44 protein-coding genes, 1 tRNA gene and 3 pseudogenes (1 of these 48 running past the window's edge) are annotated in these 57,671 nt (G+C 48.2%); 18 read left to right on the forward strand and 30 right to left on the reverse strand.

Annotated features, from left to right (window positions below; genetic code table 11):
• Positions 1 to 117: 117 nt before the first annotated feature.
• The 7 genes from FKW19_RS10285 to trpS all read left to right on the forward strand — a co-directional run bounded on the left by FKW19_RS10285 (position 118) and on the right by trpS (position 6,368).
• Positions 118 to 855 carry a TlyA family RNA methyltransferase gene (locus tag FKW19_RS10285; RefSeq protein WP_063354169.1) on the forward strand — a complete coding sequence of 246 codons (738 nt, stop codon included), beginning with the start codon at positions 118 to 120 and terminating at the stop codon, positions 853 to 855.
• 137 nt (positions 856 to 992) lie between these two features.
• Entirely contained in the window at positions 993 to 1,574 is a 582-nt protein-coding gene (locus tag FKW19_RS10290) for a hypothetical protein (protein ID WP_089179134.1), read from the forward strand.
• A gap of 121 nt (positions 1,575 to 1,695) precedes the next feature.
• Positions 1,696 to 2,922, forward strand: a complete 1,227-nt coding sequence (gene rlmN, locus FKW19_RS10295) for a 23S rRNA (adenine(2503)-C(2))-methyltransferase RlmN (RefSeq protein ID WP_089179135.1) — start codon at positions 1,696 to 1,698, stop codon at positions 2,920 to 2,922.
• 110 nt (positions 2,923 to 3,032) lie between these two features.
• The gene (locus FKW19_RS10300; RefSeq protein WP_089179136.1) at positions 3,033 to 4,274 is read left to right on the forward strand and encodes an argininosuccinate synthase; all 1,242 of its coding nucleotides are present in this window, start codon (positions 3,033 to 3,035) and stop codon (positions 4,272 to 4,274) included.
• 43 nt (positions 4,275 to 4,317) lie between these two features.
• Positions 4,318 to 4,815 (forward strand): FKBP-type peptidyl-prolyl cis-trans isomerase, encoded by a 498-nt coding sequence (locus FKW19_RS10305; protein WP_012813070.1) that lies wholly within the window; start codon positions 4,318 to 4,320, stop codon positions 4,813 to 4,815.
• A gap of 59 nt (positions 4,816 to 4,874) precedes the next feature.
• Positions 4,875 to 5,339 carry a cytochrome c gene (locus FKW19_RS10310; protein WP_193561045.1) on the forward strand — a complete coding sequence of 155 codons (465 nt, stop codon included), beginning with the start codon at positions 4,875 to 4,877 and terminating at the stop codon, positions 5,337 to 5,339.
• 33 nt (positions 5,340 to 5,372) lie between these two features.
• Entirely contained in the window at positions 5,373 to 6,368 is a 996-nt protein-coding gene (gene trpS, locus FKW19_RS10315) for a tryptophan--tRNA ligase (protein ID WP_089179138.1), read from the forward strand.
• A 13-nt stretch (positions 6,369 to 6,381) separates the two neighbouring features.
• Here trpS and FKW19_RS10320 read toward each other — a convergent pair whose 3' ends face one another.
• Positions 6,382 to 7,113 (reverse strand): YoaK family protein, encoded by a 732-nt coding sequence (locus tag FKW19_RS10320; RefSeq protein WP_035350995.1) that lies wholly within the window; start codon positions 7,111 to 7,113, stop codon positions 6,382 to 6,384.
• A gap of 122 nt (positions 7,114 to 7,235) precedes the next feature.
• Between FKW19_RS10320 and FKW19_RS10325 the strand changes: the two genes are divergently transcribed.
• Positions 7,236 to 7,310 (forward strand) — tRNA-Val (locus tag FKW19_RS10325).
• Positions 7,311 to 7,885: 575 nt separating this feature from the next.
• Here FKW19_RS10325 and FKW19_RS10330 read toward each other — a convergent pair.
• A complete protein-coding gene (locus FKW19_RS10330; RefSeq protein WP_003623877.1) occupies positions 7,886 to 8,608 on the reverse strand; it encodes a response regulator transcription factor in 723 nt (240 codons plus the stop codon).
• A gap of 146 nt (positions 8,609 to 8,754) precedes the next feature.
• Here FKW19_RS10330 and FKW19_RS10335 point away from each other — a divergent pair, with 146 nt between their 5' ends.
• Positions 8,755 to 9,270 carry a L,D-transpeptidase gene (locus tag FKW19_RS10335; protein ID WP_193561043.1) on the forward strand — a complete coding sequence of 172 codons (516 nt, stop codon included), beginning with the start codon at positions 8,755 to 8,757 and terminating at the stop codon, positions 9,268 to 9,270.
• Here the strand turns inward: FKW19_RS10335 and FKW19_RS10340 are convergent.
• From FKW19_RS10340 to guaB, 3 genes are all read right to left on the reverse strand, one after another.
• Positions 9,267 to 11,099: a sodium:proton antiporter gene (locus FKW19_RS10340; protein ID WP_006117215.1), complete on the reverse strand. Its 1,833-nt coding sequence runs from the start codon at positions 11,097 to 11,099 to the stop codon at positions 9,267 to 9,269. The genes FKW19_RS10335 and FKW19_RS10340 overlap by 4 nt on opposite strands.
• 95 nt (positions 11,100 to 11,194) lie before the next feature.
• Complete coding sequence (locus tag FKW19_RS10345; RefSeq protein ID WP_089179139.1) at positions 11,195 to 12,508, reverse strand: RsmB/NOP family class I SAM-dependent RNA methyltransferase; 1,314 nt, start codon at positions 12,506 to 12,508, stop codon at positions 11,195 to 11,197.
• Positions 12,509 to 12,517: 9 nt separating this feature from the next.
• The gene (gene guaB, locus FKW19_RS10350; protein ID WP_035350963.1) at positions 12,518 to 13,996 is read right to left on the reverse strand and encodes an IMP dehydrogenase; all 1,479 of its coding nucleotides are present in this window, start codon (positions 13,994 to 13,996) and stop codon (positions 12,518 to 12,520) included.
• Positions 13,997 to 14,209: 213 nt separating this feature from the next.
• On the opposite strand from guaB, the gene FKW19_RS10355 reads away from it, so the two are divergent.
• The 5 genes from FKW19_RS10355 to FKW19_RS10375 are packed head-to-tail and all read left to right on the forward strand — an operon-like array spanning position 14,210 to position 19,884.
• On the forward strand, positions 14,210 to 15,871 hold the full coding sequence (locus FKW19_RS10355; protein ID WP_116100278.1) for an ABC transporter substrate-binding protein: 1,662 nt from the start codon (positions 14,210 to 14,212) through the stop codon (positions 15,869 to 15,871).
• On the forward strand, positions 15,868 to 16,887 hold the full coding sequence (locus tag FKW19_RS10360) for an ABC transporter permease (RefSeq protein WP_089179140.1): 1,020 nt from the start codon (positions 15,868 to 15,870) through the stop codon (positions 16,885 to 16,887). Before FKW19_RS10355 ends, FKW19_RS10360 begins: the two co-directional genes overlap by 4 nt.
• Positions 16,888 to 16,899: 12 nt before the next feature.
• A complete protein-coding gene (locus FKW19_RS10365; protein ID WP_006117220.1) occupies positions 16,900 to 17,874 on the forward strand; it encodes an ABC transporter permease in 975 nt (324 codons plus the stop codon).
• A 1-nt stretch (position 17,875) separates the two neighbouring features.
• Positions 17,876 to 18,907 carry an ABC transporter ATP-binding protein gene (locus FKW19_RS10370; RefSeq protein ID WP_089179141.1) on the forward strand — a complete coding sequence of 344 codons (1,032 nt, stop codon included), beginning with the start codon at positions 17,876 to 17,878 and terminating at the stop codon, positions 18,905 to 18,907.
• Positions 18,904 to 19,884, forward strand: coding sequence for an ABC transporter ATP-binding protein (locus FKW19_RS10375; protein WP_089179142.1), 981 nt, complete (start codon positions 18,904 to 18,906; stop codon positions 19,882 to 19,884). The genes FKW19_RS10370 and FKW19_RS10375 overlap by 4 nt, the downstream gene beginning before the upstream one ends.
• Here the strand turns inward: FKW19_RS10375 and FKW19_RS10380 are convergent.
• Positions 19,879 to 20,973, reverse strand: a complete 1,095-nt coding sequence (locus FKW19_RS10380; protein WP_089179143.1) for a nitronate monooxygenase family protein — start codon at positions 20,971 to 20,973, stop codon at positions 19,879 to 19,881. The genes FKW19_RS10375 and FKW19_RS10380 overlap by 6 nt on opposite strands.
• 145 nt (positions 20,974 to 21,118) lie before the next feature.
• On the opposite strand from FKW19_RS10380, the gene FKW19_RS10385 reads away from it, so the two are divergent.
• From FKW19_RS10385 to FKW19_RS10395, 3 genes are all read left to right on the forward strand, one after another.
• Positions 21,119 to 21,889 (forward strand): phosphatase PAP2 family protein, encoded by a 771-nt coding sequence (locus tag FKW19_RS10385; RefSeq protein WP_089179144.1) that lies wholly within the window; start codon positions 21,119 to 21,121, stop codon positions 21,887 to 21,889.
• Between the two features lie 190 nt (positions 21,890 to 22,079).
• Complete coding sequence (locus FKW19_RS10390) at positions 22,080 to 22,391, forward strand: purine nucleoside permease (RefSeq protein WP_238331204.1); 312 nt, start codon at positions 22,080 to 22,082, stop codon at positions 22,389 to 22,391.
• A gap of 30 nt (positions 22,392 to 22,421) precedes the next feature.
• Positions 22,422 to 24,911, forward strand: a complete 2,490-nt coding sequence (locus FKW19_RS10395; RefSeq protein WP_089179145.1) for a phosphocholine-specific phospholipase C — start codon at positions 22,422 to 22,424, stop codon at positions 24,909 to 24,911.
• 437 nt (positions 24,912 to 25,348) lie between these two features.
• Here FKW19_RS10395 and FKW19_RS16090 read toward each other — a convergent pair.
• From FKW19_RS16090 to FKW19_RS10415, 4 genes and pseudogenes are all read right to left on the reverse strand, one after another.
• Positions 25,349 to 25,507 (reverse strand): annotated as a pseudogene (locus tag FKW19_RS16090) (MFS transporter); the annotation flags it as partial.
• Between the two features lie 156 nt (positions 25,508 to 25,663).
• The gene (locus tag FKW19_RS10405; protein ID WP_089179147.1) at positions 25,664 to 26,443 is read right to left on the reverse strand and encodes a siderophore-interacting protein; all 780 of its coding nucleotides are present in this window, start codon (positions 26,441 to 26,443) and stop codon (positions 25,664 to 25,666) included.
• 28 nt (positions 26,444 to 26,471) lie between these two features.
• Positions 26,472 to 27,095: pseudogene (locus FKW19_RS10410) on the reverse strand (O-methyltransferase).
• A 24-nt stretch (positions 27,096 to 27,119) separates the two neighbouring features.
• Positions 27,120 to 27,710: a PadR family transcriptional regulator gene (locus tag FKW19_RS10415; RefSeq protein WP_089179148.1), complete on the reverse strand. Its 591-nt coding sequence runs from the start codon at positions 27,708 to 27,710 to the stop codon at positions 27,120 to 27,122.
• A 301-nt stretch (positions 27,711 to 28,011) separates the two neighbouring features.
• On the opposite strand from FKW19_RS10415, the gene FKW19_RS10420 reads away from it, so the two are divergent.
• Positions 28,012 to 30,372: a TonB-dependent receptor gene (locus tag FKW19_RS10420; RefSeq protein WP_089179149.1), complete on the forward strand. Its 2,361-nt coding sequence runs from the start codon at positions 28,012 to 28,014 to the stop codon at positions 30,370 to 30,372.
• A 173-nt stretch (positions 30,373 to 30,545) separates the two neighbouring features.
• Here the strand turns inward: FKW19_RS10420 and FKW19_RS10425 are convergent, their stop codons facing one another.
• From FKW19_RS10425 to FKW19_RS10520, 20 genes and pseudogenes are all read right to left on the reverse strand, one after another.
• Complete coding sequence (locus tag FKW19_RS10425; RefSeq protein WP_193561042.1) at positions 30,546 to 32,153, reverse strand: B12-binding domain-containing radical SAM protein; 1,608 nt, start codon at positions 32,151 to 32,153, stop codon at positions 30,546 to 30,548.
• Positions 32,154 to 32,497: 344 nt separating this feature from the next.
• Positions 32,498 to 33,019: a DUF4142 domain-containing protein gene (locus FKW19_RS10430; protein ID WP_089179151.1), complete on the reverse strand. Its 522-nt coding sequence runs from the start codon at positions 33,017 to 33,019 to the stop codon at positions 32,498 to 32,500.
• A 293-nt stretch (positions 33,020 to 33,312) separates the two neighbouring features.
• Positions 33,313 to 35,589 (reverse strand): TonB-dependent siderophore receptor, encoded by a 2,277-nt coding sequence (locus tag FKW19_RS10435; protein WP_089179152.1) that lies wholly within the window; start codon positions 35,587 to 35,589, stop codon positions 33,313 to 33,315.
• A gap of 199 nt (positions 35,590 to 35,788) precedes the next feature.
• Entirely contained in the window at positions 35,789 to 36,607 is an 819-nt protein-coding gene (locus FKW19_RS10440) for a mechanosensitive ion channel family protein (protein ID WP_089179153.1), read from the reverse strand.
• Between the two features lie 325 nt (positions 36,608 to 36,932).
• Positions 36,933 to 38,273, reverse strand: coding sequence for a sorbosone dehydrogenase family protein (locus FKW19_RS10445; protein WP_089179154.1), 1,341 nt, complete (start codon positions 38,271 to 38,273; stop codon positions 36,933 to 36,935).
• A 342-nt stretch (positions 38,274 to 38,615) separates the two neighbouring features.
• Positions 38,616 to 38,810: a hypothetical protein gene (locus FKW19_RS10450; protein WP_089179155.1), complete on the reverse strand. Its 195-nt coding sequence runs from the start codon at positions 38,808 to 38,810 to the stop codon at positions 38,616 to 38,618.
• Between the two features lie 13 nt (positions 38,811 to 38,823).
• Complete coding sequence (cydB, locus tag FKW19_RS10455; protein ID WP_089179156.1) at positions 38,824 to 39,963, reverse strand: cytochrome d ubiquinol oxidase subunit II; 1,140 nt, start codon at positions 39,961 to 39,963, stop codon at positions 38,824 to 38,826.
• Positions 39,964 to 39,977: 14 nt separating this feature from the next.
• Positions 39,978 to 41,591 (reverse strand): cytochrome ubiquinol oxidase subunit I, encoded by a 1,614-nt coding sequence (locus tag FKW19_RS10460; RefSeq protein ID WP_089179157.1) that lies wholly within the window; start codon positions 41,589 to 41,591, stop codon positions 39,978 to 39,980.
• 64 nt (positions 41,592 to 41,655) lie between these two features.
• Positions 41,656 to 43,347 (reverse strand): thiol reductant ABC exporter subunit CydC, encoded by a 1,692-nt coding sequence (gene cydC, locus FKW19_RS10465; RefSeq protein ID WP_089179158.1) that lies wholly within the window; start codon positions 43,345 to 43,347, stop codon positions 41,656 to 41,658.
• The gene (gene cydD, locus FKW19_RS10470) at positions 43,344 to 45,032 is read right to left on the reverse strand and encodes a thiol reductant ABC exporter subunit CydD (protein ID WP_193561044.1); all 1,689 of its coding nucleotides are present in this window, start codon (positions 45,030 to 45,032) and stop codon (positions 43,344 to 43,346) included. Before cydD ends, cydC begins: the two co-directional genes overlap by 4 nt.
• A gap of 538 nt (positions 45,033 to 45,570) precedes the next feature.
• Entirely contained in the window at positions 45,571 to 46,260 is a 690-nt protein-coding gene (locus FKW19_RS10475; RefSeq protein ID WP_089179160.1) for a Fe2+-dependent dioxygenase, read from the reverse strand.
• Between the two features lie 103 nt (positions 46,261 to 46,363).
• The gene (locus FKW19_RS10480; protein ID WP_089179161.1) at positions 46,364 to 48,802 is read right to left on the reverse strand and encodes a TonB-dependent siderophore receptor; all 2,439 of its coding nucleotides are present in this window, start codon (positions 48,800 to 48,802) and stop codon (positions 46,364 to 46,366) included.
• A 148-nt stretch (positions 48,803 to 48,950) separates the two neighbouring features.
• Positions 48,951 to 49,703: a tetratricopeptide repeat protein gene (locus tag FKW19_RS10485; protein WP_193561041.1), complete on the reverse strand. Its 753-nt coding sequence runs from the start codon at positions 49,701 to 49,703 to the stop codon at positions 48,951 to 48,953.
• A 273-nt stretch (positions 49,704 to 49,976) separates the two neighbouring features.
• The gene (locus FKW19_RS10490) at positions 49,977 to 50,966 is read right to left on the reverse strand and encodes a transporter (RefSeq protein WP_089179163.1); all 990 of its coding nucleotides are present in this window, start codon (positions 50,964 to 50,966) and stop codon (positions 49,977 to 49,979) included.
• Positions 50,967 to 50,997: 31 nt separating this feature from the next.
• Positions 50,998 to 52,098: an asparaginase gene (locus FKW19_RS10495; RefSeq protein ID WP_006117247.1), complete on the reverse strand. Its 1,101-nt coding sequence runs from the start codon at positions 52,096 to 52,098 to the stop codon at positions 50,998 to 51,000.
• Positions 52,099 to 52,215: 117 nt separating this feature from the next.
• A complete protein-coding gene (locus FKW19_RS10500; RefSeq protein ID WP_089179164.1) occupies positions 52,216 to 53,805 on the reverse strand; it encodes a bifunctional aspartate transaminase/aspartate 4-decarboxylase in 1,590 nt (529 codons plus the stop codon).
• Between the two features lie 25 nt (positions 53,806 to 53,830).
• Positions 53,831 to 55,522 carry an aspartate-alanine antiporter gene (aspT, locus tag FKW19_RS10505; protein WP_089179165.1) on the reverse strand — a complete coding sequence of 564 codons (1,692 nt, stop codon included), beginning with the start codon at positions 55,520 to 55,522 and terminating at the stop codon, positions 53,831 to 53,833.
• An 863-nt stretch (positions 55,523 to 56,385) separates the two neighbouring features.
• Positions 56,386 to 56,626: pseudogene (locus FKW19_RS16020) on the reverse strand (acyl-CoA dehydrogenase); the annotation flags it as partial.
• A 90-nt stretch (positions 56,627 to 56,716) separates the two neighbouring features.
• Positions 56,717 to 56,995 (reverse strand): hypothetical protein, encoded by a 279-nt coding sequence (locus FKW19_RS10515; protein WP_006117250.1) that lies wholly within the window; start codon positions 56,993 to 56,995, stop codon positions 56,717 to 56,719.
• 455 nt (positions 56,996 to 57,450) lie between these two features.
• A protein-coding gene (locus tag FKW19_RS10520) for an ABC-F family ATP-binding cassette domain-containing protein (protein WP_089179166.1) crosses the window boundary here: on the reverse strand, positions 57,451 to 57,671 show its final stretch. The gene runs 1,402 nt beyond the window's last position; 221 of the gene's 1,623 nt are visible here — the last part of the coding sequence; its start codon lies off the right edge, out of view; it ends in the stop codon at positions 57,451 to 57,453.

Consider the following 57,671-nt stretch of genomic DNA (forward strand, 5'->3'; position numbering starts at 1 on the left):
GACCATAACACTCAGGCCGCCCAATATGCCGAGGCAGGGCTCTCCGCTCCGCACATCGTCGGAACAGCTCTAAGCGCATTGGGCATTAATTTTTCGGAACAGATGGCCTGATTTGATATGGCACGACGTCGTGTTGACCAGCTCCTTGTAGACAGGGGGCTGGTTGAAAGCCGCACCAAAGCACAAGCTCTGATTATGGCTGGGCTTGTGTTTTCTGGTGAAAAACGCGTAGCCAAAGCCGGAGATCAGATTCCTGAAGATGCACCGTTGCAAGTGCGTGGGCAGGAACATCCTTGGGTGTCTCGTGGCGGCTGCAAGTTGGCTCATGCCATTGAGCATTTTAGCCTTTCTCCAGAAGGGCGTATCTGCTTGGATGTTGGTGCTTCAACCGGCGGGTTTACAGACGTACTTCTTACCCACGATGCCAAGCATGTTTACGCAGTTGATGTTGGCCACGGACAACTTGCATGGAAATTGCGGTCTGACCCACGCGTAACTGTGCTGGAAAAATGCAACGCCCGGTACCTGGATAAGACAACCATACCGGAAGCCCCTTCCGTAGTTGTGTGTGATGCAAGTTTTATCGGCCTGCGCACGGTGCTCCCTGCCGCGCTGGCTCTTACCACGGAAAACGCTTGGGCTGTTGCGTTAATCAAACCTCAGTTTGAAGCCGGGCGTGATCAAATAGGTGCCAAAGGCGTTGTGCGCGATCCTGCCGTGCATGATGCCGTTTGCGAAACCATTTTTTCTTGGTGGAGTAGTCTTCCCGGCTGGAAAGTGCTGGGGATTGAACCCAGCCCTATTACCGGACCAGAAGGAAATAGAGAGTTTCTTATTGCGGCTCAGCGCGTCTAGCTAAGACGGCTGATTATAACACTAAATTAAATTTTCAGGTTTCCCTGCCTTTTTTGCATGGCAGCACATCAATTTTTTTGCCACATTTCTTTGTGATCCTTCTACACGTTATCACTAGGAATAAGGGCAAGCATCTTATGCGCAAAATTGCAGGTCTGTTTGGCGTCGCCTGCCTTGCATTTACAAGCGGTCACGCATTGGCGGCTCCAGTTTTTCATTCTGCATCCCACACTTCTGCCCCTACCCAAAATATGCAGGCGACTGAAGTTGGTAATACGCTTTTGCGTGGATACGAACAGGATGGGTTAATCCTGCATGATGATATAAGTGCAGGTACACTTTCAATTCAGGCAGATCCTGCAACACTACAAGCGCATGATTCTAATACGAATAATCGCTATCGGTTAGCCATGAAAGATGTTCTTTCTGCTGCTGCAACATACGCGTATCTATATTTTGGACAGAACCCCGATGCGCGGGAAGTTACCGTCTCTGCTAATATTCAGACCGATGGTTTTACCCCTGCCAGCGCAAACTCAGCAGACACGGCAGAACCTGCCATGACTTTGGAAATTACCCGACCAGCCTTTCCTATTTCTTCGGATACCAAACCCGATTCATATTCCGCACAAACCATTGGCATGATTCTGGATGGCATAGACGCTTCAAAAATTACCATTGCCCCATGGCTGCGTTCCGCCCTGAAGGAAAGCAACTAACGTGTAAAGGCTGCTGCCTACAACAGATACGAATGCGCATATATAAAAGAGGCTGGTATCTATCAGCCTCTTTTTTTGTTATATCCACTTTCCCTTCCTTTTTTGTAGCAGCATATCCGTAATGTCTTCGCGCACTTATACTTCCACATCAGCTAACGCTAACAGTTCAGCCCTTACCGATCTGAACGCGGAAGAACGTTCACGCATTCTGGCCAAGGCTGCGCTTTTTAGCCCCCCATCCGCCACTTTATCCGATGGACGAAGAGATTTGGTTGGGCTTTCACGCGATGAACTCACGGATATTCTGATAGAAATTGGCGAAAAACCCTTCCGCACCAAGCAACTCTGGCACTGGATTTATCATCAGGGTGTGACAGATTTTTCGCGGATGAGCACAATTGCCAAGCCTCTTCAGCAGAAATTGGCTGAACGATTTATTATTGGGCGCCCAGAAGCTGCAACGGTTCAAACATCATCGGATAACACACGTAAATTTCTGTTCCGTTTTCGCGATGGGCAGGAAGCTGAAACCGTTTACATTCCTGATCGGCGTGAAGATCGGGGCGCTGTGTGCATTTCATCGCAAGTGGGATGCACTCTTTCCTGCACTTTTTGCCATACAGGCACGCAAAAGCTGGCGCGTAACCTCGGCGCGGCAGAAATTGTCAGCCAGTTCATGGCTGCACGGGATTCCTACGGAGAATGGCCCAGCCCGAAAGGCGAAACCCCGCGCCTTCTCTCTACTATCGTGCTGATGGGCATGGGAGAGCCGCTCTATAATTATGAGAATGTTGCTAAAGCCATGAAAATTATTATGGATGGCGAAGGTATTGGGCTCTCCCGCCGGCGTATCACACTTTCTACGTCCGGCGTTGTGCCTCTGATGGATCGGTGTGGTGATGAACTGGGGATCAATCTGGCGGTCTCCCTACACGCAGTCCGGAATGACCTGCGTGATGAAATTGTGCCGCTCAATAGGAAATATCCAATTGAGGAAGTGCTGGCAGCTTGCAGGCGCTACCCCGCAGCCAGTAATGCCCGCCGCATTACATTCGAATATATTATGCTGCGCGGCGTGAATGACAGCGAAGCCGATGCACGTGAGTTGGTACGCCTGATTTCCGGCATTCCCGCAAAAGTCAACCTCATCCCCTTCAATCCGTGGCCCGGCAGCGCTTACAAACCTTCCACGCGTGAACAGCAGAACCGATTTGCAGAAATTGTTATGAATGCAGGATTTGCATCCCCAATTCGCACGCCTCGTGGTCGGGATATTCTGGCTGCCTGTGGGCAATTAAAAACGGCAAGTGAACGTGCACGCGCAGGTTCGACACCTGTTTTAGAGTAATTTTTCCACACAAACAGCCCTTCGTGGGTGAATGCACTCTGGTTACGCGCCTCCTGCAGTGATAGGAGGAAAGCCATAGTTACAGATTTATATATCAGGAGATCTGCCTCATGGGCCCGACTTCCGCCCGGAAAGACGTCAAAAAGGTTGTGCTGGCTTACTCCGGTGGCTTGGATACATCTGTTATCCTCCGCTGGCTCCAGAAGACCTATGGTTGCGAGGTTGTTACCTTTACGGCTGATCTGGGCCAGGGGGAAGAACTGGAGCCTGCCCGCAAAAAAGCGGAAATGTTTGGCGTAAAGGAAATCTTCGTTGAAGATTTACGCGAGACATTTGTGAAAGACTTTGTTTTTCCCATGTTCCGGGCCAACACCCTGTATGAAGGCCAGTATCTTCTGGGCACATCCATTGCGCGCCCTTTGATTGCTCAGCGCCAGATTGAAATTGCAGAAGCCGTTGGTGCAGATGCCGTGGCACATGGCGCAACGGGCAAAGGCAACGATCAGGTTCGCTTTGAGCTGGCATATTACGCCCTTAAGCCAGACATCACAGTTATTGCCCCTTGGCGGGAATGGGATCTGACATCCCGCACACGTCTGCTGGCCTTTGCTGAAGAAAATCAGATTCCGATTGCCAAAGACAAGCGTGGTGAAGCCCCCTTCTCTGTAGATGCCAACCTGCTGCATTCTTCTTCCGAAGGAAAAGTTCTGGAAGACCCTGCCGTTGCTCCAGAAGAAATTGTGTTCCAGCGCACAATCTCTCCAGAAGCCGCGCCGGATAAGCCCACAGAAATCACCATGGATTTTGTAAGCGGTGACCCCGTTGCCATTAACGGCGTGGCTATGTCTCCAGCCACATTGCTGACACGTCTGAACGAGTTGGGTAAAGAAAACGGTATTGGCCGTTTGGATATGGTGGAAAACCGCTTTGTTGGCATGAAATCCCGCGGGATTTATGAAACACCCGGCGGCACCATCCTGCTTGCTGCGCATCGTAGCATGGAATCCATCACGCTGGATCGCGAAGCCATGCATCTTAAAGATAGCCTGATGCCGCGCTACGCTTCCATTCTGTATAATGGCCTCTGGTTCTCTCCAGAACGGCGGATGCTGCAAGCTCTTATCGATGCCTCCCAGCATTCTGTTACGGGGCGTGTTCGTCTCAAACTTTACAAAGGCAATGTTATCTGCGTTGGGCGTGAAAGCCCCAACAGCCTGTATGATGCGCGCGTTGTAACGTTTGAAGATGATGAAGGCGCATATAACCAGCAGGATGCTCAAGGCTTTATTAAGCTAAATGCACTGCGCCTGCGCCTTGGTGCGCAGATCGGGCGTAAAGGTGGCGCCCTGTAAGGCACCCCTTTCCACCATCCATCAGAAGGTGTTGAAGAAAATCATGATCCGTCGCTTTTCTCTTATCCCCTGCATGCTTGCGGCCAGCTTGGCCGTATCTCTTACGGCCTGTGGTTCTCACAAGGAAGAACAGGAACTTACGCCTGCTCAGCAGATGGAAAAGCTGCGCTCTGCACCTGGCGTAACCGTTCTGAAAGATGGCTTGGCTTATAAAGTGCTGGAATCTGGCCCCAAGGATGGTGAACAACCACGCCCGGGTGATGGCATGATGCTTATTTATGAAGGGCGTCTGCCAGACGGCTCCATCTTTGACAGCTCAGACCAGCATGGTAGCGGTGCCTATATGCAGATGCCTCTTGCTGGCCTGATCCAGGGCTGGATGGAAGCTCTGCCCTTGATGCATGTGGGTGATACATGGATGTTGTATGTTCCGCCAGAACTTGGGTATGGGCATAAATCCATGGGCATTATTCCTTCAGATAGCCCGCTAATTTTCCGCATCCAGCTTTTGGGTGTGGAACATGCACACAATTCGCCCTGATATAAACCCTTATGATAATGCGGGTTCTTGGTTTCAAGAACCCGCTTGGGTTTTTGCCCATGTTTTCTTCACGCTTTGCGTATCGTCTTTTATGTGGCGGCATGTTGCTTTTGGTAGCGGCTTGTTCTCCTAAAAGCGGCTCCAGCCTTTACGGTACCAATTGTGGTATTTGCCATCATGGTGGCGATGGTATGCCCGGCGCTGTTCCGCCTCTTGTCAACCGCATTGACCATATTGCCAGCACCCCAGAAGGGCGCAGATATCTGGCCGATGTGCTTATGAATGGTGTAAGCGGGCCTATTAAGGCTCATGGGGCGGCTTATAGCGCAGAAATGCCCCCTTTCCGCTACCTTAAAGATGAAGAAGTTGCCGCTATTCTGACTTGGCTTTCTCAGCGCGGAAACCTAAAACCTGCCCCAACAATAAGCGCGGCAGACATTGCAACCGCACGGGCTGATCGGAAATCGGCCGGTAAAGTTGCAGACGAGCGGGAAGAACTGGATCGCATACATCCAATCCCATAATCTGTCCCTATAACATGCGGTGATACTTTTCTTATGCAGCGTATTTTTTCTGGTATTCAGCCTTCTGGTGTTCCCCAACTTGGTAATTATCTGGGGGCAATTCGAAACTGGGTTCATTTACAGGCAAACTATGAGTGCATTTTCTGCCTTGTAGATATGCACGCCATTACTGTGTGGCAGGACCCAGAAAAACTACGCGAACATACCTTAACACAAGCCGCTATCCTGCTTGCTGCGGGCATTGATGCTGATAAGCATATTCTCTTCAACCAGTCTGCTGTTTCTGCCCATGCGCGACTGGCATGGATTTTTAATTGTGTTGCACGGATCGGCTGGCTGAACCGTATGACGCAATTTAAGGATAAAGCCGGAAAAGACCGCGAAAATCATTCGGCCGGTCTATATGTTTACCCCAACCTTATGGCTGCCGATATTTTAGCCTATAAAGCCACGCATGTTCCTGTAGGTGAAGACCAGAAGCAGCATCTGGAACTCACCAATGATATCGCCCAAAAATTCAACCATGATTACAAGGTAGAGTTTTTTCCGCAGGTAGCACCTCTTATTCCACCTACAGCCGCGCGCATCATGAGCTTGCGTGATGGCACCAAAAAGATGTCCAAATCCGACCCTTCTGCACAAAGCCGGATTGAATTAACGGACGATGCCGATGCGATTGCCTTAAAAATTCGCCGTGCAAAAACAGACTCAGCCCCCCTACCCGAAGATATTTCTGACCTTGCAGATCGCCCGGAAGCAAAAAATCTGGTTTCCATTTATGCTGCCTTGGCAGATATTCCTACCGAGCAGGTACTAAAAGAGCATGCAGGCCAAGGTTTTGGACCATTTAAAGCCGTGCTGACAGAAATTGTTGTCAACGCTATTGCTCCTATCGGGCAAGAAACTACACGGCTTTTGCAAGATAAAAGCTATTTGCTGAATACTCTGCACTCTGGTGCACAACGCGCGCAAAGCATTGCGGAGCCTATTGTTTCTGAAGCTGAAAAACTTGTTGGTTTTCTCAAATAAACGCAATCTGAGACTATGTTTTGCGTGCGGATGTTCGGGCATTTTCAATAATGCCCGGCGCCGCCAAAGCTACCAGAATAATTGCGACTATAAATAAAATATATTTTTTGCAATGCATGTAGCCTACAGCCCCTAAAATACCTCCTACAATAAAACAAAATACAATTTGCGCATGTAACCATAAGCGTTTTTTAATAACATCCAAATATTCATCATCAACATGATGGTAAAAAGATTCAAGCCAATCTGATATTTCTATCCCAAGGTCTGTCAACATTCCGGTAACATGGGTGGTACGTACAACAGACCCCGAAATGCGCGTGACTGTGGCATTTTGTAGCCCCATGACAAAACTTAAAACCAACGTAGCGCCCCCATCTGGCACTCCCGCCTGTGCAAACCAAGCAGATTTTATACCTAAAGTTACAAGGATAGCTGCCTCTAAAACCAAACTGAAAGCATATACAGCGCCCCATCCTTTCCGACGCCCCATATTAACTAAAACGGTGCAGACAATGGCGCCCAGAACAAAACTTGCAATTAAAGCAAAACATAAAAAGGCAGATCTAACATCCAAGGCATTGATTTTTAGAGCCAGACTAGACGCATTGCCTGTCATATTGGCGCAGTAATATCCAAACTGCAGAAAGCCAAGCACATTTACAGTTCCTGCCACCACAGCAAGAGAGCTGCCGAGTTGCCGGTTCATCTGAAAACTGCGCTGACTTTTTTCTCGCAAAAGCATGACTAAGAATTTCTCTGCTTTAATGATGCAAAGCAATGCCATTGCCCTGTTTTTTTTACACTTTTTATATGAGAAGCCCCTTGCCAAATGTCTTGGAGGCAGATATTAAGCTCCCATAAACCGGGTGCGTAGCTCAGCGGTAGAGCATCGCCTTCACACGGCGGGGGTCACAGGTTCAATCCCTGTCGCACCCACCACGGTTTTTCCTAGTTTCCTGCGGGTTTTGGGCGAATTATGGAACATTAATGTGTTCTATTTAGTCCCATTTTGTCCCACTTAGAATCGGTAAATCGTTGCCAAAGTTGTGCAAAACTGGTGCATAATTCGCATCCTTGCACCCATCCCCAATCCGCATGAGATTCACGAGGTGATAAGCTGCTATCCTCTTCCTAATGTCTGAGCCCTCCCCTCGATCTCACGAGGAAAGTCGTTTCTGGGAACGCTCATCAGAAACTAACACCAGCAAAACTGAGAGCTGCGACTAGACAGCAGCAGGTAATGCAGAGGGATATAGACGCCAAACCTCAGTCGCATGGCATATCCTATCGTAGGTTCAGCTTGGCCGTAATCAGAATGAGGAGTTCCATTTCGATCTGAACATGGCCTTTCAAGGGTTGGAATGGAATTTGCATACGATGACATGATTTTTACGGCAGAATGTAGCATCTCAACCGTTCATAATAAAAAAGCCCTCCAAGGTTGGAGGGCTTTCCTAATATAATTTAAATTACGAAACCGTTAGAAATTGAATCTATTTTCAATTTAGCAAGAATCAAACGGCTGTTGTCGCAACTTCTGGTTCAGGGTTAAGCCGATACCCCCCTCCCTCTGTTACCAGCAAGGATGCATGAGCTGGATCTGGCTCGATCTTCTGGCGAAGGCGGTAAATATGCGTTTCCAGCGTATGTGTTGTTACCGCTGCATTATATCCCCACACCTCATTCAGCAAAACCTGCCGAGGCACTGGGCGCGTTCCTGCACGATAAAGAAACTTGAGAATAGCCGTTTCTTTTTCCGTCAAACGAATGCGACGGTTTTTAGCCGGTTCCTGCAACAGTTTAGCAGAAGGGCGGAACGTATATGGACCAATGGAAAACACTGCATCTTCACTGTTTTCAAACAGTCTGAGCTGCGCCCGCAATCTGGCCAGAAGTTCTGCAATACGGAAAGGCTTGGCAACGTAATCATTAGCTCCAGCATCAAGCCCTTTTACAATATCAGATTCATCATCTGATCCTGTGAGCATGATAACGGGCATACGCAAGCCATCCTTGCGCAGTTCTGCACAAAAATCGCGCCCATCTCCATCTGGTAGCGTTACGTCCAGCAGAATGGCATCACATCGCGCATCTGGTTCCTTCAGCTTCTGGCGGGCTTCGGCCAATGTTGCCGCCTCCAGAACCTGAAATTCCCCATCCAACTGCAACTGCTCTGCCAGTGTTCTGCGAATGACCTGATCGTCATCTACAACCAAAATTGGGCGCGCACCCGTCATGGAACATCGTCTCCTTATGTCAGCCCTCTGGCTCGGCTGCCTTGGCCTGCTTCCTGCACGATCACAAAACGAATCGTATCGAAACCACTTTCTGGCATGATACGTCAACCTCACGCGAAAGCCATAAAGCAGGGGTAAGATTGTTTATGATGATACACGTCTGGCCAACAGTAAACAGCAATATGGATGCACAACTGCATTGCAGACACAAAAGCATGAGCGCCATTATCGGCAAGAATGGCGTAACGCACCATAAGCACGAAGGGGATCTGGCAACACCACTGGGAACCTTTCCCCTACGGCAAGTATTTTATCGGGCTGACCGGATTATAAAACCACAAGCAGCGCTGCCTGTTATCCCTTTAAACCCACAGGATGGATGGTGTGATGATCCATCATCATCCTGCTATAACCAGCACATCCAGCTACCCTCTTCTTTCCGCCATGAAATACTGTGGCGTGAAGATGCTGTATATGATCTGATTGTTGTGATTGGTTATAACGATTGCCCCGCAGAACCCGGCAAAGGTTCTGCCATTTTTATGCATCTGCAACGCCCCAACAAAACACCAACTGAAGGATGCGTTGCCCTAACAGAAGCAGACCTACGCTTTGTGCTGGCTGCAGGGGCTACAGAAATAACCATTCACCAGCCACGTTAAGCCGCATTGCCAGAAGCAGGCTTGGCTATTTGTTCCGGTGCAACCAACCCTATTGCCACGTATCCTGGTGTTAAAGTTGGTTGTGGCTCATCCTCTGCCGATACAATCGTGATGGCCGCATCTTTCTGAAGCACCAGAAACAACAGGAAATGGCTGCTTTCACTCAGCAGATAATCCTGATTAGCTTCGGTAACTTCTATCGCAACAAAATGCCAGCCTTGGCTCACCAGCGCTTCCAACACGGTAAAATTCCACGCAGGCTGCCCCAAAACCTTTCCGCGCGCTTCCCGGCTAAACCCGCGGTACTGATCCAGCCGCGCAATGCCGGGGCTGACCTGATAAACTCTCTGCCGCCCAAAATGGGGAGCCAGATGTGCACAGACCAGCCCATTGTAAATGGCATCTGGCGTGGCTGAAATAAGATAATCAGCCGGGCGCTCCTCCAAATTTTCTGTGCCTTCTTCCGATAAAACTTCAGCACATAAAACAGGCACACCAGCAAGCTCGGCTGGGCGTAAATCACCCAAAGAACTATCCACCAGCAACACAGGTGTGCCTACGGCGTGCACTGCCACAGCCAACTGTGTGGACCAATCATTGGCCCCCACAATGGCCAGCGCTGGTTGATTGGAAAGCGTAAGATGCAACCGGCGACCTAGCGGAATAAGGGAAAAACCATGCAAAATCATGGTGGAGGCAATAACGGCAAAAACAGCCGGCATAACCTGAGAAGCCCCAGGGTAACCTGCATCCTGCAATCGTATCCCGGCGGCACCTGCAACTGCCGCCGCCACAATCCCACGCGGTGCAATCCACCCCATAAATAACCGTTCGGCCCGGCTTAGACTGGAACCTATGGTAGCCAACCAAATACCCAAAGGCCTGACCACAAACAGCACTGCTAGCGTTAAAGCCCCAATAGACCATGACAAACCAGCAAGCTCACTTCGTGTCAGATCGGCTGTAAGCATAATGAACAGGATGGAGACAATGAGCACCACCAGCGCTTCTTTCATCCGCTGGATTTCCGCCATACCGGGAATACGCAGATTAACCAAAGCCATGCCGAACACGGTAGAGGCAATTAGCCCAGCCCCATCCATGGTTAAAGTGCCGATAACGTAGAGAATCAGCGCAAGACTAAGCAGTATCGGCATTTTCAGAAGATCGGGCATTAAATCCCGTATGCACAGCCACCGGACAAACCATGCCGCACCAATGCCAAGCGCAATCATCAATGTAGCGCTCATCAGCATATGCGGGATGATAGATACAAAAAATGTGCCAGACCCCTCACCCGGCTGCATAAGCAACACTTCCAGCACTAACGTGGCCAGAATGGCACCTACGGGGTCATTCAAAATAGCTTCCCACCGCAGAAAGGCTGCAATGCGCGGTTTCAGCTTGGCATGGCGTAACAGGGGCAAAACAACCGTTGGGCCGGTAACCACAATAATGGCGCCAAACAAAAAGGCTGGGCCCCAGCCCATACGCCCAACATAATGGGCGGCAATGCTGCCTAAAATTAAATTGATCGGCAATGCCACCAGCGTAAGGCGCAAAACGCCCTCACCGGCTTCTTTTAACTGACGAAAATCTAATGCAAGGCCGCCTTCAAACACGATAAGCGCCACCGCCAAAGAAACCATTTGGTGGAAAGCGCTACCTGCAACCTCTGAGGGATGCATGATCTGCAACCCCGGCCCCAAAAGCAGCCCCAGAGAAAAAAGCAGAACAATGGCAGGTAACCTGAACCGCCAAGCCGCCCATTGTGCCAGCATACCGCCGCCCAGCACGAGAAAAACAAAAAGAATTACGCTTTCAGTCATGCTAGGCCATTTATCTTATTGGTCTGTAGAACCTGATGTGTCAGGCATCAGTATTATGCGTAAGACCAATAAGATGAACAGTTAAAAATGTTTTCCTATTCTATACCTGCCTCAGCTTCTGGCGCGGCACGTTCCATTACGGCGGCAAAAAAGCCATCTGTTCCATCCCGCAGAGGGCTTAAACTGATGGAGCTTTCCTGACGCAAGGCCTGCGGCATTTCTGGGCTACCTGAAGGAACAAGCCTGAAATCAGGATGGCGTGCCAAAAATGCTGTAACCTGGTCCATATTTTCTGCGCGTAGCAAAGAACAGGTTGCATACACCATGCGCCCTCCGGCCCGAACAAGTGCTGCCGCCCGGTCCATAATGGCAGCCTGCTTTTCCAACAACTCTGTCAGATCCTGTTCAGTAGTGCGGAAACGTGCATCTGGATTCCGGCGCCATGTGCCCGTTCCGCTACATGGTGCATCCACCAATACCCGATCGAATGATCCAGCCCGACGTTTGGCCCATTTATCTCCCGGCACAAGCAAGTGCCGTTCAACATTATGCACGCCTGCACGCCGCAAGCGTTTAACTGCACCTTCTAACCGAGGCGCAGAAACATCGCATGCAACAATATGGCCTTTGTTTTCCATCATCATGGCCATAGCAAGCGTTTTACCGCCCGCACCTGCGCAATAATCCAACACACGCATCTGGGGTTCAACGCCACTTATGGCAGCAACAAGCTGGCTGCCTTCATCCTGAATTTCCACCAGCCCATCACGGAATGCCACACTTGTTGTAACTGGCAAACGTGCAGGTAAACGCAGCCCCCACGGAGAAAGCGGTGTAGGTTCAGCATGCAGGCCTTCACATGCCAGACTACGTTGTGCCTCCTTACGGGGGCCGCGCAGAATATTCACCCGTAAATCCAGAGGCGCTGGGGTGGACATAGCTGCAAGCTCTTCTTCCAGCTTATCGCCAAACGTTGCTTCCAGATGGGGCAACAGCCAATCCGGCAGTTCCAGCCGAACAGCACGAGGCATTTCCGGGTTATCCAGAGTTTTGCCCGCAAGCGGCGTAAGGGTTGAAAGTTCCCCACGCGTCAACGCCCCTGCGGCAAAGCGCCCCTGCTCAAACATTTCCTCTACCTCTGCAAGAGAGAAACCATCGAACAACAGACGCGCTCCGGCCCGGAGCCGAGCAGACGCCACCTCCCCTTTTTGCTCCAACCACCAACCAAGCCGACGCCACGCCCGCATAACATCCCATACAAGGCCGGATATGGCTCTGCGGTCTCCACCGCCCATATAGCGCCGCTCTCTAAAAAAGCTGTTGGCGACAGCATCGGCGGGTTTGCGCGGGGCGGCTTCCATTGCTGCAAGCAGATCAATAGCGGCCGCAAGCCTGGCTGAAGGTGTCATATGTGGTTATCAATCCCGACGGTAATTAGGAGCTTCACGCGTGATGGAAACATCATGCACATGGCTTTCACGCAGGCCCGCACCGGTAATACGGCGGAACTGAGCACCTTCTTGCAGCTCCTTCAGCACGCGGGAACCTGTATAGCCCATACCGGCTTTAAGGCCGCCCACCAGCTGATGAATAACCGCAGCCATGCTGCCTTTGTAAGGCACGCGGCCTTCAATGCCTTCTGGCACCAGCTTAAGCGCATCTTTGACTTCCTGCTGGAAATACCGATCAGCCGAGCCACGCGCCATGGCGCCAAGACTGCCCATGCCACGGTAGGATTTGTAAGAACGCCCCTGATAAAGGAACACCTCGCCCGGCGCTTCTTCCGTGCCAGCAAGCAATGACCCCACCATGACCACATCAGCACCAGCACCAATGGCCTTTACGATATCGCCCGATGTACGAATGCCGCCATCTGCAATGCAGGGAATACCTTTTTCCTTACAAGCCAGAGAGGTTTCAAGCACGGCAGAGAACTGAGGTACACCTACGCCAGCCACAATACGTGTGGTGCAGATGGAACCCGGGCCGATACCGATTTTCACGCAGTCTGCACCAGCTTCAATCAGGGCATGTGCAGCTTCTGGCGTGGCAACGTTACCAGCCACGATCTGCACATTGGCATCAAAGGCTTTCAGGCGTTCAACCGCCCCCAAAACACCGGCAGAATGGCCATGCGCTGTATCTACCACCAACACATCCACGCCTGCTTCAATCAGCATCTTGGCGCGGCTAAAGCCGTCTTCACCCACTCCGGTTGCAGCCGCACAGCGCAGGCGGCCCAAGCTATCCTTGATAGCCAGCGGATGGGCTACAGCCTTATCCATGTCTTTAACAGTGATGATACCTACGCAACGGTCTGCATCATCAACCACCAGCAGTTTTTCAATCCGGTGTTTGTGCAGCAACTGACGGGCCGTATCTGCATCCACACCATTTTTAACCGTGATCAGCCGATCTTTGGTCATCAACTCAGAAACGGGCTGGTTGGGATCTACTGCAAAGCGGGCATCACGGTTGGTAAGAATACCCACCAGCTTCTGCGTGCCGGGTTCCACCACAGGAAGGCCACTAATGCCGTGGCGGTGCATGATATCACGCACTTCGGCCAATGTCTGATCCGGGCCAACGGTTACCGGGTTCACTACCATGCCAGATTCAAAGCGCTTAACGCGACGAACCTGCTCGGCCTGTTCTTCTGGTTGCAGGTTTTTATGGATCACGCCAAGGCCGCCTTGCTGGGCCATGGCAATAGCCATCTGGTCTTCCGTAACCGTATCCATCGCGGCGGAAACCAGCGGAATATTCAGTTCAATAGAGCGTGTGAGATGCGTGCGAACGGTTGTCTGGCTGGGCACAACGTCAGATGCAGCCGGCACAACCAGCACATCGTCAAACGCCAGAGCTTCCGTAACACGGCTATAGGGAGAAGAGGTCATGCTGCGGGCACCCTTGCTGAAATACAAAAAGGCAGGTTACCCTGAAGCATACGCTACGCCGCAGGTCACCCGACCATTGGCGCTCCCTCTTATGATGATGCACGCATAAACGCAAGCGTTACACGCATCTTCTGTCTGTTTTTTTAACGTAAATGCAAAAAAGCAGAGGAGGAAAGTTTGAAAGACACCCACATACAGGCCATAACACGGGAGATGAAACGTGTTCTTCCTTTCCTGTGGGGTTTTATGCTGGCCCCTGCTGCTGCACATGCAGTGGAAACTCCACATACAGGAGGCACGCTGCGCATTCTGGTTTCCAGCGCAGCGGGCACGCTTGATCCACAGATATCCTATATTGGCTTAACCAAGTTTTTTGAAACGCCTGTTTACGATACGCTTTTAACCTACCCCAAATTTGCAGGAACAGGCGCGCAACCCGTTATTCCCAATCTGGCAGAAAATGTACCCCAGCCAGAAGATAACGGGCTGACCTATAGGCTCACCTTGCGCAAAGGTATTCACTTCTCCAACGGGCAACTTTTAACCGTGGCGGATGTGGCGGCTTCTTTCCGGCGTATTTTTGCTGCTGGCAGCCCGACTGCAGGGCCGTATTACAGCGCAATCAAAGGGGCTGATTCCTGCCTGAAAGACACAGCCCATTGCACTTTAGCCGAGGGCATTAAAACAGACGCAACGGCAAACACCATTACATTTCATCTCAGCCACCCGGACCCGGAATTTCTGGAACATCTGGCGTGGGTTCATGCAGCCATTTTGCCAGCGAGCACGCCCACGCATGATATGGGTAATACAGCCCCTCCGGGTACGGGACCTTACCAAATTACAGATTACAACCCCACAACGCACATGCGTTTTGAGCGGAATCCATATTTTCATGAATGGTCGCATAATGCACAGCCTGCGGGCTTTCCTGACCACGTAGAAGTAACGTTCGGATTGGAGCCAGAAGCCGCTGTAACCGCGGTAGAAAATGGCCAAGCCGATCTAATGTATGAAAACGTTCCCCTAGACCGCTTGGGTGAGGTCGGCAGTAAATATGCAGGCCAAGTGCATATCTTTACCCCTCTGTTGTATTACTACGCGACGTTAAATGTAAATGAACCGCCGTTTACATCCCTCAAGGTGCGGCAGGCACTTAATTACGCGGTAAACCGTCATGCTATGGTGATTTACGATGGCGGCAGTGCTGTTGCATCTCCGCAGTGCCAGCTTCTGCCAGAAGGCACTCCGGGGTATGAACGCTTTTGCTCCTATACCGCTGGCGCATCCCCTCAAAACCCTGCACCAGAATGGGCCAAACCGGATATGGAAAAAGCCCGTCAGCTTGTGCAGGAAAGTGGCACCAAGGGTATGCGGGTAACTATTGTAACCCCATCTGGCGGTAAATCGGACAATACTGCACTAGATTTGCGCAGTGTATTGGAAAATCTGGGGTACAAGGCTTCAGTTCACAGTATCAGCCCGGCCATCCATTTCACGTTTGTGCAGAACTCAGACAACCATGTGCAGATTTCCATTGGTGGGTGGAGTGCAGATTACCCATCGGCTGCCAGCTTTCTGGACACGTTGTTTGCGTGCTCCAATTTTCATCCCCATTCCGATAATTCACCCAATATGTCCGGCTTTTGTGATCCGCATATTGACGACATGATGCACCACGCTGCCCAGCTTGCCTTAACAGATCGCACAGCCAGCAATGCGGCATGGGCTCAGGTTGATAAAGCCCTGATGGCACAGGCCCCTGCGCTGCCTTTTGTACAAACCAAAAGGGTTGTGCTGGTTTCTAAACGCACACGAAATATAATTATTACGCTTAATGATGAAATCCTGCTTTCTCAGCTACAGGTTCCATGACTGATCTCGCCCCCACTTTTGCGCAAGATACCAAACCACCCGGCCCTTGGCGGATGGCGTTGCGGTCCCTATGCCATAATCGCTCTGCACTGTTTTCTTTTGCCGTTTTGGTATTTCTGGCTGTAGCCAGCCTGCTTGCGCCTTATTACGCACGCTATGTTGCACATACAGATCCGTTCGTTTCCAACGTAGCAGGTGCCATCACGGTGGGTGGGCAGGAAGTGGATATCATGCAACCCAATGATAACCCATTGCACCTTGGCCTTAGCCCCATTGGCCCCACATGGCATGGAGCTTACATGCTAGGGGCGGATAGCCAGGGGCGTGATGTTGCCGCGCGGTTACTTTATGGCGGACGGAACTCTTTGCTGATTTCGTTCTGCTCTGCCGTTCTATGCCTTGTAATGGCTGCTGCTGTCGGAATAACTGCTGGTTTTTGCGGTGGCATTATAGATACCATTCTCTCCCGCATGATGGATATTATGTGGTCTGTTCCCGTATATCTGTTTGCTATTTCTCTTTCCATTGTCACGGTAAGTGATGGGCTGCATCTGGGCCCGTTTGTTATTGAATCTGATAACCTGCTTTTGCCTATCTGCATTATCGCGCTGGTTTATGTGCCTTATGCTGCACGCCCTATTAGGGGACGGGTTATGGCATTGCGGGAAGCTGAGTTTGTTATGGCCGCACGCTGCCTTGGCGTACCCCGCTGGCGTATTGTGCTGCAAGATATTCTCCCCAACGTCACCTCCACCCTTGTTGTTCTTGGGCCGCTTATCATGGCCATGTCCTTGCTGGCAGAAAGCGCGCTCTCGTTTTTGTCCATTGGGGTGCAGGCCCCTGCGGCATCTTGGGGTACGCTTATTCAAGATGGTGAAGGATTGATTTATACACGCCCCATGGTGGCCATTGCCCCGGGCTTGGCCATTATAGCTGTAGTACTGGCCCTGAACATTCTAGGCGATGGCCTACGAGATGCGCTGGATGTGCGTGATGCCAGCCACCGCGAACAATAGGAGGCCCACCGCATGTTGATGGCCGCCCTCCGCCGAGTGGGACAAACAGTTTTCGTGTTGTTCGGTATTTCCGCATTAGTATTTGCTGTATTTTTTGCCACACCGGGCGCAGACCCTACAGCTCGGATTGCTGGCAAAAACGCATCGCCTCAGACCATGCAGAAAGTGCGGCAGGAATACGGGTTTGATCGCCCCTTACCCGTTCAATATGCCATCATGATGAAAAAGCTGTTCATCACACAAGATTTGGCCTCTTACGCAGATAGAGGCGAACTGGTGGTGCCCGAAATTGCACGCGCGGCACCGGTTACAGTTTCCTTGGTATGTGGTGCGGCCATTATCTGGGTTGTCGTTTCCATTGTCATGGGCACTCTGGCTGCCGCCCTTAAAGGCTCATGGATTGACCGCACGCTAATGATGCTGGGGTTAATTGGCATTTCCATACCCGTTTTCTGGCTTGGGCAAGTTGCAAACCTGATAACGCAGAACCGCTACCACGATACCTGGCTTTTTTCATGGGTACCGGCTCTGGGCTATGTGCCGCTTACACAAAACCCTTGGGGCTGGTTCAAAGCCTTGGTTATTCCATGGGTTGTGCTGGCAGTTTTGTTTATTGGAGTTTATAGCCGCGTGCTGCGGGCAGACCTTGTTGCGCTATCTGGAGAAGATTTTATACGCACGGCCCGCGCCAAAGGACTTTCTCCTTCTCGTATTCTTATCCGGCACGGACTGCGCACGGCTATGGTTACCTTTGTATCTCTGTTCGGTATGGATTTTGCTCAGTTGGTCGGAGGGGGTGCTTTGTTGACCGAAGTGGTTTTCGGGCTGCCTGGAGTTGGTCGCCTCACCTATCAGGCCCTTACCAATCTGGATCTGCCTCTTATTATGGCCACCGTTATGTATTCTGCCGTATTTGTTGTGCTGGCAAATGCGGCGGTTGATATGATCTACCTTCTGCTTGACCCGCGAGTGCGCGATGCCCGCTAACATGCCCCCCCACGCCCTGCTGGATGTGCGAGACCTACGGGTACGTTTTCCGGCCCGTGGGAAGATGATTCCGATTGTAGATGGTGTTTCCTTCACCCTAAACCATCAAGATATTCTAGGGCTGGTGGGGGAATCTGGATCAGGTAAATCTGTCACGGCTTTAGCGCTTATGGGGCTGATTGATGCTCCGGGCGTGCAGGTAACGGGCTCTGTCTGCTTCCGGGGGCAGGAACTGATAGGAATACCGCCAAAAAAGCTACGGCGCCTACGTGGCAAAGAAATTGCCATGATCTTTCAGGACCCCATGACAGCCTTTACACCTGTTTACACAATAGGCTGGCAAATTGATGAGCAAATACGGGCCCATGAACGTGTTTCGCGCAAACAGGCCCGCACCCGCACAGTGAAACTGTTGGGTGATATGGGCGTGCCAGACCCAGAGCGCACAGCCAACCGCTACCCACACCAATTGTCTGGGGGCTTGCGCCAGCGCGCCATGATTGCCATGGCCCTTTCATGCAACCCATCTCTCCTGATTGCAGACGAACCCACAACCGCGTTGGATGTAACCGTACAGGCACAGATACTGGAGCTGATACGCAGCTTGCGAGATACGCACCACTCATCCGTTTTACTGATTACGCATGATATGGGCGTAGTGGCAGAAACCTGCGATAACACCATGGTGCTCTATTCTGGCCGTGTTGCAGAATATGGGCCAACATCTGCCCTATTTGCATCCCCCGCTCACCCATATACAGCCGGGCTTCTAGCCTCCATCCCGCCATTGGATGGACCAAGACCATTACGTTTACCAGCCATTGCTGGCTCTCCTCCGCTTCCGCAAAACCGCCCGGCAGGATGTGCTTTTTCACCACGTTGCCAATACGCACATACAGCCTGCACAATAGCATTGCCGCCTTACGTTCAAACAGGGCCGAACCATTTTGCCGCTTGCGTTCTCCCGCAAGAAGGAAAATCTTTGCCACCACGCCTGAGTGATGCACTTGCACAGGAACACCTCCGGCCATGAAAGCACCTAAAGCCCCCTCGCCCATTTTGGATGTGCGCGATCTGTACAAAACATACCGCCTTCCCCGCGGGCAGGAACTCAAGGCTGTAGATGGCGTTTCCTTTTCCGTTATGCCGGGGGAAGTGCTGGGCGTTGTGGGTGAATCTGGGTGCGGAAAATCATCCCTAGGGCGTTGTCTGCTCAAACTGACGTCCACTACAAGTGGCCAGATTGTATTTGAAGGGCGTGATATCACGCATCTGTCTGAACGCACCTTGCGTCCCTTACGCCAGCGTATGCAGATGGTTTTTCAGGATTCCTACGCCAGTCTCAACCCGCGCCGGAGAATAGGAGACTTACTAGCCGAACCTCTTAAAGTTCATCCTAATGCCCAAGGCCGCAAGCGTTCCTCCGCCGAAATTACGGCGCGCTTACACGAACTGATGGAACTTGTTAGCCTGCCCATTACAGCATTGGCACGATATCCACATGAATTTTCTGGCGGGCAACGCCAACGTATTAACATTGCGCGTGCATTAGCTCTGTCCCCTCAATTGATTATTGCAGATGAGCCTGTTTCTGCCCTGGATGTTTCTGTTCAGGCACAAATCATCAATCTGTTTGCTGACTTACAAAAACAACTTGGCCTTACCTACATATTTGTAGCGCATGATCTGGCTGTTGTGCGCCAGATATCAAACCGGGTAGCTGTCATGTATCTGGGCCGCATTGTAGAAATTGGTGATACCGATAGCGTTCTACACACCCCCGCCCACCCCTATACAGCTGCCCTTACTGCTGCCATCCCGCGGCCTGTTACAGGGCTAGCACGCCCTGTGCCTTTGCAAGGGGATGTTCCCAGCCCCATTAACCGCCCAAGTGGTTGCCGTTTTCATACACGCTGCCCCTACGTACAAACACGCTGCAAGCAGGAAGACCCGGCTTTACGCCCCATCCATCACGATAGGCATGAAGTGGCCTGCCATTTTCCGTTATGATCCGCTGCGGCTGCATCTTATTTCAACAGCTAAAGCTATGTTTACCTTTTCCACTGCTGAATATATTTCATCCTGCAAAATATGCGCCATTTCTTTGAAAGAGGTATTTCGTATCAGCCTCAGCCCCTGCCCTGCCCACAAAGACATATTCTCAGCGTTTCCATCTCGCGCGGCCTTCTTACGTAACGCTTGGGTTAAGGCATTCTGGACAGGATAAGGAAACGGCTGGGAACTTCCATATTCTTCAATAAATTGATTACATATACCACGCGCCAACCTGCCTGAAAAAACATTCGTCAATACGGTGCTTTCGGCTGGCAAATGCTGTTCAAGCGCTTTTCTATACGCTGGGGCCAACGCTGTATCTGAACAACCCAGAAATGCTGTGCCCATTTGCACAGCTTCGGCACCCAAGCTTATAGCTGCTACTATGCCTTCTCCATCCATGATACCTCCTGCGGCAATAACTGGAATTGAGATATCCTTTACAATTTCCCGGACAAGAGAAAGCAATCCTACGCCATTTCCTCCATCAGAGAGAAAACTTCCGCGGTGCCCACCTGCTTCTATACCTTGAGCACACACAGCATCTGCCCCAACGTCTGCCCATGCGCGCGCCTCTGCACTGGTCGTAGCTGTGCCACATACAAAAATACCTTGAGCATGCAGCATGGAAACCTGTTCCTGTGTGAGAATACCAAACGTAAAACTTGCAACTGGCGGTTTGGCGTGAAGCAGAACTTCAAACTGTTCCTGAAATGATGGAGCATATTGATTGGGTAATATAAAATCCAATTCCAGTTTTTCATAAACATGACGCAAAAACAAAGTATCTTGCGGATCAGAATAATAACTGGGCAGATGATCAATAATAAAAAGGTTAACGTTAAAAGCTGATGTTGTTTCAGATTTAATCTGGTGAAGAGAAGCCTCAATTTCCTCTGGAGACATCATGCCAGCACCAAGAGAGCCTAAAAAACCTGCATTACTGGCAGCAATAACCATTTCAGCATTACTTATGCCAGCCATAGGAGCCTGAATAACTGGCAAGGCAAGCTCTAACTTTTCGACCAAAGTATGATGTGGCATGCGCTAACCTTTCTATGTTTTTGCTGTTTAGCACTTTATCTACAAAGTCCACTCTCCACGATCTTCATGCAATCGTCACAGTTATAAATGTGAAATGCAGGTAAATTATACGCCAGTATGACGATTGATGTGGGAATAAGTCACTATGCGTTTTCGTAACGCCGTTTTTTATGCCGTAAGTCTTTCCTTGGCGCACACCTTCTTTGGATATACCGCACAGGCACAACAGTTTACCCTACCTGATGGGCGTGCATTCTTGCCGCCACCTCCGCGGGCCGAAGAACCTGCACAACAGGCAGACTTACGGGCTTTTGAAAAAACGCGGGGGCTGAAAGATAAGGCGCGCTGGAAATTGGCCCAGAATGACGCCAACCTGAACCCAGACCATGTTATCAAGGATTTTTCATGCGCTGCCGGATTTAATCTGGATCCAGCCAAACTTCCCGCAATGGTCGATCTTCTTACATCGCTTGCGCAGCCCGTAGAGCAAGATGTTTCAAACGAAAAAGACTTCTGGAAACGGCGCAGGCCTTTTGTCGGAACAGATAAAGACATCTGCACCGCGCATTCAGATGGGCTTGATCATAGCTATGCCTACCCATCTGGCCATACAACCTGGGGTTGGCTTACGGCGTCCATTCTTGCCAGCGCTCTGCCTGATCGTGCAACGCAAATCATGCAACGCGGCCGTATATTTGGTGAAAGCCGTATTGTTTGTGGCGTGCATTGGAAAAGCGACGTGCAAGCTGGCTATATGAACGGAAGCGCCATGTTTGCAACACTTCAGGAACAGCCCGCTTTTACCCAGAAAATGGCAAAAGTTCGCCAGGAACTTCTTGCCTTGCGTAATGCTAAAACAGAACCAGACACAAAAACTTGCGCGGTAGAGCAGCAAGCCGCGCAAGATATTTTTTAATAATTGATATTTCTGATTCTGGGGTTTGGATATTCATGAGTTGCCGGTTATCTGCGTTGCCTGTCCTGCGGCTGTTTACGCTGGCAGGTTACGCACAACAGGCCTTGCCAACCGCTTTTAAAGCACCGGCACCGCTTATCGGCTTGCATGGCTTGTGGGGTTCTCGCCTATCCGATCTGGTAGCATATGAATGCACCAAACTTGCAAACTGCTTTGGCATGAACCCAGAGAAGAAGAAATTGGCATACTTCAGGCTCTTTCCCTGCAAGCACGCGCTGGCCGCGTTGATATGAACTGTATTCTTGTTTTACGCGCTGGCAGCAATTTCGACATGCCTCCATCCAGACAGACGGCTGCAAACCTACTTAAGGCCAAAACTGAAGAATCTGGTTTTTCTGGTTTTCCACCTGCTCTGGATGCTGCGTATCAGGCAGGAAGTGTGGTTGTAAAAGAAATTGCAACACACTGGGCCCATTACGAAAACACCATTCCCTCTCATTAGACGTTTTTACGTATCTGACAGGATCGAAACATGACGACACGTCGTAATTTTCTGAAATATGCTTTCCTTTCCGGGGCGGCGGGTTCTGCTGGCATGTTGCCTTCTGCCATTAGCCGCGCATTTGCTATTTCCCCCGATCCAGGAACGACATATCAGGATGCAGAACATATTGTTATCTTGATGCAGGAAAACCGTTCGTTCGATCATTTATATGGTACATTACAAGGTGTACGTGGATTTAACGACCCTCGCGCCATACGCCAGCCCAACGGTAACCCGGTATTTGTGCAATCCAGCACAGAAGGGCAAACCTACGTGCCTTGGCGCCTGAATATTCATGACACACGCATTACATGGATGGGCTCTATCCCTCATTCACGAGAAAGCCAGGTTGATGCGTGGAACAACGGACATCATGATCGGTGGGTAGACGTCAAAAAGTCACATTACAAGAAATACGAACACTACCCCATGACTATGGGATATTATACACGAGAAGACCTCCCGTTTTATTATGCATTGGCAGATGCTTTTACTGTTTGTGACCAAAATTACTGCGGTGTGATGACAAGCACTTGCCCGAACCGTTTGGTGTTCTGGACAGGTACTGTGCGTAATAAACAAAGCACTGACTCCACAGTTTATATGCGCAACCCAGAAATTCTTAAATCTGGCCTAACATGGACAACCTTTCCTGAAAGATTGGAACAGATTGGCATTTCATGGAAAGTATATCAAAATGAAACCGATCAGGTTGGCGGTCTGAATGAAAAAGAACGCGCATGGCTTTCTAACTTTGCACTTAATATTTTAGAATGCTTTGAAAATTATAATACATCTGCAAACCCCAGATTTCATGAATGGGTAGATGAGCGTATAAAAGCCTGCTCCAAACATATTGAAAAACTTCAGACCGAAGAAAGACTTGTTTCAGAAAAACATCAGGAACAGTTAGCTGAAGCCAATGCCTTGCTGGCTGTTCTAAAACGCCGCCGCGATACTGCTACAAAAACAGTAGAACAGCTTACTTCGGCAGAACGTAGCTTGTTTGAACGCGCTTTTGTAACCAACAAAGCAGACAAAAATTACCGGACACTTGAAACACTCACTTTTTCAGATGGTTCCAATACACGCCATATGGATGTTCCCAAGGGAGATGTCCTGTATCAATTCCGCAAGGATGTACAGAACGGCAAACTCCCCACTGTTTCATGGTTAGCTGCACCGGAACATTTTTCTGATCACCCAGCCTCACCTTGGTATGGTGCATGGTTTGTATCAGAAGTTATGGATATTCTTACCGAAAATCCGGAAATCTGGAAAAAAACCATTTTCATCATGACTTACGATGAAAATGATGGCTACTTTGACCATTGCTGCTCCTTCACGGCACCAGACCCTAAACGCCCAGAAACAGGCAAATCCTCCGCCAGTATAGGGCCTGATGGTCTAGAATATACTTACGCCAAAGATGAAGAAATTATGGGCGTGCCTCCTGCATTAGCACGTAGTGGCCCAATTGGTCTGGGCTTTCGGGTTCCCATGATTATTGCATCTCCGTGGAGCCGTGGAGGCTGGGTGAATTCTCAGCTGTTCGAGCATAGCTCTACGCTGCAGTTTCTTGAAAAGTTTATTGAAGGTAAGTTTGGTAAAAAGGTTACCGAAACCAATATTTCTCCATGGCGCCGTGCCATTAGTGGGGATTTAACATCATGCTTCCGCCCTTACGATGGCACGGTTCCACAACTTCCATTTATTGAAAGAGATAAACATCTAGAAATTATCGAAGATGCACGCTACCGGCCTATGCCCAGTGGATTTAAATCTCTCGAAGAAGCTGACATTACGCTGCTGAAAAACGATCCCCTCCAACTACAGCGCTATGTAAAACAAGAACCAGGCACACGGCCAGCCTGCGCCCTACCCTATGAACTGTACTGTGATGGCGGCCTAAGCGCAGATGGACAAACCATATCCCTGCATCTGCAAGCAGGTACAAAGGTACACAAGCACCTTTCATCTGGTGCCCCTTTTAATGTGTACACCCACAACATGCGGCAAGAAAGCGGTATGCGATCCAGCACCTATGCTGTAGCTGCTGGAGATAACATAACGGTAAATATTGATAGCCGTTTATCTGAAAGCAATCTTTACGATGTATCTGTTCACGCACCCAATGGCTTCTACCGCAAATTTACTGGGCGCAAGCATGGCATAAAACTTTTAGCTGAATGTAAATATATGCCTTCGAGCAAGGAAAGCATGCTTCTTTGCCTAAAAAACATGGGACATGATACATTGGAAATCCACTGCAATAGACTAGGGCACGCAGCTTTACATGTCCTGCACATTCCTGCCCAAGGCAATGTCAGGCAGGTTATACCTCTTGCTCAATCCAACATGTGGTATAATTTAACACTGACAGCACCCAAAGAACCTGAATTTTCTTATGTTTTTGCAGGCCATCTCGACAATGGGAACCATAGCATTACGGACCCAGAAATGGGCCTCATAAAATAAATACAAGTTATTATTCTATACAGGATAAAACACTGGGCGTTTACATGCTGATTTATGTAAACACCCAGCATATTAAAAATAAAATAATGTATTTTATTTCAGAAAATTTTGAATTCTTATAAATTTCTCTAACCATAAATATAGAATTTCTCATTCACGCAATTTACTGATCAACAGTGAAATACAGATCATAAACAGCCTGATTGAATGAGCGTTTTTAGCTTTTGTATATGAACAGATGAATCATGATGCAAGAATGGCCCGCGCCCTAAGGTGCAAACGTATCGTGCCATTTCCTGTCCGCAATTCTAAAGCGCTAGGAAACATATAGTTCTTTAGTTTGAGCTGCTCCTGAGCAGAGAGGCTGCCATCTCCACCAGCATAAGCAAGAAGGCTATTTTTGGTCTCACTGTCCAGCAACCATGACCTCTGAATACCAAGCCACCAAGGTCGCTGACAATGGTAAGCAGAGCCGTTGAAACAATACTCTGATTAAGCGCCCCCATAATCATGGTCATCATAAGACCAATGGACACAAGGATACGCGTGGTTGGAGAATAGGCAGATGAGGTTTCCGCCGCAGTGGGTAACTGCACGTAACCGTTCCTGTAACTATCAAAATAAATCATACGTGGGAAAAACAGCTATTATGAGCAACCCGCAATGTAAAAGCTGTTCAAGCATGCAGCCATTGTGCGGCTGGTAACATAATGCAGTAGCAATACCTACTGCATTATGTCTTGGTCTCTTTATTATGCACTCACATCCTTAACAGATGCATCTGCCTGCCCTTGCACCCAATAACCAGATGCCTTGATCCATTGTGTGGCAATACCGCGTTTTTCAAGCAAATATTGGCGCACTGTTTTTGCAACACGGGCTTCTGCCCCAACCCAAATAAATGTGTGTTCTGAAATATCCATGCCGGATAGAGCAGACACAATACCTTGTGCATCATCAGCTTTATCCAAAGGACGATGAACCCAATGCGCTGTATGCTGTGCAGATGTTTCGAATATCTGCTCGTCTTCTTGCCCTGGCACAGCAACGATTGTTGTCACATGGCTTTGAGCGGGAAGCTCCTCCACCCTACGGCCAATGGCTGGCAAGGCTGTCTCATCCCCAATCAGTAACCAGTGCGCGATATTGCCAGAAATAATCTGAGATCCTTTTGGGCCGCCAATATCTAGATGATCACCAACCTTTGCAGCCCGTGCCCATGCGGCAGCAGGTCCACCTTCGTGATTCACAAAATCCAGCACCAGCGTACCTGCTGCTGGATTATATTTGCGCGGAGTGTAATCCCGACGGACAGGCGCACCATCCAAACCAGGAATGAATATTTTGATATGATCATCCGGAGAGGGACTTACAAAACCCGCTAGATCCGAACCTGCAAGACTTATCCTTATCATATGCGGTGTTAGCCGCTCCACCTTTACAACTTCTAAAGAGCGGCGATGCAATTCATGCCGCACACGATGGATTTCTGGCACATCGCAAGCACCAGAAACAACATTCTGGGTTGTCATTTATTTATCCTATTGCTTACTCGAAGTTTTATTTTGTTTCTAAACGGCTCACTTCTATGCCCGTCCCGACAGGTAGCAAAACGCTGGAAATACCGGGCAATACGCGTATGGCCTGCCCATAGCGTTTTACATCTTCTGTACCGGGCCGGATCATATTATCAGCCACAATAATTGCACCGGGGTTAAGGCGTGGGTAAAACGCCTTTAAGCAAGGCACATAAAGATCTTTCCAAAGATCAACAAAAACAAAATCTACTTTTTCATCCATCTCATCAATCATCTGCACGGCATCACCTACGCGAAAGTCTATCCAATTCGCCAAGCCTGCTTGCTGTGCCATTTTCTGAGCATAAGCAGATTTATAATCATGCAGTTCCATTGTAATCAGCTTACCGTCAGCAACGCGGGCAGCTTCGGCAAGCCAGATGCCAGAATATCCAAAGGATGTGCCGAGTTCCAGAATAGTTGGATTTTTCAGGCTCTTGGCTAAAATATTCAACAGTTGCCCTGTTTCTGGCCCGATGGAACGCATGCGCTGGTCATGCCCCCCATCACGACCGCCAGGCGCTTCAATACGCGGTTGGCGACGTTCTTGCTATATACGTTCATGATAGAGGTTGAGAACTGTCTGAATTTTATCATCCATGATTATCTTCCCTCTTATTGTCTTACAGATTTAAACTTGCCCAACACCACGTGCAGCTTCATCTAGAAGTGCTGCAATTTTTTCTTCTGCCGCTGGGTCAAGCCCACCGTTACGCAACCGAAGACGCAACGCAATTTTCAGGTTTTCCATGGCGCGCATTACAGGCATGGGAATATTCTTACGCCCACCTCTTCCTTCGGGTTCCGCTGCCGCTGCACGAGAAAGGATTTCTTCCAACCCGGCCTGGTTGGCAGACAAAAACGCCTCACCCTCTGGTGTTATCTGGTAGTTTTTACGGCTTTCACCTTCAGATGGGCGAATATATCCTGCTTCTTCCAACCAAGTGAGTGTTGGATAAATAACACCGGGGCTTGGGGTATAACTTCCCCCAAATTTTTCTTCGATATCCTTGATAAGTTCATAACCATAAGTTGGTTTTTCCGAAATTAACTTAAGAACCAGCAAACGGATTTCGCCATAATCAAAAAGCCTTCTGCGGCCACCCCGTCGGCCTCCACCCCGACCATGTTGATGGCGATGCTTCCCTCCAGAACCTGCTGTTCCTTCAGGGGAGAAAACTGGGCGGCTACGACCGCCTGCGTGTTTGTTTCTGTGTTTCATAATTCCGATATATATTCCGATATATCTGATGTCAAGATATATCTAGATATATTCCTTAGACGATCTGTTTTGCTCCCTACCCTCTTCACACAAGCAACAGGCACACGTGCGCAGGCATACAAATGCGGCAAAACACAAGCAGTCGATATTTTACCATATATGTAGAATCCCCGTTTTTCGCACAATGCGTGAATGTTTTATGAATACTCTATTTAATATAAATGAATTTTTTAAATATCTCTCAAAAACCCACAAAAAGTCAGATAGGTTGCGGCGCCTTATGGGAAAATGAGACACCGCAATGAAAAAGTTCCTGATCCTGAGCACAGTTTGTATATTTGCTCAAAACGCCACAACCATAGCCAAAGCGAGCAGCAACCCGGATAAACACAAAAACCACGCTCCCCTTGCTGCAAAAAAAACGGCTAAATTGCCGAAAGCCAAGGATGAGAACGTCGACGTCGTCTCGCGCAAAACAGCAGGCGGCGGAATGATGGTGAAACACACATCTGCCAAAACGATAAGCTCACTTTCCCATAGCTATATCGAGATGCAGTCTCCTACTTCCACAATCGAATCACTGATCCAAACAGTGCCTGGCGTGGTTTCTGCCAGTGAAGGGCCTCTTACAACCTCCTTTTCCACCATTCATATTCGCGGGATGGCGCAAGCAGAAATTGGTGTCACGCTTGAAGGTATGCCAGCAGCCAACCCCTTTACATACAGTACCTATACCCCTTCTCTCGTTGATAGTGAGAATATGGGCCAGGTGAATGTGATGCAGGGCTCGGTGGATATTAATTCCCCCACCTACAACGCAACGGGGGCTGAAGTTTCTGCAACATTACGCCACCCGATGGACCACCAAAATGTGCATGTTGCGGCCTCTGGCGGCTCCTACGGCACGAACAAAGACTTTATCCGCTACGATAGCGGAGAAATCGGACACTCCGGCGTGCGGGGCTTTGTTTCTGGTTCCTATGCCCGCAGTGATATGTGGCGTGGTGCTGGTGACATTCGCAAGTGGCACGTAGATGCAGCACTTACAAAAAGCTGGGCTCCCGGTAGCCATTCAGAAGCTATTTTTGGTTTTACAGATGCCGCACAAGGTGAATGGCTTTATCCATCCTTGGCGAATTGGAAAACCTACGGAACCAAATATGGCCTGAACAACCAGTATTATAATGGTGATACACACTACGTTGGGCTGAACGGCAAAAATACTGGGGCTATTTACGGTACATTAAAAAATCATTTCAGCTTTGGGCATGGGTTAAGCTTAGACGCACAAGCCTATTCTGTTGAATTTCATGGACCTTATTATTACGGCGAAACCGTGCCTGTCTCCAATGGTTATGCTGGCGCGGAAAAATACGCACATCTTGACGATTATAAAAACCTACCTGGATATGACCCATCAGTTAGCAAATTAACGTCTGTTGAAGTTTCAGATTGGTATACAATTTCTTCCGGTTTAACCCTTACCGGACATTGGAAGCATAAATTCAATACACTTAACTTTACCTATTGGTATTCTTACGCTCAGGAAGCCGCCACCCAGAAGTTTTATCCTGTAAATGGCAGTGGGCATTGGAACTCTAATGGTGCCCCCCTTACAGCTAACGGCGGACTGCTTATTAACCAAGATAATGAAAACGCCTTACAGCAGTTGAATAGCTTTGCTGTGGACGACAAAATGTCGTTCCTGCATGACCGCCTGACTATTGATGGTGGTATTAGAATGGTAATGGCAAACCGCCAATACACTCAGGATCTGCCGGGCGTAACGGCAAGCAAATCCATTAAAAATGTGTTTGTTCCCTCCCCTCAGGTGCTTATCAATTACCGCTTCAATCCCAACCATCAGATCTATGTTAACGGCACAACTGGTTACCACCTTCCTGCTGGGTTAAGTTCACAGCTTGCATCCTACAGCTATAACACTGGCAAGGCGACATCGCTCCCGATGTCCGATTACAAGCCAGAATATATGATTACAGAAGAAATAGGGTATCGCTATAGTGGCCTCTTTATGGCTAACCTTGCAGGCTTTCATTATAACGTAACGAACCATCAGGTTTCGGCCATAAGCTATCAACCGGGATCAACATCAACAATTTCACAGTTAATCAACGCCGGTGGTCTGGAAGCCTACGGTATTCAGGCAGAACTTGCCACGCGCCCCTGGCACAATGTAAGCGCTTACGCATCTGGCCAGTATATGCACACTAAAAATGGAAACAATATTGCTTATGCAGGAGATTATCTTGCAACCAAAGGCAAGCAAGAAGTTGGTGCTCCACAATTTTCTGGTTCTCTGGGCCTGACCTATAATGATGGCAAATGGTTTGGCAACTTTACACTGCAATATACTGGTGCCCAATACGCCACACTCATGAATGATCAGAGTATTCCCGGTTACGTTACGGCCAACCTTGGCTTTGGCAGGCGCTTGCCGCAAATTGGCCACGTCTCTCCTAAAATCAAGCTGAACCTCGTTAACCTTGGGGACAACCATTATCTGTCTTCAATGTATGGCTATACAACAAACGCCAAAACACAGCATGGTGTGCTTACGGGTAAAAGCCTTTCTGGCTCACAGCCTACTTACGTTATTGGTTCCCCATTTGTGGTAACTGCCACTCTTTCTGCTGATTTTTAATTTTGCACATTATCAGGATATTAAGTCGTTCTGTGTTCTGCTTCTTAAAAGCAGTGCACAGAACCACTATAGAACACCCAATAGTTTGATACCGCAGAACACACAGCGTAATGCTCCAAAAAGCACATCCACAGTGCACCTAACTACAAGCCTTATGAGAAGACCCTTTTAAGTTATGCAGGCAAAAGTGCTGCCGCAGCCGTTGGCGAAACCTGCACTGGTGGAGCATGCCAGCGCCCTTCGTCTACATTCTGAATTTCCCTATCAATCTCACGCACCACCTGCCGTGAAAATGGGCCGAGATGTAAATAAAGTGCACTCGTCATAACCACATAAGGTATTGCCTTTGGGTTATGCAGGGCACAATCAATCATCATACGCCAGAATTGTTTGGCTGTTCCTGGGCCAGCACGGTGAATACGGAAAAGCAAACGTGCAAAACTGCGCAAATCACCCCGTATCATTTTATGGGCGCGCTCACGCTTAAGCATCCGGCCCATCCGTCGAACACGCCCAAAATATGCAACTGGATTGTAAATTTCTGCCAGAACGGTTCTGTAATCATTCAATACATCGCGGCGCGGGCGGTTTGTTTCAAAATTCAGCCCCGCTGTGCACTGATCTCCAGATTGCGTCTGCTCGCCCCCAGAAAACAAGCGCCCCTCGGCTAGCAGGCGGCGCGTAAGCTGTGTTGTTGGCAGGGCATAAAGTAACCCAACCATGCAAACCGGAATGGAAGTATCTTCAATACATTCTACCATCCCTGCTGCAACACTGCTTTTTTCGCTATCAAAGCCAACAATAAAGCCAGCGTTTACAAAAATACCAGCCTCATGAATTTTGGTAATACTTTCTTGCAAGCTGCGCCGAGTATTCTGTTTTTTCTGCGTCATCACCAGCGTATCTGTATCCGGGCTTTCAATCCCGATGAATACAGCAAAGAAATTTGTTTCTGCCAGACTGCGCAGCAAATCCGTATCATCTGCAAGGTTGATGGATGCTTCGGTTGAAAACTCAAATGGAAATTTCTTTTTATTCTGCCAGAGTTTCAAATCCGGCAAGAACTTCTTAAGCGCTTTTTTGTTACCAATCAGATTATCATCAACAAAATCCACATGCCCCCGATAACCAAGAGCATACAATGCATCCAGCTCTGCAATAACTTGGGCGTTTGTTTTGGTTCGCGGTACACGGCCATAAAGCTCAATAATATCGCAGAACTCGCAGCTAAACGGACATCCACGTGAAAACTGAATACCTACATGCAAATACTGATCCAGCTTTAACAGATCAAAACGCGGCAAAGGGCTTTTTGTAACGTCCGTTTTCCCCATAGGGGCCTTAAAGACGCCCTGCGTGTCCCCCCTCCGCCAAGCTGTTATGAAATCAATCATGATTTCTTCAGCTTCACCCAGCACCTGAAAATTTGCCGCGCTATACAAATCTGGGCTGGATGTCACATCCGGCCCACCAACCACCACTGGCTTATTGCTAGTGCGACACATTTCTATAGTGCGCAGGGAGTCATTTCTTTGGGGAAGCATTCCGCCGGTCATCACCATATCGGCCCAAGCGAAATCCTCATCTGTCAGAAGCTCGGTGTTCCGGTTCACCAATTTAACCTCCCAGTGTTTGGGAAGCAACGCTGCAACCGTAATCAAACCAAGCGGAGCCGCCGGATAGCGCGCCCCAGCCAGATCACAGGCCTCTTTGTAATTCCAGAACGAACTGGCATTAAAAAGTGGAAAGATCATCAAGACCTTGCAGCTATCGGTCGTCACGGAGATATCCTTTGATTGAACAGCTGATCACAATCAAAGCGGACGATATCTCGCTCTCTTCGACGGCGCGCAGCCCCCTGCAGGGCTTGGTTTCCTATGGAGGGTAAATGCTCTGGACACCTTCCATATGGGCGTCGTATCTGAGAGCTGGGAGTAGCAAGAGCCAGCAAAAGGTCATTTCATGACCTTTCATCTGAGTGAATTCTGCTTATACGCTCAAGAACGCATGTATTGCAAATCAATCACTATCCTAGAAGAAAAAGACATACCAAGGTGCTTATCACCTCGGTATGAAATTTCCAGCCAGAACGCAGGCACTCTACAACTCACATAAAAATACAAATTTACTGAGGCAAGTTCTTTGCCAGTCTCAGATGCTCTTCAAGCGTTGGCACAGTGCTTGCGGCCCACTTTTTCAAGGCAGGATTATCCCCATTTTTTGCATAACGCTGGAAAAGTGAGAGAGCATTTTCATGCGCCGTTATCTGATCTTGCCTATACCGCCGCACAAAACTTTCACCATGCAGGCCGTGGAGCGTATCAAGCTTTTTTTGGCTTGCTTCATCAACGTCAACCGGAAGCATATTGTTTATGTTGTTATCACTTACAATCTGCTTCAATTCTGCTGATGTCTTATGATGATCTTCTATCATTTTAGATGCAAAATCTTTAAGAGAAGGTTCTGAAAGTGCCTGTTGGCTGGATTGAATCTCGAAAAGATCGCTCCATACAGCACCTTGAATAAAATCATCCGTTTTAGGGGCTATACCCATTGCAGAATTTATGCCGGTTCGTTCTGGCAAAGATTCAGCAAACGCTGGCGCAGCAACACACAAAGCCGCAACAAGAAAGTACGTCTTTTTCATGAGTATTGTCCTTTTGAAAGCGGTAATTTTCTTGAAAAAAGATAAATCCGCAAAGTGCGCAATGTGTTGAACGGCACCCTTTACTAAAGGTTTCACGCAATCAAAGAACAATTTTGCTATTGAATAATTTTTATTTACAAAAAACTTTTAAAAATTCTGGGTCTTCCTTTATTAGAAAAAGTTTATGTCCCGTACAGTAATAAATCGTATTTACCCATAAATAAAGCCGGATGCTGCACTGTCTATTGAGCAACATCCGGCAAAAAATGGTATTATTTTCTCATCTACCGTTATCAGAGATCAGCACTTACAGAAAACTTAAATGTTTGCGGATCCCCCATAACCAGATCGCTCTGATAAACAGAAGCCCAATACCGTTGGTTTCCAACGTTATCGACTTCAAACCGTGCGGTAAGGGGCTTGTTATGAACCAAAAAGGTATAACGTGCCCCCAGATCAAACCGAGACCATGCAGGCAGGTGGGCTGAATTGACGTTATTGAACTGCTGCTTGCCAGTACTAACAACACGGCCAACAAGCGTTAGCCCTTTTACGAAGGGCACATCATATTCCAGATTTCCGTTAATTGTATAGTTTGGAACACCAATAACGGTCTTGCCATTATATTCACCTCCGGCTGTATGCACCTGTTTGGCATCAATCAGCGTAAGCCCTCCGTTAAACCGCAACCCACGCAGGATTTCTCCATTAAATGTCAGTTCCATACCCCGGTTTCTTTGCTTGCCGCTTTGGGTATAGATAGATTCACCCGTATCTCCGTAAGGTTCTGTCATACCATACGGCATGGATGTCTGGAAAAATGCGACACCGGCAGAAAAACGCCCCACGTCGTACTTGGCACCAACCTCGTACTGCGTGCTCTGATACGGCGCAAAGGTTTGCCCTGCATTTACATAGGTAGAACCAACAGTGGTGCCAGCAGAAAGCCCCTGAATACGGTTGAAATACAACGCAACATTCTTAACCGGGTGCACTACAAGGCCGATAACAGGCGAAAAAGCTGAAGCATTATAATGCGAAAGCAGACTTCCGCTCCCGTAATTATAGGAATCTGATAGGATATCCTGATACCGGAAGCCACCTGTCAACGCGATACGGTCATGCCAGAATGTCATCGTATCAGACAAAAACAAGCTATAGAGTTTGTTCCATGAAACGCGCCCTGGGTTGCGCAAATTGCCTCCGGCAAACGTCTCATTGGGCGTAAACTGAGTTGGGTGATAAATATTCCCGGGCTCCCCTACCAGACTCATAGCATAAGCTGCGTCTGATTCTTCCCAGATTGCAGAACCACCCGCATTGATTTCATGCTTGATAAAGCCTGTATTTACATGGGCACGCACCCCAGCCTGCGTTGCCTCGTTCATAACATTATAAGCATCCGCCATAGCCCCCACAGAGCCATCCCCTGTACGAGAATTGCTTAGTGTGGTTGTGGCGTAATTACCCATTTCGTTTCCACTTTGGGCACCAAACTTTGCGTAGGTGGTAATGTGCTCGCCAAAGTCATGTTCAATATTCAGCGTGCCAAACAGATAGGAGAGATCTGTGTAAGCCCAGCGCTGCCCCCAGTTTTTGGAGGGAGAGGTAGCCTTTGGTGTAGGCATATCTGTTGCAAGGCTGGAAACAATAATGGCGCTACGCCCACCAAAAACCTGCTGTTTCTGGTAGTTCATATTCATATTGATGCGCGTATCATCATTATGCCAATCAAAGGAACCGCCAAGGGCAATGTCATCATGCCGTTCTCCTTTGATAGGTGTTTCACCATCCATGCCAGCGGCATTGAAGCGGAAACCATAGGCGCGATCTTTGCCAAACCGACGGCTTAAATCAAAAGCGCCACCGCCCTGCCCGCTACTTGTATAATCACCTGTAACGCGGGTGATATCGGTAGATGCCGCACGTTTGGGAATAAGGTTTACATTCCCGCCAATGGCAGAACCACCCGGCGCCGCACCGTTCAAAAACGCACTAGCGCCATTGAGAACCTGCACTGAATCATAAAGCTGAGGGGAAACAAGCTGGCGCGGTGTAACGCCATACAAGCCATCAATCGCAATATCATCGCCATACAGGGTAAAACCACGTATCTGGAAAAGCTGGGCGTAATTACCATATCCCATAGTTGTGCGAACGGTTGGATCATTCAGCAAAACATCACCAAGCGTTTGAGACTGCTGGTTCAAGATAAGGCTGGAATTATAGCTTCGTATATTAAACGGAACATCTAAGCCCTTTTTATGCCCTAAAACCCCTAGATCTCCTCCATTCGTCACATACATACGGTTACTGCGCGATGCTTTAACAACCAGATCTTCTTGCTTGGCTGCAACTATATCTGTTGTTTGCTTGTTTTGCCCCTGTATCGTTTTTTTTGTCTGGCCTGCACTCGGCTGTTTTGTATCCGAAAGAGGTGCATGAACTGGCTTATGTGACGGCTTGATATCTTCTGCCTGCACATAACCAGGAAAAAAAACGCCTTCTGCAATGCCTGCAAGCAAGCTGGAAACACAAAGCGTATTCAAACAAAACACACGAAAACTCATGGCAAGGCTCACTGCATGGGAATAGCCTGCGCCTTATCTAGCAACTAAGAATAAATTGCAAGTACGTAATCCCATGAGTTTCCGCTGGATCCTCCGCAAGGCACGCAACACCCCATAGAATCAGAAAGGGGTAGGACAATGCCTACCCCTTCGCCTAAGTAGATGGCTCTTATTAAGCTCCTAACAAGAATACCCTGAATTACGCGGCAGCTCGTGCAGTTACCCCCAAGCGGTAACCTTCCCGCTGAAGCACCTTGATTGAATCCTCGGAATATTTTGCCACGAGAGAGGAAACATCACCAGGAGCACACCAGAACCCCAGAGTAACCTGAATATTTGCAGGCTTGGGCAAAAAGGAAACCGAAGCAGCCGGGTCTTTCAGAACCTGCGGATCTTGCTCTGTCAGTGCCAGCAATAGTGTTCGCGCTTTATCGAGATCATCATTGTAATCAATCAGCAAACTGACTGAGCCCAGAAGCCGATCTGATTCCGAGCTGTTAATAACAATGTTGTTTGAGAGGGTTCCATTAGGAACGTAAATAATCTCGTGGTTTGCATCCAGCAGCACAGTGCGAAACATTTCGATTGATGTCACTGTGCCCGAGCTACCACCCGCAGTAATGGAATCCCCTACCTTGAAAGGGCGGAAAAGCAGAATCAAAACACCGCCGGCAAAGTTCGCAAGGCTGCCTTGCAATGCCATACCAACAGCCAAGCCCGCTGCACCCAACACCGCAACAAACGACGTTGTAGCAATGCCAACCATAGAAGCTACGCTGATGAGCAAAAGAGCTTTTAGGAACAGGCCAACAACACTTAGCAAAAAACCACGCAGTGTTGGTTCTATATGGCTGGCCGTCATCATCCGACCCATTGCCCGCGTTACAGCGTTAACAACTTTCCAGCCCACAAAAAGAACAATCAATGCCAGAACAAACTGGCTTGCATACCCTAACAATACAGGCAACAGCCCGCTTAATTGCGACCAAATTGAATGAACCTGATTTTCCATAATCATCCCTAAATCATATTTCGCGTGCGCCACACGACAGCATGCAACGCCCGCACCTTCCTGACATGGTAAGATATCTCACTGCTATCCGTCATCATTATGGCCTGACTAAAATTTACACACATTGTTGTAAATTCATTAACTATGCATCGCCACCACATTAGGAAGGCCGGGCCAAGCCATACAGGCTTCTTGGCAAACAAATAGATAGCCGAGCGCGTATGCTTCCATCACGTCGAAAACATACGCATCTGTTAAGCACCAAAATCACATAACTGTGATATTTATTTTATCATCATGAATACAGGAAAGGTATTCAAAACAATTATCATTACGGGTTCTGGCCTATGACACGCCACACAGCATTGCCAACATCATCAGCAACCAGCAACGCGCCTGCACGATCAAGCGCAAGACCAACTGGTCGGCCATGCACATGTGATTCATCTGGTGTCAAAAAGCCCGTAAGCACATCAATAGGCATTCCCGCTGGTCGCCCATCGGTAAACGGCACATAGATTACCTTATAGCCACTTTTAGGCCTACGGTTCCAAGATCCATGTTGCGCCACAAACAATCCATGCCGCCATACGTCAGGGAGTTGCATGGCATCATGAGAAAACGCAATACCAATAGAAGCTGTATGCGCACCAACAGCATAATCAGGCACAACCGCTTGCGCTACAAGATCCAGACGTTGAGGTGAAACACGACTATCAACATGCTGGCCGTAATAACTGTAAGGCCAGCCATAAAATGCGCCTTCCTTCACGGCGGTAATGTAATCGGGCACAAGATCACTCCCTATTTCATCCCGCTCATTCACCGCCACCCATAGGGCTCCGCTATCTGGCTCAAAGGCCAAGCCATTTGGGTTACGCAATCCAGTTGCATATGGAGTGAGCTTTCCTGTGGACAGGTCAAGCTTGTCTATCCGTGCCCGCCCCTCTTCAACCTCCATTCCATTATCAGCAACATTGCTGTTAGATCCGATAGTTACATACAAAAAGCTGCCATCTGGGCTTGCAAGCAAGTTTTTGGTCCAATGATGGTTATATCCAGCAGGTAGATCCACCACTTTGGTGCCGGGTGTATTAATCTGCGTATCACCATCGTGATAAGGAAAGCGCAAAATCTCATTGGCATTAGCGACATACAGATTATTCCCTATAAGCGCCATTCCAAAGGGAGAATAAAGATGATCCAGAAAAACCGTGCGCGTATCTGCGGCTCCGCTCCCTGATGTATCGCGCAGCAGAATAATCCGGTTCGGGCTGCTATCGCCCGCACCGGCCTTGCCCATTACAAGCCCGGCAATACGATTTTTAACGCTTTTAACGTCCGTTTTGGGGGAGTTGCTCTCGGCCACCAGAATGTCACCATTGGGTAACTTATAGAGCCATCGGGGGTGGTTCAGGTTTTTTGCATAAGCTGTAACAGCCAACCCCTGCGCGGGCGATGGTGTTTGTGTGCCCGACCACCCCATAGGCGTTGCAATATTAACTGTTGGGAACAAGGTATGGTTGGGTTTGGGAAGATCAGGACTAGGGCCAAACCCGGCTGCAATGGGCAACTCTGCCGCTTCTGGATGCAGCAAAAGTTTCCACCCAGCGGCACTCATAACCGCAAGGCTCAGCACTCCGACACCACCCCAGTACACCCATGTTTTCATAACATTCTCTCGGTTCTATGTTACGACCAAGATCATGCACCCAACAAAAAACCTTTGCCCTATTTTTTGGAAGACAAACCAAGAATAAAGCAAGCGTAAGCACAACAGCATGATCGTCTGGTCAATGCGTAGTGCGTGTGTAACATCCGAACATCTCAGGGAGTTCCACAGCCTGCCAGCTATATTGTCTGCTTAACCTCATAATCGCGCCACCCGCATCTGCTGGGTGGCGCATTTTTACTTATGGAAACCAACGCCGTCCGCACTGGTAAGCAATCAGGTAAAGGCCCATATATACAACGGGAATAAAGAAAATAATCCGCTCAAGATCACCCATCATGGTTAGATTTCCTCATCGGATGAAAGGTTGGATTGGGCATCCAGCATAATTGCCCCGGCCCCGGAAATCAGGATGATCATGACCGTACCAATCACCCATGCAAAATACCATGGCCCCTGATCCCCCACAAACACGGCAAACAACAGAGAAACAACAAGAGCAACAGCCAGACCGGCCAGACGCAAAAGCTTTGTCATCACGACCTCAGAATCAGTAGCTATGGGTATCATTAACGACATCAGCGGTATGAACCTTCCCGCGCATGACGTAATAACACCACGAAGTATAAGATAGGATAATCGGCACAAAAATGGCAGCAACGGCCAGCATGCAGCCTAAGCCGTATTCACTTGCCGTGCTGTTCCATACCGTCAAACTTTGGTTTGGCACGGTGGAAGACGGCATAAGAAATGGAAACATAGCGCAGCCGACTGTCATGATAGTACCGGCCCATGCGCCCAAACCTAACCACCACGCAACCACAGTACGCCCAGCCGTCAGCATTGCAGAACCAGCCAGCATGCAGCTTACCCCCATAAGTGGTAACAGCCATAAGGCAGGATGATGACGGAAATTATGCATCCACCCCCCAGCAACAATTGCCACAGATTGACCATGTAGAGGATTTGCTGGCATGGCCGGATTAACCGGACCTGTCATAACAAATCCGGGCAGAAACTGCATCCATATGCCACCAGCCACAAACAGGATGGCCGCAAATATACCTCCGGCAATGGCATAATGCCGTGCACGTGCCCAAATGGGATTATCAGCCCGCAACATCAGCATGGTGCCGCCTTGATAAATACTTAAGCTGACAGACATAAAACCACATAAAACGGCAAAGGGATTAAGCAGATAAGACAGGAAGGATTCATCCTGATAATACTGCCCCGTCCAGCCAAAATGGTATCCTACTCCTTCCAGAATATTCCCAAACGCTGCGCCATAGATAAACATTGGCACAAAGCCCGAAACAAGAAATACCCAGTCCCAGCTTGCGCGCCACAACTTGCTATCTGCCTTGGAACGATATTCAAACGCTACAGGCCGCAAAATCATGCTGAACAGCAGGGTAATCATAACCACATAAAAAACCGAGAATGATGTGCCGTAGAGTGTAGGAAAAGCGGCAAAAATTGCCCCTCCCCCTAAAATAAACCAGACTTGGTTACCATCCCAATGCGGGCCAATAATGTTGAGTGCTGTACGGCGTTCGGCATCATTGCGCCCTACAAAGCGCAGCAATGTGCCTACCCCCATATCCATACCAACCATGGTGCCAAGGCCAATAAACAGCACACCCAACATAACGGCCCAAACTATCTTCAGTATCGCGTAAAGTTCCATATCACCGTTTCCTGTCAGGAGGCCGTAGGGTGCATGTCAAAGGCTGACGGTTTGGGAGCATGCAGTTGAGCATGTGGTTCCATGCTGTCGTGTTCTGGCCCCAGACGCGCGAACTTGAACATGAGGTAAAGTTCTGCGGCAATAAACACGCTATAAAGCAGCACAAAACCAATGAGCGAAAACACCATGTAAGACACGCCATGGCTTGAAGCGGAAAGGAAGGTGGGCAACCATCCGAACACTGTCCACGGCTGACGGCCTGCTTCAGCAGTAATCCATCCAAATTCTGTTGCCAAAATTGGCAAAGGAATTGACCACATGCAGAGTTTTAGAAGCAGCTTGTTATGCTCTAGCCGACGTTTCAGACTGACAAAGGCTGAGATGGCAAACAGCGCGAAAAACCATAGAGACAGAAATACCATAAACCGAAAAGACCAGAACGTAACAAATACGTTGGGGAGAATATCGGGCTGAGTTGCTTTCACCACAGCGTCAATCTGATCTTCGGGAATGTTCGTAACATCCTGATTGGGGGCGTGGCGTGCGGCCAACAGGCCGTATCCCATGTCCTGCTCATGCTGTGTAAACAGAGTGAGATCTGCATCGCTATGCGTAACACCATAGCGGCGCAAAGCGCTCACAGCCTCGATACCCGCACGAATACGCGGTCCGGCTGCATCTTCCAGCTCATGCATACCGGTAATGGGTTGGTCAAACGTATGGGTAATCAGTGGAGTGAGCACAAGCGGCACACCAACTTCAAAATGGTTTTCCTGCTTGGCATCATCTGGCAAAGCCGCCAAAATCCACGGTTCAAACGGCGGTTTACTGGTGTGCCAAAGGCCTTCGATTGCCGCAATTTTGGTGGGCTGTTTTTCATAATCCAACCGGCCCAATACATCTCCCAACGTAATAACAGCCACAGTGGAGATAATGCCAAATAGCGCTGCCATACGGAACGAACGTGCCGCAAACTGCCGATGCTGACCGCGTAGTAGGTAAAAAGCACTAATACCCATAACAAACATTGCTGCCGAGACGTAACCCGCAACAGATGTATGAACAAACTTGGCTTGTGCATCTGGGTTGAAAACCAGATTTACAAAACTTTCAAACTGCATCCGCATTGTTTCAGGATCAAAATGTGCACCTTCGGGCATATTCATCCCGGCGTTGGCAATTAAAATCCATAAGGCTGATAAATTAGAGCCCAACGCCACCAAATAAGTGATAGCCAGATGCGCCTGCTTGCTCAGCCTATCCCAACCAAAAAACATGAGACCTACAAATGTAGATTCCATAAAAAAGGCCATAAGGCCTTCAATCGCTAAGGGTGTACCGAACATATCCCCGAAAAAATGAGAATACATGGACCAATTGGTGCCAAACTCAAATTCCATTGTGATGCCAGTTGCAACACCAATGGCAAAGTTTATTCCAAACAGTTTACCCCAAAACTGCGCCATATCTTTATAAATCTGCCGGCCAGTAACAACGTAAACTGTCTCCATAGCCGCCAGCATAAATGTAAGACCGAGGGTAAGCGGCACAAACATAAAATGGTACAATGCCGTCAGCGCAAATTGAAAGCGCGACAGATCAACGACATTGGGATCAATAAATTCCACCGTCAGATCTCCTGATTACGGTAAAAGCAAATAAAGGTTTGGGGAGGATCAGGTCATCGTCGGATCATGGCGCTTTCCCGACCTCATAAAACCGGCCTTCTGCAACGCGCACGATACGGTCCATCAATCCCGCCACTTTGCGGTTGTGGGTAATGCACATGATGGTTGCCTGCGGCGGTAGTGCAGCAAGTAAGGCAGCCATAAGATCCTGCTCCGTCTGTGCATCCAGCCCCTCCGTTGGCTCATCTAAAATGATCCATGCAGGCGCACGCAGCACAACCTGCGCTATGGCCAACCGCCGCGCCTGGCCGCCAGAAAGGCAAATACCTTCTTCACCAACCAAGGTATCAAGCCCTGCTGGCTCAGCCCGCACAAACTCTGCTAGCTGCGCAATTTTTAACGCCCGCCACATTCCATCTTCTGTGGCATTGGAGCGGGCGATCATTAGATTACGCCGAATACTGCCCTGAAATAGGTGAAAGTCCTGCGCAACAACACCAACATGTTGCGACATGGTATCTGCATCAACGTTTTTCAGATCAACGTTGCCAAAACTGGCTGTTCCTTCCTGATAATCATAAAAACGGAACAGCAGATTTATCAGCGTGCTTTTACCTGCCCCTGATGGACCAACCAGAGCGACATGTTCCCCTTGCTGGATCAACAGATTTGCATGCCGAAGCGCCCAGTATTTTGCTTCTGGGTAACGCATTCCCAAATTACAAAAGCACAGATCCAATGGTTGAACTGGAGAGGCTGTTACAGCAGGCAGAGGCACGCATGGGGGCTGATCACATACAGCAAATACGCGCCGCGCTGCCACACGCACATGCCCCAGTAACTGCCATGCTGCTGGCAAAGGCCCCACAACATCAAACGCAGCAAGCCCACCTAACGCCAGCATAGGCAAACATGCGGCAGAAAGAGTGCCTGCATGATAAGCATGCGCAGCAAGAGCCAGCATTGCTACTGCACTTAATGTGCCGATAAGAGTAATTAGGAAGCGAGCACCTCCTTCCAGCAGCAACACTTTTTGGCGGCATACGCGAATATTGATTTGTTGGCGTGCAATATGCTCCTGCACGCTGCCTGCAGCGCCAAGAAACATAAATTCACCCATGCCCTGTAATATCTCCGTCAGATCCGCATGCATAATGTCTTGCTGAAGGCTGATCTGTGCGGTTGCACATGCTGAAAGTTTGGCCGCTATCAACGGAATTATGGTTCCGCACAACAAAAGACCTGTCGCCAGCACCAAGGCGGCGGAAACAGAAAAAAGGCCCGTTACAACCACATATGCAGCGCAACAAATGGCCGCCACAGCAAAAGGCAACATGACTTCCAGATAAAACTGCCCCATCCGGTCTGTGTCAGACACAAAACGGAACAGCATATCCCCACTACGTTGCCGAGCCAGAACAGCTGGAGCCTGAGGTATAAGGCTCTCAAAACTCCATGCCCGCACACGCCCAATAAACCGCAGCGTGGCATCATGCGTCACCACACGCTCTAGGTACCGAGCAAGAATACGCACAGTGGCAAAAAACCTGACGCCTACCGCGGGCAGAAAAATATTGAAGGCATTTTGCGCAACAATCCCCCCAAGTCCGGCTACTGCTGCAGCCGCCAAAAGCCATCCAGACAGAAACAACAGCCCAAAATTAGCCAGAGATGCCAACACTGCCAGAGCAAGCCCCATCAGCATTTCACGCCGGATAGGTCTCATAAGCACAGCAAGGCGTGAAAACTGCGTCATGCTGCGTGCTCCAACAGATGTGGACCACTAAAAACCTGCCCCTTATGCACCCTCAATACTTGCTGTGCGTGAGTGATGATTGCCCCACGATGAGCGATCACGATGACAATGCAATGGGTTGCAACATGCGCGATGGCAGTCACCACACGTTGCTCACTTTCGGGATCAAGGTGGGCTGTAGGTTCATCCAGAATGAGAATTTGCGGCTTCCGCAACAACACACGCGCCAATGCCAGCCGCTGCACCTGCCCACCAGAAAGACATGTCCCACGCTCACCTATCAAAGTATCAAAACCTTGAGGCAAAGATTCGATAAATGAGAGCGCATCGGCTTGTCGAGCTACATTGCGAAGGCTTGCAATATCTGCTTGTGGGTTTGCCATGCGTAAATTTTCCGCCACTGTACCATGTACGAGACAAGGCCGTTGTGGCACCCAGCCAATATTAGATTGCCAATCCCTATGTGCTATGCCGTGAGCATCTTCCGCAACAATGCGCCCTGTAACGGGTGACAACAGGCCAAGCAGCAAGCGCACTAACGTTGTTTTACCTGCGCCACTTTCGCCAGTTATCAGGCTGATTGTGCCACGTGCAAATGTGCAGTTTATGTTGGATAAAACTGGTCTGTTTGCTTCATATTCTGCTGACAGATTCTCGCACTTTATAGATACCAGAGTCTCTGTAAGGAGCTGATTTTCATGACGTGCCGCCATCGCTGGGAGCGCAAACAGTTTGCTAATACCTGCCATAGCTGCAGTTGCATTTTGCCGTGCATGATAACTGGCAGAAAAAGCTCGCAGAGGCATAAAATATTCTGGTGCGAGAAGCAGCACCAGAAAAGCAGACTGAAAATCTGCTTTTCCTTCTAGCAAACGGGCACCAAACACAACAGCCACAAGAGCAATGGACAGACTGGCAAAAAACTCCAATACCGCAGAGGTAAGAAATGCCACTTTCATGACAGACATAGTTGTGCAGCGATATTCATCTGCCATGTCAGCCACCGCAGCAACAGCATCCCGCGCACGGCCAAATAACCGTAAGCTTGTCATTCCTTGCAATGCATCCAGAAAGGATGAACCCAGAAAAAGCAGTTGGGTCCATTGTCGATCCATAATCGCCTGTGCCCGATACCCAACCAGCGCCATAAAAACGGGAATAAGCGGCCCAGTGCAGGCAAGAATTAGGAAGCTCCAGCCATCTAGATGCAAAACGGTTGCCAATATCATAAATGGCAAGACAACCATCATGGCAGCACGTGGCATATACTGGGTAAAATAAGGTTCCAGCCCTTCTAGCCCAGCATCCAGCGCCGTAACTGTTGCCCCTGTTGCGTGGCCGGCCATACCCACTGGGCCAACATTAAACAAATGTTGTAACAGCTCACTCCGCAAATTAGAGATCAAGCGCAGGCTACCTTGTGCGGCAACCATATCGGCAGCCCATTGCAACAGCGCACGAGCAACCAGAAAAAACACCAACCACTTTAAGGCTGGAATCTCATCTGCCAAAGAGTGATGCTGAAAAGCAAGACCAGCAACAATTTGCGCGAAAACAGTAAGTTGTAGCACCAATAATACGGCAGCAACGCCACCAAGCAGCACAGATGCACCAAGCCAAAAGCTTATGCGCCGCGTAAAGCCCGCAAGAGTTTTGTTGCCCGAAGATTGCATCATCACTTTCACACTCATTGACCCATACCCCACCATCACAAAAAACCGGATGAGGATTTGGAATGCGCCACACCTCAATTCATAGTTAATGTAATTATGTATTTATTTATGTCAAGATATCTTGGAAAGGGATATTTTCGAAAATATGATTTATAAAAATATAGAGTATCTAAAATTTTTGGGATTATGCGCCCTTTAACTTACATATTTTTATTAACTATTTTCACGCTAAATAGGCATGAAGAAAGATTTCTGGTTATGCAGAGTTATGAATAGATAAGGCATATGACCGAGGCACAGCCTACAGAACACATGATGCTAATCTGCTTTTAGAAGAATGCTTTTAAGGAACAACACGGCACACTCCTCCGCGTGTTCGTCATGACCCAATGCGTAATAGCGCACATGAGAATACCCATGTACGCTTTAAACTGGCCAACACGCTGATAATAATTAAATTAAAAAATAATACAGAAAATTTATATACTAAAATACTATAAATAATTATGATGATAAATATACGTTTATTATGGTAATTATAAATTATTTATTACAGAATACACCACTGGCGCATCAAGTTATGATAAGTATTTGTAAGTGCTAAAACAGTATGGTCCGTATCCCCTAACCTTTCGCGCAGAGATATAATCTGTGTATCCAGATCAAACATAATTTGCCGACGGCTTTCTTCCGCTATCATTGATTGTGACCAAAAAAATGCCGCCAACCTTACACCCCGCGTAACTGGTGCGACACTATGTAATACCGTGGTAGGATATATAACCATATCACCAGCAGACAACTTGACCGATTGCTCCGCGCCATTGGCATACATAATCAGTTCTCCACCATCATATTCTTCTGGCGCAGAAAAAAATAATGTTGAGGAAACATCTGTACGAATGCGCGTATGAATGCCGCCAACAAAAACACCCCGGATAGCATTATCAACATGAGCACCAAAATTCATACCTCCTTCATATTTGTTAAATAAAGGAGGCGTTACTTTGTAAGGTAAAACCGCACTATTAAACGTGGCATTTCGCCCTAAAGCACGCAAAACCACTTCACCCAACTCCAAACAGATGTCTGAATGACGCGGCAACTGTAGATTGTTCTTGCTTTTTGCAGATTGCGCTCCGGCTGTTTCCCGCCCATCCGTCCATTCCGCTGCCTCCAACTTCATCCGACAATAGGCAAGCTCATCAGCCGTCAGAACAGAAGGAATGCGCAGGAACATAGTCAAAAACTTTTCTAATAATTGATGAATGTTCTATTTTTATATTAGAAACGGAAGGAGCACCTTTTATACGCTCCCTCCGTTATTTCTGGCCGCAAGCCTATCAATAATCCGCTGCCAAATTGAACAAAAATGCCCGCCCAATAGACGGTGTAACACGGTTACTGAACAGATTTCCGTAATTCAGACGATTAGCAAGATTGTAACCATTCATCGTAACTTTCCAATGCTGATCGAAACGGTGGGAAACAACTGCATCAAACTCTACGTTTGCTGGAACACGCGCTGTATTGGCGTTATCAAGAAACACACCTTCCCGCCATGTCATCCCTCCGCCTACAAGAAAATTGTAGGGCTTAGAAGGCGCAATCTCATATGTTGTCCAAACTGTTGCCTGGTTTCTGGGAACATACTGCACCTGTTTACCAACATCTGTGGCTGTGCCAGAAAGTGTTTTGCTATCATACCGTGCATAAGTGGCAATCACGTTCCAGTTTTTCATGATCATGCCAGAAACACTCAGCTCCACACCTTGGTTACGCTGCGTATCGCTGGTTGGCGTAACAGTACCAGAGCTTGGGTCTGTTTGAATGGAATTACCCTTTTCCAAACGAAAAACAGAGGCGGCAAAACCAATGCGATCATGAAAAGCTGAATATTTAGCTCCTAGTTCATAAAGCCGGCTACGTTCTGGTTTGGAGCCTTGATCCTTCAAGTTCAATGGTTCAGAACTGTTTGTAACATACAAGCCCAATGGCGTTGTTGATTCCGACCAGTTAAAGTAGATCATGCCGTGATCATTAGGCGTGTACATCAAGCTCACGTTAGGGTTAAATGTATCCTGCGTTTGCCCCATATGCACATCCGGTTTGGCGTAGCTTCCGCCAGTCATGCTGTAATGCGTATCCCAGTGATCCCACCGAAAACCTGCCCTAACAGAAAACCACGGGGCAAGCTGGGCCTGTTCTGAAAAAAAAGCCCCTACATCTGTTGCATCGCCTGTTTTCCATTTTTTCTGCCCAGCTGTAGCTGTGTTGACCAACCCTCCGGGCATAGAAGACCCATTTACAACATTCAGCCCCGGCACGATTGGAGATGGATCCAGAAGATTTACGTATTGACGCGCAACTGCATTATTATAGGCAAAATTTTCGCGGCGATCATACACATGCATGATATCTACGCCGCCAATCATTTCGTGCTTCACGCTACCTGTATCAAACTTGGCAACTGCAGAAAGCACATTTTGCACAGACCAATCATTTTGCTGATACGGATTTGGCCCAAACACGCCACCAGTTCTGGAAAGCTTGGCCGCTGCCGCATTCCCACCAAAGAAATCGGTATTACAATTATAGGCAGCCCCATTCTTGAGCCCACCGCTGGCATTATAAGAGAGCTGACTGCTTGTGCAGCCTTCCTGTGAAGCAGAAAAATACCGGCTATAAAGCCCACCGCGTGTATCATTATACACAGTAACGTAGGGAGAAGCCTCCCACTTTAAACGCCCTGTTAGCATATCCACACTGGAGTTATCCTGATCAAACGTGGTGCCATACCAATTGGTGCGTTTGACACCATATTCTGTGGCTGGTTTGCCATAAGCCGCTCCCGGTTTTTTCAGCACAGGCACACCGTAATCTGGAACACGATTATCTGTTTGGTGAAAGTATTCTAGGGTATAAGAAAGCTTTTTTCCCATACCGAATGTAATAGACGGTGAAATACCCCATCTGTGAGAATAAACATAATCTCGCCCAACAGTATTGTTTTCATTCCCCATGCCTGTAATACGGATACCAATACTATCCGTAAGCATGCGGTTAAAATCCAATGTGCCACGATAATATTGTCCGCTTCCGCCAGAAAACGAAGCGCGAATATGATTTTTTAATGTGGGTGTTTTGGTTGTAATATTAATAGCGCCGCCTGTGGTGCCATTACCAAATACCTGTGATGATGGACCTTTAATAACGGCCACATTTTCGTAATCAAAGCTATCACGCGTATAAACACCAAAATCGCGTAAGCCATTTTCATAAATATCATTCTGAGCGGCAAAGCCTCGGATCAGAAACTGATCTCCTGCCATTCCGCCTTCACCTTCCCCAACGGAAGCCGTAATACCCGGAACGTTTTTAAGAGCCTCATCCAGAGATTTCACATTCTGCTGCTGCATGAGAATTTGCGGCACCACGTTAATAGTTTGCGGGGTATGCAAAGCATCATGCGGCATTCGGCTAATACCCATGGGTGTCCGAAGCGTGTTCATGGGGGATGCAGTAACCACCCATTCCTCTGCCTCTGAGCCATCTTTCTGCTTGGCAGAATGCGGCCCTTTCTTACCGGATGTGGCAAGAGTTGCTTTGGATGAAGCATCTATGGCTTCCGGGACCTTCTGATTTTTAAGAGACTGCCCTTCTGCTGCGACAGACGATGCGTATGCATCCCCTGTTAGCAATGAAAGTGTACCCCACCCCATAGCCAAGCCAAACATAAAAGAAGATGTAGGTATCTGCCGAGATGAAGATAAATCTGTCATGAGACTTTACAAAAATATTAATGCGAGTGAGTTGCATATAGAATTTTCCGCGAATGATTCGCAACTTAAAGATTATTAAAATAATTTTATGATATCTATATTCCTATAAATATATCAATATGCACACTCAATTAGAAAGTATATTTTATTAATTATTATTTTTATTTAAACCTATTCTTTTTTCTATCATATTTTTCAAATTATAAATTGAACTGTGTTGCAAATGTTGCGTAATATCTTGTATTGCAAGCAAAACATCTAATGTGGCTTGCGGTACAGCTTGCTGCCACCATAACATTGCTTCTTCAATATATCCTTGCTCTGCCAACCATACCGCATAATTGTGCTGGCCTCGGTAATCACCTTTTTGTGCTGATTGCTTATACAGCGTGATCGCTTTTTTCTTATCTCGAGAAATAACCCACCCCTCTTCGTAAAATCTTGCTAAAATATTCATGGACTTTGCGTGCCCAGCTTGGGCTCCTTCTTGAAAAAGCGCAAATGCAGACGGAAGATCCTGCGGCATGCCAATACCCCGCATTGTCATGATCGCCAGATTATAGCGCCCCCAATTATCATGTAATTTTGCCGCTAAAGTGTAATGGGTAATGGCTTTCTGATAGCTTTGGGTGCATCCCCAGCCAAAATAATAACAGCGCCCCAGCATGTTATGTGCTGGCCCATACCCTGCCTGAGCAGCCATGCGAAACCATATAATCGCCGTTTCGGGATCTGAAGGTAAATATACACTGTCTAAAAGGATTTTACCCCATAACACCTGCTCCAAATGGTACCCACGCAACGCTTTCTGGCGAATAGCTTCTATCTCAGAGGGTAATTCCACAGGTTTAGAAACGTCTTTCTTCCTTTTCCCATATCTCCAGAATTTTCTAAAATACATTACCGTAAACCCTCCCTGATAAGGGTATGCAACATAAGGATAATGCAAATTATTCTCAATAATACATATACTGAGATTTTTTAATTCTCACGTTGAAATGAGCATCCAGCAACAAAATATCATTGAATTGTTATGACAGGTATCTGGTTAAAATCACCAAAGCAGGTCGCAGACAAGAACACGGCATCCACCATTGCTCTTGTCATTACAAGTGTTATCTATAAAAATTCTGCTCGCGTTAAAGCAATACTCAAAAATCTTACAAAGCTAACCTCAGAACATGGCATTGACTGCAAACTGTGGGGAAACCTGAATACTCTTATTGTGTCCTGCAAAATAAAATGCCGAGCCCACAATAACCCCCCAACGTGCATTCCAATTATACTCAAACGCAGGAGCAATTTGCCAATCCGTTCCGGATGTTCCTGTTTTATGGATGTAAGTGCCGTTACCATCATGCCCACGAAGCGTAGACCCATTAGACCAGTCTCGTGCAAGATCCATGGCCAGAACCCATTTCTGGCTTAAACCATATTCTAATGAAAAACCCGTCTGGCCGCTCATTCCCGGTTGACCACGGCCACGGAACCCGTGAGCGGTGCCATAACTGGTCACATCCGTAAGTTTAGCGGATGTTACAGCACGCCGGAACCAGTTCCATACACGCAGGCGCAGTTCATGGTTGCCCGGTAATGTATAAGTAGATTGCTCAGTCAAGGCAAAGCGGAAAACGTATGCACCACTCCCTACTCCGTCCTGTGCATCACCAAGTTTTTTGTAATCCCCTGTAGGAAAAATCATGCCTGCAAACAGGTTAAACGCCGGAATGTAACGTTTAGGATTAGGCCGCACCAAACGATAGATAAGATCAACAGGCACATCACCTGTTTTGGGGCCATGAGAATGGCCATCTGCATGTTTCCATCCATAATCTACAATGGTATGGACTTGAATGCTGAAATCCTGAGAAATCCCGTATTTCCAAAGAGTTGAATTGGAAAACATGCGTTGCATAGGGTGAGATGCAGGCCCTGCCCGTCCATGCGCATCAAAAGACCCTAAGGGCTGGCTATAGGAATAATAAGGTTCAACATTCAGCACCCCTTCCCGCGTTGTGCCAGAAGGGGAAACGAGCGAGCCTGTATACCACTGATCTGCATGGGCGGATGCAAAGCTCCCACCAGATGCAAGAAAGCAGACAAACGCTTTTCTTACGGAAACCTTGCCACCTGCATATGCCCATTGCTTAAGGCGTACTCTCATTCACTTACTCATCCTGCTGAGTTCTTTCTGCTCAAAAGCCTGCGCTGAAAGCTTTTTGAATATCTGCTGCTGAGGTTTTTCCATTAGCCAGCAAAAGCTGCAAAAGTATCCGTGCCTTTTGTGGGTTCAGATCCATAGAGGCCACAAGCCCGTAGTGATCATCATCCACTTCCACATCGCGGTTTACAAAACCGTTGCCTACGCGGGTAGAACGCACAACAATCACGCCAGACTTTGTGGCGCGTTCTATGCCTGCCAAGGCATCTGTTGAGACATTTCCATCCCCCATACCTGCAATGACAATACCCCGAGCCCCATTTTTTACGGCATCATCAATTTGCTGGGCATCCATATCTGCGTGGGCATATACAATTTGCACCCGTGGCAATGTGTGATCTGCCGGTAAATCGAGATGCTGCTGAGGTTTGGCTGGGGCAACAAAACGCACGCTTGCTGGATCAACATAACCCACTGGGCCCAGATTAGGTGAATGAAATGTTTGTAGCGCAGTTGTATGCATTTTGCTCACGCCACGCGCAGATTGCACTTCATCATTCAGCACAACCAGAACGCCTCTTCCGCGGGCCTGCGGGTCTGCCGCTACCTTTACGGCTTCATACATATTAGCGGGGCCATCTGCACTAATGGCCGTGCTCGGCCGCATTGCTCCAGTTAAAATAACCGGGCGTGCATCCCCAATCACATTATCCAGGAAGAAGGCCGTTTCTTCCATCGTATCAGTTCCGTGAGTGATCACAACGGCATCAACTTCGTTATTGGCAAACGCTTGCCGAATACGTTCAGCCAACTTAAACCAGACCTGACTGTTCATGTTCTGAGAAGCGATGTTGGAGATCTGCTCCACCTGCAATTGGGCCAGTTTTTCAACTCCTGGCACACCTGCAATCAACTGCTCACCAGTTACGGCACCGGCATCATAGCCAATAGCAGAACGGGTATCGGCCTTACCGGATATTGTGCCTCCTGTAGCCAGCACAAGCACACGTGGCAAGGAAACCTGCTTATGCGCAACAGGAGGTGCACTGGCCCCTTCTGCGTGGGAAAAAACAGGCATAACAGAAGCTACTCCCAAAATTGCAGCAAGAATAGGCAGACCGCGCACAGAAACCATAAAAGAACACTCTTTCCGACGCAGAGAGATAAGGGAATGCCCTTACCTCTCCTTCTCATCGTTAAAAAAACCAAACCTACCGAAAGAAGAACCTTATCCTTCCAGACACAACGTTCATTACGCCTGAGTCTTCACAAACTCAGCATGATATTCCTCAACCATCTTGCGCAATGAACGACCAATTGCGGCATACTGGAATTCATTCAGATTGGCGAGAGATGCACGGGCTGATGGGCGTGTGGTTCCAAACCCTGCGCCGGGAAGCAGTACAATACCAGTTTCATCTGCAATCCGGAACAGAATTTCACCTGTGCTGGCGCGCTTGAGCATCCACTGAGCAAAGTTTTCGCCATACAGAGCACGGCAGGTGTCTTCCAGATCAATCAGCGTGTAGTAATCTACCGCGTTTGCATCTTCTGATGGCGCCACACCTAGTTCATGGTAGAGCGCGGCTTCTCGACGGCGGATAACACTCTTGAGTGTAGCTTTATAACGGCCTTCGTGATCCATGAGTGCAAACAAAGAGAAAAGCACCATCTGAACCTGCTGTGGCGTAGAAAGGCCCGCCGTGTGGTTAAGTGCTACAGCACGGCTATCCGCCACCAATCGGTCAATAAACTTCAGATCAGCAGAATCTGTGGTCAGGCTGGAATAACGCTTTGCCAGTGCTGCTTTTGCATCTGCCGGAAGCTGCGCCAAACGTGCATCAATCGCGTTATCCTTGTGCATGCCGATAACGCCAAGACGCCACCCCGTTGCCCCAAAATATTTAGAGAAGGAGTAAACAAGGATCGTATTGCGCGGGCAGATTGCATACAGCGAGCGGAAACCATCAGCAAACGTGCCATAGACATCATCTGTCAGGATCATCAGATCTGGACGATCTTTAACAATGGATGCAATTTTCTCCAGCGATGCATCATTCATTTTGACTGATGGCGGGTTGCTGGGGTTCACACAGAAGAACATTTTAACTGCTGGATCACGCAGCTTTTCCAACTCGCTTTCCGGATACTGCCAATCCAGAGAAGGGTCTGCCTGTACAGGCACAACTTCAAGGCCATATTCTTCAAGCTGTGGAATTTCGATATAGGGAGAGAAGATTGGCATACCAATAGCCACCTTATCTCCTTTTTTGATCAGATCATTCTGCTTGAGCGAATTAAACACATAGGCCATAGCCGCCGTGCCGCCCTCTGTTGCGAAAAAATCTGTGGAATCCAGAGATATCCGGCCCCCCACCATTTCGCGCAGCACATACTGGCCAACAATTTTCTCGCTCAGTGTCAGCATACGTGGGGGAGTTGGATAGTAACAGCCCAGAATACCTTCCACCATTTCAACAAGAAATGTATCGGCAGGCAGCCCCATCTGATCACGCACATAACTTAGGGCATGCCCCAAAAGTGCTGCTTCTTCTTTATCTTCATTGCTTTCAATAAAGCGATCAAAGCGTGCTTCAATGCCTTCAATCCGTACCGTGCCCCCAAGCCCCGGTGACAGATAGGAAAGAAATAGGCGCGCTTCTGCCAAAGCATACTGCCCAAGCAGGAAAAAAGCCGCACGCGGCAGTGTTGCCAAAAAGTTGGGGTTCCCCCGGCCTGCATTTAGCATAACGCGATCAGCCTTTGATGAAGCAAGACTGATGAGCGTATCTTTAAGTTCAAATGGGCTGAGATCACGAAACTTCGAATAGTCGATTGTCATTATTACGTTTCCTTTTTTTCAGTATTCAGGAAAATGCGACCACAAGTGGTCCAAGTAGCGTAAGCAGTACGTTTGCAACCGCGTAAGTAATGGCAAAGGGTGTGGTGGGAACAGCGTTACCCGCCTTGTTCAGCACTTCACCAAAAGCAGGGTTGGCACTGCGAGAACCAGCCAGAGCACCTGCAAAAATGGCCGTATTATTATAGCGCAGCACATAGCGCCCAAAAAACATGGTGAGAATAAGTGGCACCAGTGTAACAACCACCCCCAAGAGAAAGAGCGTTATGCCATGCTGCATGATGGTGGCAATGGCTTGCTGGCCCGTTTGCAAACCAGTTACGGCCACAAAGCCAGCCAACCCGAAATCTACCAGAAAAGTTGAGGCCCCCTGCGGCATATTCCCCATAACGGGATGTCGGCTTTGATACCAACCAAACAGCAGCCCGGACAGCAAAGCTCCGCCACCACTGCCAAGTGTAAGTGGAACAGACCCCATATGCACCACACCCAAACCAATCAACAAACCAAGGGCTACACCCAGAGAATGGAAAACAAGATCGGTTTTGATACTGGGAAGAAGGATTGTGCCAATTTGGGCTGCTGCCCTCTGCACATCTGCTGATGTGCCAAGCAACGTCACAATATCTCCGTCTTTTACCTGCATGGAGCCCGTAATAGGCACGGCCTTACCTGCGCGGGAGAGCGCAACAAGGTAAACACCATGACGCACAGCAGCAGAAAGAGACTGCACGCATTGATCAACAGTTTTTCCTACAAAATCCTTACGGGACAAGACAACATCCCGGCGAATGAGGGAAAGATCCAGCCCCGGAACTTCACCAATTTCCTGCCCGATGCTCTGCCCAGCGGACAGGACATCTGGACGCTGCCCAACAAGCAAAATCTGATCACCCGGCAATAGCGGCGTATCAGCCCCTACTCCGGCTGGTTTACCATTACGCAGCACCTGCTCTACCGTAACGCCAGCAGCCATGCTTTCCACGCTTGCAACAGTCAGATCAGACTGTGTTAAACGGTACGCACGCCCAACAAGATTAGGGAAAGCAGAAACCTCACCCTCGCCCATAACATGCACCCCGCCCGCCTGCTCGGCTTCAGCACGGATGGCATCTTCACGGATACCACGCTTCATGAACCATGGCAGAACGTTAACGCATAGAAGAATAGGCCCGATGGAACCAAAGATATACGTTACGGCATATCCAACAGCAACATTGCCTTGAAGCTGCTGCACCTGCGCAAGCGGCAGGCCAATTTTTTCCAATGATGATCCTGCCGTGCCAATAATGGCCGACTGGGTAAGCCCACCTGCAGCAAGCCCCGCAGCAAGCCCTTTATCAAGATGGAATATACGCGCAACAGCTACAACGGTAATTAACCCCGTAATAGCCAGCACAACAGCCATCAGAATTTCCTTAAGAGACTGCCGCCCCAAGGAACGGAAAAACTGCGGGCCACTTTGATAGCCTACAGCATAGATAAAAAGAGCAAACAGAACGCTCTTGATGCCAGAATCAATATGAACGCCCACTTGGCTAATAAGCACGGCCGCCAGAAGCGAGCCTGCCACACCACCAAGCTGGAACGAACCGAAACGAAAGCGTCCAATCCAGCACCCTATAACCAGCGCAAGAAACAGAGCCATTTCCGGACACGCACCAAACAGGCCGGATAAAAGAGCAGTGAATGCGTGCAAAATGAAGTTCCTTAGAATTTATTCTATCCGAACTGCGCAACATATATATGAACTCACGCACTTGTAATTGATTCGAGTCAATTAATTTAATTTTATTTTTGTTATTACATTTCATTTAAGTAACAATACTTAAAATATTCTAATTTTATACTTATAATAAATATTACATTTTTATTTATTTTAGTTTTTACCATTGTTGATATGCTTATCTTAAAGTTATTATTTTCATTTTATTAAAATATAAATAAATAATGCATTATTGTTTTCATTAAATAACGTATAAACATAAATTATTTAACTATATATAAAAAATGCAGATTCATAATTGTCAAATTAAAATAGACAAAAATGTCAAGTTTTTCTTATATACCTGCCACGCAAACCATGAGTAAATAATGTAATTATACATATATCCACTTAACTTTTACGATAAAACTCATCCTTAGATTCTTTCATCAATCAGCAGAATATTTAGAAAACCAAGATGTATCCGTATGCTAAATTCTCATAATCAATTAATTTCCTGCTTTACAATGAAAAATAAAGTAGAACATGATGACCAAGAGACTGTAAATTTTCACAATACTTTAAAATATTATGTCTCCATCGCTATCAGAGCCATGAAATATTAAATTGAACTTTTATACCTCTGATACGTTTTAAAAAACCACCTTACTCTTCTTTGACGAGACGTATCATTATGTCTTCAGAAGATCCTGATAATCCGGCTTTATGTATTCCCTATATTGCCTACCGACAAAACCTATTTTGGAAAAACAGAGAATTATCGCGCAAGATAAATATATTGATGATGCTTTTGAGGTAATATCCAGACAATTATTTCGCATTGGCGTTTATGCGGATTGCCATAAATAGTCTCCGGCTGAGGCAAGAATACAATCTGGAGAAATAACAACATCTGTAAAATCGTAGGCACCTGTACCGCTTGCTTGATCATAACAAGGGGGCGCCATCCGTAACCCAAATGCCTGCTAATATTCCACTTCGGAGGCGCTAAGCAAACTCATGGCGTTGCTCTGATTTACCATAAAGCTCCATCAATCGGATAACATTGACATGTCCTTCTAAACATCGCCCCAATGAAAACACTATTCTTTCTTCTACCTGCATCCAAACATGCCGTGCCTAGAGGCACCAGCAATCTTGCTGATGCCTCCAGTATTTAGCACGAAGTCAGGTGTTTTTATGACTCTGCTGGCCAGCTTTAACATGTTGCTCATGTGTGCCGCCCCGTGTGCCAGAACTATGTTTGCCCGTGTTCCTCTCATCGTGCGATGTGCCTGTATTTTTGTGGCTCTGCTCACCAGCTTTTACATGCTGTTCATGCGTGCCGCCCCGCGTGCCAGAGCTATGTTCGCCCGCATTCTTTTCAGTATGCGAGCTACCGGTGTTTTTATGGCTTTGCTCACCAGCTTTTACGTGCTGTTCATGGCTGCCGCCTTGATTGACCATTGCGCTCTTCCTTTTTTTGAGATGAGACGGTCTTTTAATCTAGCCGCCAGACACAAAACCTCTCGGTCTGTGTAAAGTTTCAAAAACGGGAAATGATTACAAATATTTTATAAGAAAACCGATACGATACTAAAATAAATAAGATATTTTCTTTATGTTTTGATGCATTTACCACAATGAATATTCATAATATTTTGAAAAATATGTGAAAAGATTAACTCATTCTCTTACGCGGCTCATGCAGCCAACAGATTTTTATTCACATGGACCGAAAAAACTTACTCTTCCAATCTTCTACCTATTTAGCAACTCATCTACTCTTATTGCGCTACAGGGCAGCACAATCGCCCGCACTTCTTACAGAAACCATGGTAAGCTCATGGTTGGAAATCTGTAAAAGAAGATACGGGCCGAACTAGGTCGGAATAAAATCCAAATTCAGTTTGAATAATGCATCACTCATGCAGTCCTGGAGCTTCACGTCCGGTTCGCGCAACGTATTCCGTATATCCACCATCGTAACGGAGAAGCCCTTCTGGTGTAAGTTCCAGAACACGGTTGGAAAGAGCGGCTAGAAAGTGACGATCATGGGAAACAAAGAGCATTGTGCCCTCATAATCAGCCAAAGCTGTAATCAACATTTCCTTGGTTGCGATATCAAGGTGGTTTGTTGGTT

The sequence above is a fragment of the Acetobacter sp. DmW_125128 genome, from assembly GCF_008704325.1.
GTDB classification, from domain to species: Bacteria; Pseudomonadota; Alphaproteobacteria; order Acetobacterales; family Acetobacteraceae; genus Acetobacter; species Acetobacter oryzifermentans.

Coding starts and splice junctions, on each gene's coding strand:
- FKW19_RS10285 (WP_063354169.1), top strand. CDS start 118: ATGGCACGACGTCGTGTTGACCAGCTCCTTGTAGACAGGGGGCTGGTT.
- FKW19_RS10290 (WP_089179134.1), top strand. CDS start 993: ATGCGCAAAATTGCAGGTCTGTTTGGCGTCGCCTGCCTTGCATTTACA.
- rlmN (WP_089179135.1), top strand. CDS start 1,696: ATGTCTTCGCGCACTTATACTTCCACATCAGCTAACGCTAACAGTTCA.
- FKW19_RS10300 (WP_089179136.1), top strand. CDS start 3,033: ATGGGCCCGACTTCCGCCCGGAAAGACGTCAAAAAGGTTGTGCTGGCT.
- FKW19_RS10305 (WP_012813070.1), top strand. CDS start 4,318: ATGATCCGTCGCTTTTCTCTTATCCCCTGCATGCTTGCGGCCAGCTTG.
- FKW19_RS10310 (WP_193561045.1), top strand. CDS start 4,875: ATGTTTTCTTCACGCTTTGCGTATCGTCTTTTATGTGGCGGCATGTTG.
- trpS (WP_089179138.1), top strand. CDS start 5,373: ATGCAGCGTATTTTTTCTGGTATTCAGCCTTCTGGTGTTCCCCAACTT.
- FKW19_RS10320 (WP_035350995.1), bottom strand. CDS start 7,113: ATGCTTTTGCGAGAAAAAAGTCAGCGCAGTTTTCAGATGAACCGGCAA.
- FKW19_RS10330 (WP_003623877.1), bottom strand. CDS start 8,608: ATGACGGGTGCGCGCCCAATTTTGGTTGTAGATGACGATCAGGTCATT.
- FKW19_RS10335 (WP_193561043.1), top strand. CDS start 8,755: ATGATGATACACGTCTGGCCAACAGTAAACAGCAATATGGATGCACAA.
- FKW19_RS10340 (WP_006117215.1), bottom strand. CDS start 11,099: ATGACTGAAAGCGTAATTCTTTTTGTTTTTCTCGTGCTGGGCGGCGGT.
- FKW19_RS10345 (WP_089179139.1), bottom strand. CDS start 12,508: ATGACACCTTCAGCCAGGCTTGCGGCCGCTATTGATCTGCTTGCAGCA.
- guaB (WP_035350963.1), bottom strand. CDS start 13,996: ATGACCTCTTCTCCCTATAGCCGTGTTACGGAAGCTCTGGCGTTTGAC.
- FKW19_RS10355 (WP_116100278.1), top strand. CDS start 14,210: ATGAAACGTGTTCTTCCTTTCCTGTGGGGTTTTATGCTGGCCCCTGCT.
- FKW19_RS10360 (WP_089179140.1), top strand. CDS start 15,868: ATGACTGATCTCGCCCCCACTTTTGCGCAAGATACCAAACCACCCGGC.
- FKW19_RS10365 (WP_006117220.1), top strand. CDS start 16,900: ATGTTGATGGCCGCCCTCCGCCGAGTGGGACAAACAGTTTTCGTGTTG.
- FKW19_RS10370 (WP_089179141.1), top strand. CDS start 17,876: ATGCCCCCCCACGCCCTGCTGGATGTGCGAGACCTACGGGTACGTTTT.
- FKW19_RS10375 (WP_089179142.1), top strand. CDS start 18,904: ATGAAAGCACCTAAAGCCCCCTCGCCCATTTTGGATGTGCGCGATCTG.
- FKW19_RS10380 (WP_089179143.1), bottom strand. CDS start 20,973: ATGCCACATCATACTTTGGTCGAAAAGTTAGAGCTTGCCTTGCCAGTT.
- FKW19_RS10385 (WP_089179144.1), top strand. CDS start 21,119: ATGCGTTTTCGTAACGCCGTTTTTTATGCCGTAAGTCTTTCCTTGGCG.
- FKW19_RS10390 (WP_238331204.1), top strand. CDS start 22,080: ATGCACCAAACTTGCAAACTGCTTTGGCATGAACCCAGAGAAGAAGAA.
- FKW19_RS10395 (WP_089179145.1), top strand. CDS start 22,422: ATGACGACACGTCGTAATTTTCTGAAATATGCTTTCCTTTCCGGGGCG.
- FKW19_RS10405 (WP_089179147.1), bottom strand. CDS start 26,443: ATGACAACCCAGAATGTTGTTTCTGGTGCTTGCGATGTGCCAGAAATC.
- FKW19_RS10415 (WP_089179148.1), bottom strand. CDS start 27,710: ATGAAACACAGAAACAAACACGCAGGCGGTCGTAGCCGCCCAGTTTTC.
- FKW19_RS10420 (WP_089179149.1), top strand. CDS start 28,012: ATGAAAAAGTTCCTGATCCTGAGCACAGTTTGTATATTTGCTCAAAAC.
- FKW19_RS10430 (WP_089179151.1), bottom strand. CDS start 33,019: ATGAAAAAGACGTACTTTCTTGTTGCGGCTTTGTGTGTTGCTGCGCCA.
- FKW19_RS10435 (WP_089179152.1), bottom strand. CDS start 35,589: ATGAGTTTTCGTGTGTTTTGTTTGAATACGCTTTGTGTTTCCAGCTTG.
- FKW19_RS10440 (WP_089179153.1), bottom strand. CDS start 36,607: ATGATTATGGAAAATCAGGTTCATTCAATTTGGTCGCAATTAAGCGGG.
- FKW19_RS10445 (WP_089179154.1), bottom strand. CDS start 38,273: ATGAAAACATGGGTGTACTGGGGTGGTGTCGGAGTGCTGAGCCTTGCG.
- FKW19_RS10450 (WP_089179155.1), bottom strand. CDS start 38,810: ATGACAAAGCTTTTGCGTCTGGCCGGTCTGGCTGTTGCTCTTGTTGTT.
- cydB (WP_089179156.1), bottom strand. CDS start 39,963: ATGGAACTTTACGCGATACTGAAGATAGTTTGGGCCGTTATGTTGGGT.
- cydC (WP_089179158.1), bottom strand. CDS start 43,347: ATGACGCAGTTTTCACGCCTTGCTGTGCTTATGAGACCTATCCGGCGT.
- FKW19_RS10475 (WP_089179160.1), bottom strand. CDS start 46,260: ATGTTCCTGCGCATTCCTTCTGTTCTGACGGCTGATGAGCTTGCCTAT.
- FKW19_RS10480 (WP_089179161.1), bottom strand. CDS start 48,802: ATGACAGATTTATCTTCATCTCGGCAGATACCTACATCTTCTTTTATG.
- FKW19_RS10485 (WP_193561041.1), bottom strand. CDS start 49,703: ATGTATTTTAGAAAATTCTGGAGATATGGGAAAAGGAAGAAAGACGTT.
- FKW19_RS10490 (WP_089179163.1), bottom strand. CDS start 50,966: ATGAGAGTACGCCTTAAGCAATGGGCATATGCAGGTGGCAAGGTTTCC.
- FKW19_RS10495 (WP_006117247.1), bottom strand. CDS start 52,098: ATGGTTTCTGTGCGCGGTCTGCCTATTCTTGCTGCAATTTTGGGAGTA.
- FKW19_RS10500 (WP_089179164.1), bottom strand. CDS start 53,805: ATGACAATCGACTATTCGAAGTTTCGTGATCTCAGCCCATTTGAACTT.
- FKW19_RS10515 (WP_006117250.1), bottom strand. CDS start 56,995: ATGGTCAATCAAGGCGGCAGCCATGAACAGCACGTAAAAGCTGGTGAG.